This is a genomic window from Nonomuraea basaltis, from assembly GCF_005893125.1.
In the GTDB taxonomy this organism is placed as follows: Bacteria; Actinomycetota; Actinomycetes; order Streptosporangiales; family Streptosporangiaceae; genus Nonomuraea; species Nonomuraea basaltis.
This window is the reverse complement of sequence record NZ_VCJS01000001.1, coordinates 1-56,456: the sequence shown is the minus strand read 5'-3', so window position 1 is coordinate 56,456 and position 56,456 is coordinate 1. Positions and strand designations below refer to the sequence as shown.

51 protein-coding genes and 1 pseudogene (1 of these 52 running past the window's edge) are annotated in these 56,456 nt (G+C 70.8%); 18 read left to right on the top strand and 34 right to left on the bottom strand.

Translation table 11 applies throughout. The features are described 5' to 3' along the window. Window positions 1-220: the final stretch of a metal-dependent hydrolase family protein gene (locus EJK15_RS00255; RefSeq protein ID WP_138708281.1), read on the top strand. 962 nt of this gene lie to the left of the window's left edge; only the last 220 of its 1,182 coding nucleotides appear in the window; the start codon falls outside the window, past its left edge; it ends in the stop codon at window positions 218-220. Here the strand turns inward: EJK15_RS00255 and EJK15_RS00250 are convergent. Further along, window positions 185-1,327 (bottom strand): PucR family transcriptional regulator, encoded by a 1,143-nt coding sequence (locus tag EJK15_RS00250; RefSeq protein ID WP_138708280.1) that lies wholly within the window; start codon window positions 1,325-1,327, stop codon window positions 185-187. The two genes, EJK15_RS00255 and EJK15_RS00250, sit on opposite strands and share 36 nt — an antisense overlap. Window positions 1,328-1,415: 88 nt before the next feature. Here EJK15_RS00250 and EJK15_RS00245 point away from each other — a divergent pair, with 88 nt between their 5' ends. Then, window positions 1,416-2,342, top strand: a complete 927-nt coding sequence (locus EJK15_RS00245) for an adenosine deaminase (protein ID WP_138708279.1) — start codon at window positions 1,416-1,418, stop codon at window positions 2,340-2,342. Window positions 2,343-2,358: 16 nt separating this feature from the next. Here the strand turns inward: EJK15_RS00245 and map are convergent, their stop codons facing one another. The 3 genes from map to EJK15_RS00230 form a co-directional block, all read right to left on the bottom strand. Further along, the gene (gene map, locus EJK15_RS00240) at window positions 2,359-3,126 is read right to left on the bottom strand and encodes a type I methionyl aminopeptidase (protein WP_138708278.1); all 768 of its coding nucleotides are present in this window, start codon (window positions 3,124-3,126) and stop codon (window positions 2,359-2,361) included. 153 nt (window positions 3,127-3,279) lie between these two features. Beyond that, a complete protein-coding gene (locus EJK15_RS00235) occupies window positions 3,280-4,008 on the bottom strand; it encodes a siderophore-interacting protein (RefSeq protein WP_138708277.1) in 729 nt (242 codons plus the stop codon). After that, the gene (locus tag EJK15_RS00230) at window positions 4,005-4,526 is read right to left on the bottom strand and encodes a PadR family transcriptional regulator (RefSeq protein ID WP_138708276.1); all 522 of its coding nucleotides are present in this window, start codon (window positions 4,524-4,526) and stop codon (window positions 4,005-4,007) included. The genes EJK15_RS00235 and EJK15_RS00230 overlap by 4 nt, the downstream gene beginning before the upstream one ends. A gap of 169 nt (window positions 4,527-4,695) precedes the next feature. Here EJK15_RS00230 and EJK15_RS00225 point away from each other — a divergent pair, with 169 nt between their 5' ends. Continuing rightward, complete coding sequence (locus EJK15_RS00225) at window positions 4,696-5,196, top strand: SigE family RNA polymerase sigma factor (RefSeq protein WP_138708275.1); 501 nt, start codon at window positions 4,696-4,698, stop codon at window positions 5,194-5,196. 1 nt (window position 5,197) lies between these two features. After that, entirely contained in the window at window positions 5,198-6,046 is an 849-nt protein-coding gene (locus EJK15_RS00220; RefSeq protein WP_138708274.1) for a hypothetical protein, read from the top strand. On the opposite strand, the gene EJK15_RS00215 is transcribed toward EJK15_RS00220, so the two are convergent. From EJK15_RS00215 to EJK15_RS00205, 3 genes are all read right to left on the bottom strand, one after another. Next, the gene (locus EJK15_RS00215; protein ID WP_138708273.1) at window positions 6,009-6,899 is read right to left on the bottom strand and encodes an alpha/beta fold hydrolase; all 891 of its coding nucleotides are present in this window, start codon (window positions 6,897-6,899) and stop codon (window positions 6,009-6,011) included. The genes EJK15_RS00220 and EJK15_RS00215 overlap by 38 nt on opposite strands. Before the next feature lie 52 nt (window positions 6,900-6,951). After that, window positions 6,952-7,788, bottom strand: coding sequence for a hypothetical protein (locus EJK15_RS00210; protein WP_138708272.1), 837 nt, complete (start codon window positions 7,786-7,788; stop codon window positions 6,952-6,954). Window positions 7,789-7,992: 204 nt separating this feature from the next. After that, window positions 7,993-9,960 carry a heavy metal translocating P-type ATPase gene (locus EJK15_RS00205; RefSeq protein WP_420847009.1) on the bottom strand — a complete coding sequence of 656 codons (1,968 nt, stop codon included), beginning with the start codon at window positions 9,958-9,960 and terminating at the stop codon, window positions 7,993-7,995. Window positions 9,961-10,026: 66 nt separating this feature from the next. Between EJK15_RS00205 and EJK15_RS00200 the strand changes: the two genes are divergently transcribed. Then, window positions 10,027-10,383: an ArsR/SmtB family transcription factor gene (locus EJK15_RS00200; protein WP_138708271.1), complete on the top strand. Its 357-nt coding sequence runs from the start codon at window positions 10,027-10,029 to the stop codon at window positions 10,381-10,383. A gap of 123 nt (window positions 10,384-10,506) precedes the next feature. Here EJK15_RS00200 and ilvC read toward each other — a convergent pair whose 3' ends face one another. The 5 genes from ilvC to EJK15_RS00175 form a co-directional block, all read right to left on the bottom strand. Then, window positions 10,507-11,490: a ketol-acid reductoisomerase gene (gene ilvC, locus EJK15_RS00195; RefSeq protein ID WP_138708376.1), complete on the bottom strand. Its 984-nt coding sequence runs from the start codon at window positions 11,488-11,490 to the stop codon at window positions 10,507-10,509. Window positions 11,491-11,512: 22 nt separating this feature from the next. Next, on the bottom strand, window positions 11,513-12,037 hold the full coding sequence (gene ilvN, locus EJK15_RS00190; RefSeq protein ID WP_138708270.1) for an acetolactate synthase small subunit: 525 nt from the start codon (window positions 12,035-12,037) through the stop codon (window positions 11,513-11,515). Continuing rightward, window positions 12,030-13,769 (bottom strand): acetolactate synthase large subunit, encoded by a 1,740-nt coding sequence (locus EJK15_RS00185; protein ID WP_138708269.1) that lies wholly within the window; start codon window positions 13,767-13,769, stop codon window positions 12,030-12,032. Before EJK15_RS00185 ends, ilvN begins: the two co-directional genes overlap by 8 nt. Window positions 13,770-13,971: 202 nt before the next feature. After that, on the bottom strand, window positions 13,972-16,587 hold the full coding sequence (locus tag EJK15_RS00180) for an EAL domain-containing protein (protein WP_240776667.1): 2,616 nt from the start codon (window positions 16,585-16,587) through the stop codon (window positions 13,972-13,974). Between the two features lie 236 nt (window positions 16,588-16,823). Next, window positions 16,824-17,732 carry a 2-hydroxyacid dehydrogenase gene (locus EJK15_RS00175; protein WP_138708268.1) on the bottom strand — a complete coding sequence of 303 codons (909 nt, stop codon included), beginning with the start codon at window positions 17,730-17,732 and terminating at the stop codon, window positions 16,824-16,826. A 38-nt stretch (window positions 17,733-17,770) separates the two neighbouring features. Between EJK15_RS00175 and EJK15_RS00170 the strand changes: the two genes are divergently transcribed. Next, entirely contained in the window at window positions 17,771-18,829 is a 1,059-nt protein-coding gene (locus EJK15_RS00170; protein WP_138708267.1) for a PQQ-dependent sugar dehydrogenase, read from the top strand. A gap of 524 nt (window positions 18,830-19,353) precedes the next feature. On the opposite strand, the gene EJK15_RS00160 is transcribed toward EJK15_RS00170, so the two are convergent. From EJK15_RS00160 to EJK15_RS69980, 4 genes are all read right to left on the bottom strand, one after another. Next, window positions 19,354-19,551: a ferredoxin gene (locus EJK15_RS00160; protein WP_138708265.1), complete on the bottom strand. Its 198-nt coding sequence runs from the start codon at window positions 19,549-19,551 to the stop codon at window positions 19,354-19,356. Window positions 19,552-19,570: 19 nt separating this feature from the next. Then, complete coding sequence (locus tag EJK15_RS00155) at window positions 19,571-20,674, bottom strand: cytochrome P450 (RefSeq protein WP_240776666.1); 1,104 nt, start codon at window positions 20,672-20,674, stop codon at window positions 19,571-19,573. 231 nt (window positions 20,675-20,905) lie between these two features. Continuing rightward, the gene (locus EJK15_RS00150) at window positions 20,906-22,336 is read right to left on the bottom strand and encodes an MFS transporter (protein ID WP_138708263.1); all 1,431 of its coding nucleotides are present in this window, start codon (window positions 22,334-22,336) and stop codon (window positions 20,906-20,908) included. 13 nt (window positions 22,337-22,349) lie between these two features. Then, window positions 22,350-22,499 carry a hypothetical protein gene (locus EJK15_RS69980; protein ID WP_171074018.1) on the bottom strand — a complete coding sequence of 50 codons (150 nt, stop codon included), beginning with the start codon at window positions 22,497-22,499 and terminating at the stop codon, window positions 22,350-22,352. A 204-nt stretch (window positions 22,500-22,703) separates the two neighbouring features. On the opposite strand from EJK15_RS69980, the gene EJK15_RS72535 reads away from it, so the two are divergent. Continuing rightward, the gene (locus EJK15_RS72535; RefSeq protein ID WP_206060574.1) at window positions 22,704-22,868 is read left to right on the top strand and encodes a hypothetical protein; all 165 of its coding nucleotides are present in this window, start codon (window positions 22,704-22,706) and stop codon (window positions 22,866-22,868) included. Window positions 22,869-23,297: 429 nt separating this feature from the next. Here the strand turns inward: EJK15_RS72535 and EJK15_RS00140 are convergent, their stop codons facing one another. The 3 genes from EJK15_RS00140 to EJK15_RS00130 all read right to left on the bottom strand — a co-directional run bounded on the left by EJK15_RS00140 (window position 23,298) and on the right by EJK15_RS00130 (window position 27,624). Beyond that, window positions 23,298-25,292, bottom strand: coding sequence for a VanW family protein (locus EJK15_RS00140; RefSeq protein ID WP_138708262.1), 1,995 nt, complete (start codon window positions 25,290-25,292; stop codon window positions 23,298-23,300). 92 nt (window positions 25,293-25,384) lie between these two features. Beyond that, window positions 25,385-26,047, bottom strand: coding sequence for a response regulator (locus tag EJK15_RS00135; protein ID WP_138708261.1), 663 nt, complete (start codon window positions 26,045-26,047; stop codon window positions 25,385-25,387). Further along, complete coding sequence (locus tag EJK15_RS00130) at window positions 26,044-27,624, bottom strand: ATP-binding protein (protein WP_138708260.1); 1,581 nt, start codon at window positions 27,622-27,624, stop codon at window positions 26,044-26,046. Before EJK15_RS00130 ends, EJK15_RS00135 begins: the two co-directional genes overlap by 4 nt. A 137-nt stretch (window positions 27,625-27,761) precedes the next feature. Between EJK15_RS00130 and EJK15_RS00125 the strand changes: the two genes are divergently transcribed. The 3 genes from EJK15_RS00125 to EJK15_RS00115 are packed head-to-tail and all read left to right on the top strand — an operon-like array spanning window position 27,762 to window position 30,749. After that, a complete protein-coding gene (locus EJK15_RS00125) occupies window positions 27,762-28,730 on the top strand; it encodes a tripartite tricarboxylate transporter substrate binding protein (protein WP_138708259.1) in 969 nt (322 codons plus the stop codon). Beyond that, a complete protein-coding gene (locus EJK15_RS00120; RefSeq protein WP_138708258.1) occupies window positions 28,730-29,215 on the top strand; it encodes a tripartite tricarboxylate transporter TctB family protein in 486 nt (161 codons plus the stop codon). The genes EJK15_RS00125 and EJK15_RS00120 overlap by 1 nt, the downstream gene beginning before the upstream one ends. 1 nt (window position 29,216) lies before the next feature. Next, entirely contained in the window at window positions 29,217-30,749 is a 1,533-nt protein-coding gene (locus tag EJK15_RS00115; protein ID WP_138708257.1) for a tripartite tricarboxylate transporter permease, read from the top strand. 44 nt (window positions 30,750-30,793) lie between these two features. Here EJK15_RS00115 and EJK15_RS00110 read toward each other — a convergent pair whose 3' ends face one another. The 8 genes from EJK15_RS00110 to EJK15_RS00075 all read right to left on the bottom strand — a co-directional run bounded on the left by EJK15_RS00110 (window position 30,794) and on the right by EJK15_RS00075 (window position 41,865). Then, on the bottom strand, window positions 30,794-32,113 hold the full coding sequence (locus EJK15_RS00110; protein ID WP_240776665.1) for an MFS transporter: 1,320 nt from the start codon (window positions 32,111-32,113) through the stop codon (window positions 30,794-30,796). 236 nt (window positions 32,114-32,349) lie between these two features. After that, entirely contained in the window at window positions 32,350-33,837 is a 1,488-nt protein-coding gene (gatB, locus tag EJK15_RS00105) for an Asp-tRNA(Asn)/Glu-tRNA(Gln) amidotransferase subunit GatB (protein ID WP_138708373.1), read from the bottom strand. Between the two features lie 2 nt (window positions 33,838-33,839). Beyond that, window positions 33,840-35,330, bottom strand: a complete 1,491-nt coding sequence (gatA, locus tag EJK15_RS00100) for an Asp-tRNA(Asn)/Glu-tRNA(Gln) amidotransferase subunit GatA (protein WP_138708256.1) — start codon at window positions 35,328-35,330, stop codon at window positions 33,840-33,842. Window positions 35,331-35,388: 58 nt separating this feature from the next. Continuing rightward, window positions 35,389-35,688 carry an Asp-tRNA(Asn)/Glu-tRNA(Gln) amidotransferase subunit GatC gene (gene gatC / locus EJK15_RS00095; protein ID WP_138708255.1) on the bottom strand — a complete coding sequence of 100 codons (300 nt, stop codon included), beginning with the start codon at window positions 35,686-35,688 and terminating at the stop codon, window positions 35,389-35,391. A gap of 125 nt (window positions 35,689-35,813) precedes the next feature. Next, complete coding sequence (locus EJK15_RS00090; protein ID WP_138708254.1) at window positions 35,814-37,886, bottom strand: putative bifunctional diguanylate cyclase/phosphodiesterase; 2,073 nt, start codon at window positions 37,884-37,886, stop codon at window positions 35,814-35,816. A gap of 292 nt (window positions 37,887-38,178) precedes the next feature. Continuing rightward, complete coding sequence (ligA, locus tag EJK15_RS00085) at window positions 38,179-40,368, bottom strand: NAD-dependent DNA ligase LigA (protein ID WP_138708253.1); 2,190 nt, start codon at window positions 40,366-40,368, stop codon at window positions 38,179-38,181. 64 nt (window positions 40,369-40,432) lie between these two features. Next, window positions 40,433-40,858: a hypothetical protein gene (locus EJK15_RS00080; protein ID WP_138708252.1), complete on the bottom strand. Its 426-nt coding sequence runs from the start codon at window positions 40,856-40,858 to the stop codon at window positions 40,433-40,435. Between the two features lie 17 nt (window positions 40,859-40,875). Then, window positions 40,876-41,865 carry a methionine synthase gene (locus tag EJK15_RS00075; protein ID WP_138708251.1) on the bottom strand — a complete coding sequence of 330 codons (990 nt, stop codon included), beginning with the start codon at window positions 41,863-41,865 and terminating at the stop codon, window positions 40,876-40,878. A 24-nt stretch (window positions 41,866-41,889) separates the two neighbouring features. Between EJK15_RS00075 and EJK15_RS00070 the strand changes: the two genes are divergently transcribed. Next, complete coding sequence (locus EJK15_RS00070; protein WP_138708250.1) at window positions 41,890-42,522, top strand: MBL fold metallo-hydrolase; 633 nt, start codon at window positions 41,890-41,892, stop codon at window positions 42,520-42,522. On the opposite strand, the gene mnmA is transcribed toward EJK15_RS00070, so the two are convergent. Continuing rightward, window positions 42,509-43,573, bottom strand: a complete 1,065-nt coding sequence (gene mnmA, locus EJK15_RS00065; RefSeq protein WP_171074017.1) for a tRNA 2-thiouridine(34) synthase MnmA — start codon at window positions 43,571-43,573, stop codon at window positions 42,509-42,511. The genes EJK15_RS00070 and mnmA overlap by 14 nt on opposite strands. 67 nt (window positions 43,574-43,640) lie before the next feature. Between mnmA and EJK15_RS00060 the strand changes: the two genes are divergently transcribed. Beyond that, window positions 43,641-44,699 (top strand): DUF695 domain-containing protein, encoded by a 1,059-nt coding sequence (locus EJK15_RS00060; RefSeq protein ID WP_138708249.1) that lies wholly within the window; start codon window positions 43,641-43,643, stop codon window positions 44,697-44,699. A 27-nt stretch (window positions 44,700-44,726) separates the two neighbouring features. Here the strand turns inward: EJK15_RS00060 and EJK15_RS00055 are convergent, their stop codons facing one another. Then, complete coding sequence (locus EJK15_RS00055; RefSeq protein ID WP_138708248.1) at window positions 44,727-45,956, bottom strand: cysteine desulfurase family protein; 1,230 nt, start codon at window positions 45,954-45,956, stop codon at window positions 44,727-44,729. A 53-nt stretch (window positions 45,957-46,009) separates the two neighbouring features. Between EJK15_RS00055 and EJK15_RS00050 the strand changes: the two genes are divergently transcribed. The 6 genes from EJK15_RS00050 (at window position 46,010) to EJK15_RS00025 (ending at window position 52,064) form a co-directional block, all read left to right on the top strand. Then, on the top strand, window positions 46,010-46,519 hold the full coding sequence (locus EJK15_RS00050; RefSeq protein ID WP_138708247.1) for a TetR/AcrR family transcriptional regulator: 510 nt from the start codon (window positions 46,010-46,012) through the stop codon (window positions 46,517-46,519). A 404-nt stretch (window positions 46,520-46,923) separates the two neighbouring features. Continuing rightward, window positions 46,924-48,117 carry an MFS transporter gene (locus EJK15_RS00045; protein WP_138708246.1) on the top strand — a complete coding sequence of 398 codons (1,194 nt, stop codon included), beginning with the start codon at window positions 46,924-46,926 and terminating at the stop codon, window positions 48,115-48,117. Window positions 48,118-48,237: 120 nt separating this feature from the next. Next, window positions 48,238-49,137 (top strand): ABC transporter ATP-binding protein, encoded by a 900-nt coding sequence (locus tag EJK15_RS00040; RefSeq protein ID WP_138708245.1) that lies wholly within the window; start codon window positions 48,238-48,240, stop codon window positions 49,135-49,137. Next, window positions 49,134-49,898: a hypothetical protein gene (locus tag EJK15_RS00035; RefSeq protein ID WP_138708244.1), complete on the top strand. Its 765-nt coding sequence runs from the start codon at window positions 49,134-49,136 to the stop codon at window positions 49,896-49,898. The genes EJK15_RS00040 and EJK15_RS00035 overlap by 4 nt, the downstream gene beginning before the upstream one ends. Window positions 49,899-49,926: 28 nt before the next feature. Continuing rightward, window positions 49,927-50,628, top strand: a complete 702-nt coding sequence (locus tag EJK15_RS00030) for a response regulator transcription factor (protein ID WP_138708243.1) — start codon at window positions 49,927-49,929, stop codon at window positions 50,626-50,628. Further along, entirely contained in the window at window positions 50,625-52,064 is a 1,440-nt protein-coding gene (locus tag EJK15_RS00025; RefSeq protein WP_138708242.1) for a sensor histidine kinase, read from the top strand. The genes EJK15_RS00030 and EJK15_RS00025 overlap by 4 nt, the downstream gene beginning before the upstream one ends. Window positions 52,065-52,095: 31 nt before the next feature. Here EJK15_RS00025 and EJK15_RS00020 read toward each other — a convergent pair whose 3' ends face one another. From EJK15_RS00020 to EJK15_RS69975, 5 genes and pseudogenes are all read right to left on the bottom strand, one after another. Continuing rightward, complete coding sequence (locus tag EJK15_RS00020; protein ID WP_138708241.1) at window positions 52,096-52,530, bottom strand: sensor histidine kinase; 435 nt, start codon at window positions 52,528-52,530, stop codon at window positions 52,096-52,098. 330 nt (window positions 52,531-52,860) lie between these two features. After that, window positions 52,861-53,814: an electron transfer flavoprotein subunit alpha/FixB family protein gene (locus tag EJK15_RS00015; protein ID WP_138708240.1), complete on the bottom strand. Its 954-nt coding sequence runs from the start codon at window positions 53,812-53,814 to the stop codon at window positions 52,861-52,863. Window positions 53,815-53,832: 18 nt separating this feature from the next. Then, window positions 53,833-54,612, bottom strand: a complete 780-nt coding sequence (locus tag EJK15_RS00010; RefSeq protein WP_138708239.1) for an electron transfer flavoprotein subunit beta/FixA family protein — start codon at window positions 54,610-54,612, stop codon at window positions 53,833-53,835. A 246-nt stretch (window positions 54,613-54,858) separates the two neighbouring features. Continuing rightward, window positions 54,859-56,067: a serine/threonine-protein kinase gene (locus tag EJK15_RS00005; RefSeq protein WP_138708238.1), complete on the bottom strand. Its 1,209-nt coding sequence runs from the start codon at window positions 56,065-56,067 to the stop codon at window positions 54,859-54,861. A gap of 35 nt (window positions 56,068-56,102) precedes the next feature. Beyond that, window positions 56,103-56,456: pseudogene (locus EJK15_RS69975) on the bottom strand (serine/threonine-protein kinase); the annotation flags it as partial.

Sequence of the window (56,456 nt, the reverse complement as noted above, 5' to 3'; positions counted from 1 at the left end):
GACGAAGATCCTCGGCCTGGACGCCGGGGCGGCGCTGCGCGCGGCCACCTCGGACGCCGCCGACGCGATCGGCATGCCCGTGGGCAGGATCGCACCCGGGCTGGGCGCCGACCTCATCGTGCTGCGCGGCCGCCCGTGGGAGCGCGCCGAGGACCTGGCCGCCGGGAACATCGTGGCCGTGGTCTCACGGGGCCGGCTCGTCGCGGGCGCCCTGCCCTGATCTGAGCGCCAGATACAGGTCGGTACGGTCCCGCATCGACGACATCCGCCGCCCGGTCAGCTCCTCGATCCGCTGCATCCGATACCGCAACGTGTTGACGTGCACGTACAGCTCGTCCGCGGTGCGCTGCCAGGACCCGCACGTCTCCAGGAAGGTGTCGAGCGTGCGCAGCAGCTCGGACCCGTGCCGCGCGTCGTACTCCGCCACCGGCCCGAGCAGGTGATCGCGGAAGGACCGGCGCACGCTCGCCGGCAGCGAGGCCAGCAGCAGGTCGAAGCTGTCGATGTCGGCCACCGACAGGATCGACACGGGCCCGGGCCCGTGTCGCGCTGACTCCATGCCGCGCCTGGCGGTCTCCAGCGCCTCCCCGAGCTGCGACACGCTCGCCGCCATCTCGCTGATCCCGGCCGCGATGCTCAGCCCCGGCCGCTCTGCGACCAGGCCGCGCAGCTCGTCGGCCAGGCTCTTGCGCGACGCCCGGCCGTTGACCAGCACCACCGCCTCGCCCGGCGAGCCGCCGACGATCAGGTGCCGGCCCTTCCTGGCCAGGCCCTCGTGCAGCAGCTCCGGCAGGTCGTAGTCGCCCGGCCCGGTCAAGGCGACCGCCATGGCGGCGGTCGGCAGCCCGGGGTCGGCGCCGAGCAGCCGCAGGTGCGCCGACACCTCGCCGGGCGGGATCTGGCCAAGCACGTCGAGCAGGGTCTGTGCCCTGGCCCGCTCGGCCCTGCGCTGCTCGGCGGCGAACCCGTCGGCGGTCACGACCTCGGTGATCGCGCCGAACGACTGCTCGGGCGCGGCCAGGAGCAGCGGCAGCCGGTGCCGTTCGCACGCCTTGACCAGCTCGTCCGGCAGCTCGCCGAGCACGATCAGGCCCACGACCAGGCCGGCGGCGTCGCTGGCCCACAGCGCGCCGGCGAACCGCTCGCAGTCGGACGGCTCGCCGTACCAGACGCCGCTGGTGAGGACGAGGTCGCCGGAGCGCAGGTAGCGCCGGGGATCGGGCAGGTCCGTCGGGTACGCGCGGCGGATCTCGCGATCGATGGACTCGTGACCTGTCACCAGCGTCAGCCGCAGGTCGTCGCGTGCGAGCAGATCCGCCAGCCTCATGAAATCTGATGTTATGCCAGGTAAAGAGGCAACAGTTCAGAGGTTCGCACGATACCTCCCACCAGGCGGGTCCGGTTTACTCGGTCCCATGCGTCCCAAAGCGGAACTCCACCTGCACATCGAGGGCACTCTCGAGCCCGAGCTCGTCGTCGAGCTGGCCCGGCGCAACCGGGTCGACCTGCCGACCTTCGACGTGGAGGCCATCCGCGCGCGCTACTCCTTCGCCGATCTCCGATCGTTCCTGGACGTCTATTACGCGAACATGGCGGTCCTGCGCACCGAGGCGGACTTCTACGACCTGGCCGCCGCCTACCTGCGGCGGGCCGCCGAGCAGGGGGTGCGGCACGCCGAGATCTTCTTCGACCCGCAGGCGCACCTGAGCCGGGGCGTGCCGCTGGAGGTGGTGTTCGGCGGGCTGTCCGCGGCGTTGAAGGACGGCGACGTGCCGGCCGTGCTGATCCTGTGCTTCCTCCGTGACCGGGGCGCTGAGGAGGCCGAGGAGGTGCTGCGGGCGGCGCTGCCGTACCGGGAGCAGTTCATCGGGGTGGGGCTGGACTCGGCGGAGGTGGGATATCCGCCGTCGCTGTTCAGGCGGGTGTTCGACATCGCCGCCGCCGAAGGGCTGCACAGGGTGGCGCACGCGGGCGAGGAGGGCGGGCCCGACTACGTGTGGGAGGCGCTGGACGTCCTGCGGGTGGAGCGGGTGGACCACGGCATCAGGGCCATGGAGGATCCCCGGCTGGTGGCCCGGCTGCGGGAGGAGCGGATCCCGCTGACCGTGTGCCCGCTGTCGAACGTGCAGCTGCGGGTGGTGCCGTCGCTGCGCGACCACATCCTGCCCGCGATGCTGGACGAGGGGCTGGTCGTGACCGTGAACTCGGACGATCCCGCGTACTTCGGCGGGTACGTGGAGGACAACTACGTGGCGCTGCGACGGGAGCTGGGGATGACGGACGAGCAGCTCGACCGGATCGCCCGCAACTCCTTCGACGCCTCGTTCGCGTACGAGGAGTGAGCACGGCGGCGGGCCGCTAGGGCAAGGTGAGGATGACCGGGCCGTCGGCGGTGATGGCGACCGTGTGCTCGACGTGCACGCTCCTGCTGCCGTCGCCGGAGCACACCGACCAGCCGTCCTCGGCCATGTAGTAGCCGTCGCCGCCCCCGGCCATCAGGCTCGGCTCGATCGCGATCACCAGGCCCGGTCGCAGTCGCAGGCCGCGCCCCCGGCGGGCCTCGTTGGGCACGAACGGCGACTCGTGCATGGCCCGCCCGATGCCGTGGCCGCCGAAGTCGTTCTGCATGCCGTAGCCGGCGCCGCGCCCGACCGTGGACATGGCATGGCCGATGTCCCCCATCCGGCCGCCGGGCACGGCCGCCTCGATGCCGGCGGCCAGCGTCTCCTCCGCCACCCTGATCAGCTTCAGGTCCTCCGCGCGCGGCTCGCCGACCGTGAAGCTCACCGTGCCGTCGGCGTGCCAGCCGTCGACGTACGCGGCGCAGTCCACGCTGAGCAGGTCGCCGTCCCGCAGTCGGTACGGCGTCGGCAGGCCGTGCAGCATGACCCCGTTCACGGACGCGCAGATCACGCCCGGATACGGGGTGGCGCCGAACGACGGGTGGTAGCCGAGGAACGACGACCCCGCCCGCGCCTCCTCGATGACCGTCCGCGCCACCTCGTCGAGCCGCTTGAGCGACACGCCGACGGCGGCCTGCTCCCGCACCGCGGCGTGGACGGCGGCGACCACCCGGCCCGCCTCCCGCATCGCGTCGATCTCCCCGGCGCTCTTCAGCTCGATCACGGCCCCTCCCGGCTTCCTGTCGATAACTATACCGGTATTATTATCACGGATCATGGGCATGTCGACGTCCAGGGCGCCCGATCGATGCATGGGGGCATGAGCAGAGCCATCGCGCCGGACGTCAGCCGGGAGGAGCCGATGGGGTGGCTGCCGTTAGTCGAGCCCGCGCCTGCCCGGCGCCCAGAAGGGCTTGGTGCGCACGTCCCTGCGCTGCCAGCCACGCTCCCCGACCAGGTGGGCGCGGACGGCCTGGATCGTGCGGGCCTCGCCGGCGAGATAGGCGACCCCGGGCTCGGCCGGCAGGTCCAGCTTCCGCACCGCGTCCACCAACACCTGGGACGCGGCCGCCGGCGCGCCGTCCCGTGCCACCTCGACCAGCTTCCTGGGCAGCGCGAGGTGCTCGCCGGGCCGGTCGGCCTCCACGGCGCCGTACACCGCCGCCTCCGCCGGCAGCGCCCGCAGCATCGCGCCGAACGCGACCGAGGCCGTCTCCTCCCCCGCGAACACGTGGTACGGCGCCTCCCTCACCACGAAGCTCCCGTCCGGCCTGGCGAAGGAGATCTCCTGGCCGGGCTTGGCGTTCCTGAACCAGGAAACGCCCGGCGAGTCGCCGCCGTGGTCGTGCCCGATCAGGTCGATCGCCTCCCAAGTCGGGTCGTACCGCCAGATCGAGTACGTCCGCAGGACGCCGCCCAGCAGGCCGCCGGCGTCGATCAGGAGCCGCACGTGCTGGCCGGGCGTCCATTTCAGGCCGGCCAGGGCCTCACCCCCGATCCTGATGCGCCGCATGCGGGCGGTCATCTGCTCGATCTCGACGACCTCGCCCGCGACGAGCATCCGGCCGAGCAGCCTGCGGGCCACGGTCTGTCGTGCGCCGGTCATCGCGTCCCCCTCGGGTCGAGCTCCTCGATCCGGTGGCGGGCCTCGACGAAGATCTCCTGGATCCGCTCGATCACCCTCGGGTCGCCGTGGGCGTGGGCGAGCGTCTTCACGGCGGCCTTGACAAGGCGCAGCGCCGGGCCGACGATCTCGGCGGCCTCGGGCTCCCGGAACATGCCCCATTCACCCCGGGTGGCCGCCCGGCCCCAGAGCCGCTCGATCTCGTCGGCCTGCTCCTCGGCGGCGCGCCGACCGTCCTCGGTGACGTGGTGGACCTTGCGGCCGTCCGCCTGCTCGACGCGTACGAGCCCTTCGTCCTCGAGGAGTTGGAGTGTGGGGTAGATGGAGCCGGCGCTCGGCTCGTAGGTGCCGTTGAAACGGTCAGCGAGGCGGCTCATGACCTGGTAGCCGTGGGCGGGCTGCTCGGCGACCAGGGCGAGGACGGCCAGGCGCAGCTCGCCCGGCCCGAAGAAGCGCCCTGTGGGGCCGAACCCGCCGGGGGTGCGACGCGCGTTCATCATGGGTCGGATGCTATATCGAACGATATAACGAAGTAAACGCCGTCTCGGAAAGCCGCACGGTCCGACGCGGCGACGTGCGCTGCGGCGTCCTCACATCATTCGGCGGTACGCCATAGATACATGGCCTCGGACGCATCTAAACAGAGCGAGACCCATCCCAAGGAGACTCGTGCATCCCGATCAGCAACGCGACTTCGCCGAGTTCGTGGTCGCCCGCTCGGACAGCTTGATCAGGCTCGCCTACGTCCTGACCGACGACCAGCACGCCGCCGAGGACCTGCTGCAGAGCGCGCTCGCCAAGACGGCCGGCCATTGGCGGCGGATTCGCGGCAATCCCGAGGCGTATGTGCGGCGGGTGATGTACCACGAACAGGTGGGCCGGTGGCGGAGCCCCCGCTGGGGCCGCGAGCGCGTGGTCGATGCCGTCCCCGAGCGGGCGACCGGCGACCGTACCGCCGAGGTGGACACCCGCGTCACCCTCTGCCAGGCGCTTCGTGCCCTGCCCGTGCGCAAGCGGGCGGTGCTGGTGCTGCGCTACTACGAGGACCTCTCCGAGTCGGAAGTGGCCAAGATCATGGGTTGCTCGATCGGCACCGTACGCAGCCAGACGCATCAGGCGATCGTCCGGCTCCGCGAGCTGGTCGGCGGGCCCGTCACCCTGGAGGTCTGACATGACGACCGTCAACGAACGGACCATCGCCGAGGAACTGCGGCGCATGGCCGACGAGGCCCGCCCGGTGGACGCCCGGGCATACGCCGCCCGCGCGACCGCCCGACCGGCGCACCGCCGACACCTGTCGTGGACCCTCGCCGCCGCGGCTCTGGTCGCCGGGATCGCCGTCGCCATCCCCCTGAACGGGGATCAGATGACCGCCAGGGTCGCCGGCCCACCGCCACGCGAGCTGCCGCGGAACACCCCTGAGCAGCTCAAGGCCGTACGCGACTGCATGCCCGCCGGCGGCCCGTCCGTCAACACCAACCCGAACTGGCGCGACCCTGCGCACGGCACCGTGACGGACTTCCGCGTGCTGGCGGAATACCGGGACAAGAACGGTTTCACCGCCCTGGTCGGCAGCACCAAGGGGTTCGTTCTGTGCACGCCGAGCAAAGAGACGCCCGATCCTCCGGTGTTCACCTATTGGGGCAACAAGGCGCCGGGGAATCTGGTCGGGTTCTCCGGCAAACTCAGCGTGGACATCTACGCGGTGCACTACTGGTCCGGCCAGGGCAAGTCACACGACAACTACGTGAACGTCATCGCCGGCCGGGTCGCCCCCGACGTGCGCCGGGTGACGATCGGCTGGTCGGGCGGGCGGCGCACGGACGCCGTGGTGAGCAACGGCTTCTTCATCGTCAGGACGCCCACCAAGTCCGTTCCCGTCAAGAACGGACTGAACGGGCCCCAGAGCGCTATCGACACCCCTCCCGCCACGGTGACCGCCTACGACGCGGCGGGCCGGATCGCGGGCCGGCACCGGAACGTCAGGTTCGACTGGCGCGGCCCAGGAAGTCTCGGATGAGCGGGACGACCTCGCCGAGGTTGGTCTCCAGCGCCCAGTGGCCGGCGTCGAGCAGATGCAGCTCGGCGTCCGGCAGGTCGCGGAGGTAGGCCCGGGCGGATCCCTCGGGCATGTAGCCGTCATGCGGGCCCCACAGGATCAACGTGGGCGGCCGGTGCTCGCGCAGGTACGCCTGCTCTTTCGGGAACCATTCGAGCGTCGTCGCCTGATCCTCGAAGAGGCCGACGACGTTCTCGCGGCGCTGCGGGGTGTCCATCAGCGCCCAATGCAGCTTCCACAGGTCCGGGCTCACGCGCGCCGCGAGGTGAGCGGGCAGGTCGCCGGCGAACTCGTCGCGGAAGCCCTCCTCCGTGACGTTCGCGGCGAGCTTGGCCCGGCCTTCGGGGGTCGGGTGCGCCCAGAACTCCTTGAGCCAGGCGTATTTCGGGCCCAGCTCGTCCTCGTAGATGTCGCCGTTCTGGATGACGAGCGCGGTGACCCGGTGGGGGGCGCGCATGGCCAGGCGCAGACCGAACTGGGAGCCGTAGTCGTGCAGGTAGACGGCGTAGCGCGACAGTTCCATCACGTGCGTGAAGCGTTCCAGGAAGCCGGCGTAGCCGTCGAAGGTGTAGGAGAAGGCGGCGCGGTCGGGCGTGCCGCTGTAGCCGAAGCCGGGCAGGTCGGGCGCGATCAGCCGCCACCGGTCGCCGAGGGCGGGCATGAGGTTGCGGAACTCGTACGAGGAGCAGGGGTAGCCGTGCGGCAGCAGGAAGACCGGCGCGTCCGCCGGCCCGGCTTCACGGTAGAAGATCTCGATCCCGTCAACGTCGATCGTTCTGTGCACCACCGGGACGAGCGCTGTGGTTTCGGTCATGGGATACGTACCTGCCCGCCGCGGCAGAGGACACGCGGCGGGCGAAACGTATCTAGTTCCAGATTCCCGGGACGTCGGCCGGCACGTCGTCCTCGACCTCTGTCTGGTCGATCACATCACCTTCCAGCGGCAGAAGGACGGTGACCTGACGACCCCAATCCGAGTAGCGGGTCTCCGACTCGATCTGGATGGAGCTCTTGGAGAACGGCAGGACGGCCTTGGCGGACAGCCGTTCGACCAGGCCGTTCGGGCCCAGCCAGAGGGTGTAGGAGATCTTGCCGTCGCGGCCGCTCTTGGAACGCATCCCGATGCGGGAAGCGAAGGAGGTGGACACCGCCGCGAGCTTGGTGGCCTTGATCGAGCCCTTCACCACCCCGTCACGAGAGGAAGTGCGGTGGGCCAGCAGCGTCTTGAGCGTGGCGGGCTCCAGGATTTCGAGCAGCAGATTGCTCGCCGGCATGTCCGCGTCCCTGTAGCGGACCCAGCTCGTGTCCTTGGGCAACGCGTCGTCGACCACCGGACCGGAGACGTAGCTCACATGACCGGAGGAGATCATCCTGGTGGGCCCCTCCTGCAGGGCCTCGGTCTCCTCTGGGAACGTCTTCATCAGGCCACGGAGCAGGTTCTCGCTGTACTGCACGGTCTGGGCCAGATCAGCCGCGATCGGGCCACGCGTGCCGAACCCGATCGTGCCCTCCAGAGCGGAGGCGGCGGACATGCCGCGCCCGTACGTCACCTTGGCCGTGGCCTGGACGTTGACGGCCTTGCCGGGTGCTAATTCGGCCTTGAGCACCTTGACCGGGTCTATCTTGGGCGCTGCCTGCGCGGGGGTGGCGGTTAACTGCACCATGCCCGCGATCATCGCAACACCGACGACGGTTCGCTTCATTGGTTTCCTTGGGGGGACGATCCGGAAAGACGCGAACAATCTCGTGCATCTAAGATCGCCAGTCAAACCGGGCATGGATCGTTCCGCGGCGGCCGTCCTCTGCTTTGTCGCGGATCTCCTCCGCCAACCCGCGCAGCGACTGGACTGGCTGCTCGGTTTCCGTCCATGGAGGCGTCAAGTGATTTCACGGCGGCGACGTCTCGATCACCTGAGGCCGGCCGCGGAGGCGCGCCGCCAGGCGGCGTCGCGGAGCAGGCGCAGGCCGTTGAGGCCGACGATGATGGTCGAGCCCTCGTGCCCGGCCACGCCGAGCGGCAACGGCAGGTCGCCGAACAGGTCCCACGCCACCAGCACGGTGATGAACGTGGCGGCGATGGCGAGGTTCGCGACGACCAGGCGGCGGGCGCGCCGGGCCAGGGCGATCACGGCGGGTACGGTGGCCAGCTCGTCCCTGGTGATGACCGCGTCGGCCGTGTCCAGTGCGAGGTCGGATCCGGCCCGGCCCATGGCGATGCCGGTGTGGGCCGTCGCGAGGGCGGGAGCGTCGTTGACGCCGTCGCCGACCAGCGCCACCCGCGCGCCCCGCCCCTGCAGCTCGCGTACCGCCTTCACCTTGTGCTCGGGCAGCAGCCCGGCGCGCACGTCGGCGATGCCGACCTGGACGGCCACCCGGCCCGCCGCGCGCGGGTTGTCGCCGGTCAGCAGCACCGGCGTGGTCCCGGTCACAGCCTGGAGCCGGGCGACGGCGTCGGCCGCGCCGGGCCGCGTACGGTCGGCCAGCGCCAGCACCGCGACGGGCACGCCGTCCACCCACATCACCACAGCGCTGTGCCCACCGTCCTCCAGCTCAGCCACCGCTTCCCCGGCCTCGCCCGGCGGCAGGAGCGCGGTGGGACTGCCGATCTCGACCATCCGCCCGTCGACGCGGGCACGCACCCCGGCCCCGGGCACCGACTCGAACCACTCGGCCCCGGTCCAGGTCAGCCCCGCCTCACGAGCCGCCTGGACGACGGCACGGCCCAGCGGATGCTCCGACCCCTCCTCTGCCGCCGCGGCCAGCGCGAGAACCTGCTCCGTGCTACCCCGCAGAACATGGACCCCGGCCACATACGGCCGGCCCTCGGTCAGCGTGCCGGTCTTGTCGAAGGCGACCTGGGTGACGGTGGCGAGCTGCTCCATCACCACGGCGGACTTGACCAGCACGCCGTGCCGCCCGGCGGTGGCGATGGCGGCCAGCAGCGGCGGCATGGTGGCCAGCACCACGGCGCACGGCGAAGCGACGATCATGAAGGTCATCGCGCGCAGCAGGCTGTCCTGCAGCGGTACGCCCCACAGCAGCGGCAGCGCGAACAGGGCGAGGGTCGCGGCGACCATGGCGACGGAGTAGCGCTGCTCGACCTTCTCGATGAACAACTGGGTACGTGCTTTCGTGGCGCTCGCCTGCTCCACCATGGCCACGATCCGGGCGATCACCGTCCCGGCCGCCGGGCGCGTCACCCGTACCCGGAGGACGCCCACGCCGTTGAGGGTTCCGGCGAACACCTCGTCGCCCGGTCGTTTGTCCACGGGCAGGCTCTCACCGGTGATGTTGGCCTGGTCCACGTCACTGTGCCCGGCCACCACCTCCCCGTCGGCGCCGACGCGCTCCCCCGGCCGTACCAGGATGATCTCGCCGACCTCCAGGTCCGCGGTGTCGACGATCTCCTCGCCGCCCGTCCCGGTCAGGCGGGTGGCCCGCTCGGGGGCCAGGTTCAGCAGCCCGCGTACGGAGTCCTCGGTGCGCTTGGTCGCGACGGCCTCCAGCGCGCCCGAGGTCGCGAAGATGACGATGAGCAGCGCGCCGTCGAAGACCTGCCCGATCGCGGCGGCCCCGATCGCCGCGGCCACCATCAGCAGATCGACGTCCAGCGTCCTTTCGCGCAACGCGCGTAGCCCGGCCAGCCCGGGCTCCCAGCCGCCGGCGGCGTAACAGGCGAGGTACAGCGCCCACCACGACCACGACGGCGCCCCGGCCAACTGCCCGACACCCCCGGCGGCGAACAGTGCGGTGGCGGCCAGCGCCCAGCGGACCTCGGGCAACGACCCGGCCCCGGTCCGCCACCAGGCCACGGCCCTGGACGGCGGCACGGCCTGGGCGGTCGCGGCGCGAGGGACTTCCAGCTCTGTAGTCACCGTAGCATCGTATCTGCGCACTCACGCAGATACGCAAGTAGCAGGGCTCAGGGCTATGCTGGCGGCATGCACACGTCGCTGCCCGACTTCGACATGCCGAACGAGGAACAGGTGCACCTGGCGGCGGAGTCGTTCCGGCTGCTGTCCGACCCCACGCGCATCAAGATCCTGTGGGCGCTCCTGCAGGGCGAGTCATCCGTCGCCTGCCTCGCCGAGCTCGCCGACGCCGCCCCCACCGCCGTCAGCCAGCACCTGGCCAAACTCCGCCTGGCCGGACTGGTCAAGGGGCGTCGCGAGGGCACCTTCGTGTACTACAGGGCTGCGGACGAGCACGTACGCCGGCTCCTGACCGAGGGCCTCTACCACGCCGACCACTTCGACCGCGCCGACCAGCCCTCGGCCGCAGGCCGGCGCTCCTCCTGACGCCATCCGCGCAGGAGGTCACGGAATGGGCCGGGTCAGGGAGTGGGCATCAGGCGGCCCACTACCTGGAAAGGCAACGGGTGGGTGCGCTGCCGCCCCCACCCGTACCACCGAACGAACCGGCTACGCCTTGAGCCAGCTCATCATCGGGCGGAGCTTGGCACCCGTCTTCTCGATCGGGTCCTCGGCGAGCTCCTCGCGGTACTGCGTGAACTTCTTCTGGCCGCTGTCGAACTCCTCGACGAGCTCCCGGGCGAACGACCCGTCCTGGATCTCGCCCAGGATGCGGCGCATCTCCTGGCGCGCCTCGTCACCGACGACGCGCGGGCCGCGGGTGTAGCCGCCGTACTCCGCGGTGTCCGAGACCGACCAGTACATCTTCGAGATGCCGCCCTCGTACATCAGGTCGACGATGAGCTTCATCTCGTGCAGGCACTCGAAGTAGGCGACCTCCGGCTGGTAGCCGGCCTCGATGAGGGTGTCGAAGCCCGCCTTGATGAGCTCCGACACGCCGCCGCACAGCACGGCCTGCTCGCCGAACAGGTCGGTCTCCGTCTCCTCCTTGAACGTCGTGCGCAGCGCGCCGGCGCGCGTGCCGCCGATGCCCTTCGCGTACGACAGCGCCAGGTCCAGCGCCTTGCCGGAAGCGTCCTTCTCGACGGCCACCAGGCAGGGCACGCCGCGGCCGGCCTCGAACTGGCGCCTCACCAGATGCCCTGGCCCCTTGGGGGCGACCATGCACACGTCGACGCCCTCGGGCGCCTCGATGAGGCCGTAGCGGATGTTCAGGCCGTGGCCGAAGAACAGGGCGTCGCCCTCGACGAGGTTGGGGGCGACGTGGTCGGAGTAGAGGTGGCGCTGGATGTGGTCGGGCGCGAGGATCATCGTGAGGTTGGCCTCTTCGACAGCCTCGGCCGGAGTGACGACCCGCAGCCCGTCGTTCTCCGCCTTCTCGCGGCTCTTGGAGCCCTCGGGCAGGCCGACGCGCACGTCGACGCCGGAGTCACGCAGGGAGAGCGCGTGGGCGTGGCCCTGGCTGCCGTACCCCAGCACGGCCACGTGGCGTCCCTGGATGATCGACAGGTCGGCTTGGTCGTCGTAGTAGATCTCGGTCACTTGCTCAAACCTTTCAGGCGGTACGGTCCAGTGCCCTGAGGGACCGGTCAGTAATGGAACGGGCTCCGCGGCCGACGGCCACCATGCCCGACTGGACGAGTTCTTTGATCCCGAACGGCTCGAGGACCTTGATGAACGCCTCGAGCTTGTCGGGGGTGCCGGTGACCTCGATGGTCACGGCGTCGGCCGCCACGTCGACGCAGCGGGCGCGGAAGAGCTGGACCAGCTCCAGCACGTGCGAACGGTTCTCGGCGTCGGCCTTGACCTTGATCAGCATCAGCTCGCGCTGCACGGACTGCGACGGGTCGAGCTCGACGATCTTCAGGACGTTCACCAGCTTGTTGAGCTGCTTGGTGACCTGTTCGAGGGGCAACTCCTCGACGCTCACGACGATCGTCATGCGCGAGATGTCGTCGTGCTCGGTCGGCCCGACGGCCAGCGAGTCGATGTTGAATCCCCGCCGGCTGAACAGCGCGGACACGCGCGCCAGCACGCCCGGCTTGTTCTCCACAAGCACAGACAGCGTGTGCCTACTCATCTTCGCTCTCCCACCTCGGCGCCATGTCCCGGGCGATCTTGATGTCGTCGTTGCTGGTGCCTGCCGCGACCATGGGCCAGACCATCGCGTCCTGGTGGACGACGAAGTCGACCACGACAGGCACGTCGTTGATCTCCATGGCCTTCTTGATGGTCGCGTCCACGTCCTCGGGACGCTCGCATCGCAGACCCACACAACCATAGGCCTCGGCCAGCTTCACGAAGTCCGGGATCCGGCGCGCCGCCTGCAGGTTCGTATTCGAGTATCGCTCCTCGTAGAAGAGCGTCTGCCACTGGCGGACCATGCCGAGGTTGCCGTTGTTGATGATGGCGATCTTGACCGGCACGCCCTCCAGCGCGCAGGTGGCCAGCTCCTGGTTGGTCATCTGGAAGCAGCCGTCGCCGTCGATGGCCCACACCGTGGCGTCGGGCCGGCCCATCTTGGCGCCCATCGCGGCCGGCACGGCGAAGCCCATCGTGCCGAGGCCGCCGGAGTTGATGAACGTGCCGGGGTTCTCGTAGTCGATGAACTGCGAGGCCCACATCTGGTGCTGCCCGACCCCGGCCACGTAGTAGGTGTCCGGCCCGGCGATCGCGCTCAGTCGCTCCATCACGTACTGCGGGGCCAGCGAGCCGTCCTCGAACTCCTCGTAACCCAGCGGGTAGGTCTCCTTGTAGCCGTTGAGCAGCGTCCACCAGTCGGCGTAGTCGCCCTGCAGCTCGGACGCCTGGATCGCGGCGATGAGGTCGCTGATGACCTCCTTGCAGTCGCCCACGATCGGCACGTCGGCATGGCGGTTCTTGGAGATCTCCGCCGGGTCGATGTCGGCGTGCACGACCTTGGCGTGGGGGGCGAACGACGGCAGATTCCCGGTCACCCGGTCGTCGAAGCGCACCCCCAGGCCGATGAGCAGGTCGGACTGCTGCAGCGCGCCGACGGCCGACACGCTGCCGTGCATGCCCGGCATGCCCATGTGCTGCGGGTGGCTGTCGGGGAACGTGCCCCTGGCCATCAGGGTCGTGACCACCGGGATGTTCGTCAGCTCGGCGAGCTGCAGCAGCTCGGCCGAGGCGCGGGCCTTGTGGACGCCGCCGCCGACGTACAGGACCGGCCGCTTGGCCTCGGCGATCAGCTTGGCGGCCTCGCGGATCTGCTTGGAGTGCGGGCGGGTGACCGGGCGGTAGCCCGGCAGCTGCATCACCGGCGGCCACGAGAAGGTGGTCTGGGCCTGCAGCGCGTCCTTGGAGATGTCCACGAGCACGGGGCCGGGCCGGCCGGTGGAGGCGATGTGGAAGGCCTCCATGATCGTGCGCGCGATGTCGGCGGCATCCGTGACGAGGAAGTTGTGCTTGGTGATCGGCATCGTGATGCCGGAAATATCCGCCTCCTGGAAGGCGTCCGTGCCGATCATCGGCGAGGCCACCTGCCCCGTGATCGCCACGATCGGCACCGAATCCATGAACGCGTCCGCAATCGGCGTCACCAGGTTGGTCGCGCCCGGGCCGCTGGTGGCCATGCACACCCCGACCTTGCCCGTGGCCTGCGCATAACCCTCGGCCGCGTGCCCGGCGCCCTGCTCGTGCCGTACGAGCACGTGCCGGACCTTGGCCGAGTCGTAGAGAGGATCGTAGGCGGGCAGGATGGCGCCGCCAGGGATCCCGAACACTGTGTCGACTCCCACGTGCTCCAGTGCCCTCACCAGGGCCTGTGCACCTGTCATGCGTTCGGTCATCGGCTCGTTCCTTGCGTGGCTACTCGCTTAGGACATAAAAAAGGCCCCTCCCCACCGGGCGGCGGGACTGGGGCGGCGCGCAGGTCGTCGTGCTTCGCTATCGGCCTGCGCGCCGGCGAAGTACTACGAGAATCTCACTGCGAAGCATGATGCCACGATAGCCGCTCCGAATGCCCTGATGTCAACTTGGTGGACACAAGTCTCAAACAGTGAGACTCGTCCGCATCAAGGAATCGACACCGCGCGCCGCCATCGGCCGGGCGACGAGGAAGCCCTGCCCCCTGGTGCACCCCATTTCCCGCAGCAACTCCAGCTGCTCGGGACGCTCTATGCCCTCCGCCACCACGATGAGCCCCAGGTCGTGCCCGAGCCGCACGATCGTGCGGGTGAGCAGCGTCAGCGTGTCGTCCCTGCCGAGCCCAGCCACGAACGACGGATCGATCTTGATCATGTCGACGGGAAGCTGCCTGAGGAACGCCAGCGACGCGTAGCCGGTGCCGAAGTCGTCGATGGCCAGGCGCACGCCGAGGGCGCGCAGCTCGGACAGCCGCTTGATGGTCTCCTCGGCGTCCTCGACGAGCATCTCCTCGATCACCTCGAGGGTGAGCGCGGAGGCGGGCAACCCGCTCTCCGCCAGCGCCTCCTCGACCGTCTCGACGAAACGCGGGGCGGTGATCTGGCGGGCCGACAGGTTGAGCGACAGCCCGATGTCCCAGGAGGAGGCCCGCCAGGCGGCGACCTCGCGGCACGACTCGCGCAGGATCCACTCGCTCAGCGGCACGATCAGGCCGGTGTCCTCGGCCGGTCCGAGGAACTGCTCGGGCGGCACGAACACCGAACCGCGCCACCACCGTACGAGCGCCTCCACCGCGGTCACCCGCGAGGTGGCCAGGTCGACCACGGGCTGGTATTCGATCGCGAACTGCTGCTCGATCAGCGCCCGCTGCAGGTCGGCGGCCAGCTCCAGCCTGCGGACGACGTCGGCGTGCATCTGTGCGGCGAACACCTCCACCCGCCGCCCGCCCAGCTCCTTGGAACGCGCCATGGCCACATCGGCGTTGCGGATGAGGTCGCCCGCGGGCATGTCGTCCTCGGTGAAGGCCACGCCCACGCTCGCGGTCAGCGCCACATCCCGGTCGGCGACGCGGAACGGCTCCTGCGAGACCGCGCGGACCAGCCGCTCGGCCAGGTCGACCGCGACCTGCGCCTCACCGCCCGTCTCCACCAGCACCGCGAACTCGTCGCCGCCCCACCGGGCGAGCGTGTCGTCGGCGCGTACGGCGCCGCGCAGCCGCCGGGCCGCCTGCCCGAGCAGGTAGTCGCCGCTGGCGTGCCCGACCGAGTCGTTGACCGAGGTGAACCCGTCGAGGTCGAGGAAGATGACCGCGACGTTGCCCGAGGTGCGCCCGGACAGCACCTCGCGGGTGCGCTCCTCGAAGTAGGCGCGGTTGGGCAGCCCGGTGACGCCGTCGTGGAAGGTCAGGTGGGCGACCTGGTTGCGCAGCGCCTCTTCGTCGCTGATGTCCCTGGTCGTGACCAGCATCAGCTCGTCGCCGCCGACGTGGCGGGTGGCGACGGACTCCGTGGGCCGCCAGGTGCCGTCGGCCCCGCGCACCCGGCAGGCGATCAGGCAGGCGCCCGGGGAGGCGCTCTCCTCCTCGAGGTGCATGGCGCGCAGCGCGACCTGGATGCCGGGCACGTCCTCGGGGTGGATGTAGTCGAAGATCGACCGGCCGACCACCTGCTCGGGGCGGTAGCCGTACGTGACGTCGACCCCGGGGCCGATCTCGTGCACCACGCCCTCGAAGTCGCAGAGGAACACCACGTCGCCCGTGCTCTCGGCCAGCTCCCTGAGCTGCCGCTCGCCGAGCCTGACCCGGCCGCGCAGGCGCACGTTGGCCGCCGACACCGCGAACAGGCGGACGAGCAGGAGCAGCACCACGGAGACCGCGACCACCACGACGCCGGTGACGGGCTGCTCGGCCCGCCCGCCGGCCAGGTGGGCGAGCAGCGTGCAGGCGGCCACGGCGACCAGCGCCAGCGGGATCATCCCGACGAGGTTCTTGGCCACGCGACCGCTCGCCTCCTTGGTCCGCGGTCCCCATGGGACGGCGGCGAGCAGCAGGAACGCCACGGGCGCGAGCATGACGGTCCAGGTCGGCGGCACGCCGCCGTCCAGGCGCGCCACCGCGGTCGCCAGGCCCGCCACGGTCATGGCGGCGAGCACGCAGGCGCCGGCCAGGCCGAGCAGCCAGGAGGACGACCTGCTGGTGAGCACGGACGGGATCACGGCGCACAGCACCAGCAGCGCGACCATCGGCGGCAGCATGACGAGCGTGAACGTCGGCGGGTCGGCCGCGGCGGCGTAGACGTGTCGCAGCTGCACGACCCATCCGATGAGGAAGAGCGAGGCGGCGCACAGGTAGGCGTCGGTGATATGCCGTAACACGATTCCGGCCGGGAGCCTGCGGTCGGCGGCGATCAGCGCGCCGCCCGCCGTGATGATGGTGCCGAGCAGCATGAACATGTCGGCGAAGCTCGCGACGAAGCTCTCGGCGAACGGGCGCAGCGCCACCCCGGCGCCCCAGATGACGGCGCCGCCGCCCATCCAGCGCGCTCCCATCGCCGTCGGACGATGCCCGGCCGACCTGATCGAGGAGATCAGCAAGGAGGCGGCGGCGGCCAGCGCCGCGAGCGCTCCGGCGATGGCGCCGGCGGGCAGGACCTGTTCGTCCCGGAGGAACGCGGCAGCGAGCACCACCGCGCCTGCCGCAACCGCGGCGGTCAGCGGCGCACGTGGATCACGCCAGCGGATCACAGTCGTTGCCCATCCCGTCTCGAACTCTGCACCTGCGACCGCCGAAGTCCGAGCGATCACTTCGCCAGTGTGTGCGGTTACGGGTGCTCGGGTGGTGACAACGCCGATGTCGTCACCGATCTGATAACCAGACAGACCACTTGCCGCCAAGAGTCCCTTGACAGTGAGTCAGGGACTCCCTGCAAAGGCCACCGTACGCACCGAAGGTCACGGAGCAGCCACTTTCCGGGATCCTCTCAGTACGAGTCGGTGATGACGTTGATCAACTGCTCGCCCGCGAGGTAACGCGAGAGCTGGGCACGGATCAGGCGCAACATCCGCCGCCCCGACGCGGGGGTGCTGCCCGCCACGTGCGGGGTGATCAGCACGCCCGGCGCGCTCCACAGGGGGTGGCCCTCGGGCAGCGGCTCGGGCGCGGTCACATCCAGCGCGGCCCGTAGCCTACCGGGTTTCAGCTCCGCGATCAGTGCGTCGGTGTCGACGATGCCGCCCCTGGCGGCGTTCACGAGGACGGCGCCGTCCTTCATCCGCGCCAGGAACGCGGCGTCGGCCATGCCGGCGGTGTCGGACGTGGCGGGCACGAGCAGCACCACGACGTCCGCCTGGGGCAGCAGCCCCGGCAGCTCGTCCATGCCGTGCACACCCTCGCGGGCGCTCCTGGCCACGCGTACGACGTCCACCTCGAAGCCCTCGAGCCGCCTTTCCAGCGCGGCCCCGATGGAGCCGTAGCCGACGATCAGCACGGTCGAGTCGGCCAGCACGTCGGTGTGGTGGTAGGTCCACTCGCCCCGGCGCTGCGCGTCCACGAACCCCGGGAACTCCCTGAGCACCGCGATCATCGCGCCGACCGCCCACTCCGCGGTCCCCGCGTCGTGCACGCCGCGCGCGTTGCACAGCAGCGCGCCCTCGGGCATGTGCGGCCGGTACGGCTCCACCCCCGCAGTAACGGTCTGCACCAGCCGCAACGAGCTCATCCTGGCCAGCGTGCCGGGCACGTCCGGAACCGTGACGAGCGGCGGAATCCAGACCTCCACCTCCTCGATCCCCTCCGGCATCGGGGACGTGCCGTCATAGACGGCGCATTCAACCCCAGGCAGTTCGGACAGAACATCGGCTACCGAATCGGACGGAACCCAGGTCTTCATGCGGAGAACCTTACGACTCCAGGGGAAGTAAGGAACACATGAGAAAGCTCTGGACGATCATGCTACTGACCGCGCTCACCGCCTGCTCCGGCTCCAGCGGCGGAGCAGTGCTCCCCACGTCCGCCGTGGACGGCGCCCCGGCCCCTGGGGAGCCGAAGGACGTGGCGACCGGGCTCGCCGTGCCGTGGGCGATCGCCTTCCTGCCCGGCGGAGACGCGCTGGTGACCGAGCGGGACTCGGCCAGGCTCCTGCGGGTCAGCCAGGCGGGCCGGGTGACGGAGCTGGGGAAGATCGAAGGGGTACGGCCGGACGGCGAGGGCGGCCTGATGGGCGTGGCCGTCAAAGATCAGCAAATATTCCTTTACTTCACCGCCGAAGAGGACAACCGGATTGTCCGCTACCCGTTCGACGGCAACCGCCTCGGCGACCAGGAGATCCTGGTCAAGAGCATCCCCAAGGGCGGCATCCACAACGGCGGCCGGCTCGAGTTCGGCCCCGACGGCTACCTGTACGCCACCACCGGCGAGACCGGCGAGGGCGACCTGTCCCAGGAGCGTGACTCGCTCGGCGGCAAGATCCTGCGCATGACCGTGGACGGCACGCCCGCCCCGGGCAACCCGTTCGGCACGCTCGTCTACAGCTACGGCCACCGCAACGTCCAGGGCCTGGCCTGGGACGACCAGGGCCGCCTGTACGCCTCCGAGTTCGGCGCCAACACGTGGGACGAGGTCAACCTGATCAAGCCGGGCTCGAACTACGGCTGGCCCGAGGTCGAGGGGCGCGGCGACGACCGGCGGTTCGTGAACCCGATCCTCACCTGGACCACGGGCGAGGCCTCCCCGTCCGGTATGGCGTACGCCAACGGCTCCCTCTGGGTGGGCGCGCTGCGCGGCACCCGCCTGTGGCAGGTCCCGCTGGCCGAGGATGGCTCTGCAGGCAAGCCGGTCGCCCACTTCACCGACCGGTACGGCCGGATCCGCGCGGTCACCGCCACGCCCGTTGGCACAGCCCTGTGGGTGGGCACCAGCAACAAGGACGGCAGGGGCTCACCCCGTGAGGGCGACGACCGCCTCTTCTCGGTTCCTGCCGCGCAGTAGGGACGCCCCGCACGCCCGCACCGCCGAGTTGATCGCCTGATCGGGGTGCTGGGACCATCCGGCTGAATTGAACGCTAAGCCTCCCCTCGCAGGTCAAAGGGCGACGTGTCGTTCAACCGGCCGGAACTCCCCGGCCGGCTGCGTGACCTCTGTGATCCCGCCACTGACGACCAAGAGCTATGACGATGGGCCAGGCGCACGGCCGACAAGGCGGGGGTTGAGGAACTCGACGGTGGCCACTGGACGGGCCGGCGAGGCGGCTGTGGTTCCTGTCTTGGCCTGCTACGACGCCAGGCAGTGGCGGACGTCGGTCAACACGTTTGTTCCGATCGTTCGTGAACGCCTCCTTGTGTGATGGTCTTGAATCTCTGACATGGGGATGGTTCGCAAGCCGAGTGGTCGCCTTGTCATGTAGTGGCGGCATGCTGGAGCGCCTGCCGCCAGGGGGTTCGCTCGGCGCAGGGTTTCTGCGGCGGTCAGACCCGCCGCAGAAGCACCCACGACAACGATTCGAGATGGCTGGTTCACGACGGGGTCAGCGTGATCGCCAGGGCTGGGCAGATGCGGGCGGCCTCACGGACGTCCTCCTGTAGCCCGGGTTCCGGGCTGTCCTGCAGGAGCACGACGATGCCGTCGGCGTCGCGCTGGTCGAACACCTCAGGTGAGCTGAGTACACATTGCCCGGAGCCGATGCAGGCGTCTTGGTCGATGGTGATCTTCATGTGCTGCTCCTTGTGTGATTTACCAGGTAACGGGTAGTTCGCGCACTCCGTAGAAGACCGCGTTCTCCTTGAACGTCAGCTGTTCCAGCGGTACGGCCAGGGCCAGTGTGGGGATGCGTCGATACAGGGTGCTGTAGACGACTTGCAGTTCCACTCGGGCGAGTGGCTGGCCCAGACACTGGTGGGCGCCGAAACCGAAGGCGACATGGTGGCGGGCCTTGCGGCGGACATCGAGGGTGTCGGGGTCGGGGAAGGCCGAGGGGTCGCGGTTGGCGATGCTTTTCACCACGATGATGCCTTCGCCTTTGCGGATGAGCCGGCCGCCGATCTCGAGGTCTTCCCGCGCGACGCGGCGGGCTTCGGTATGGGTGATGGACAGGTAGCGCAGGAGCTCTTCGGCGGCGTTGGCCACCAGTGCGGGGTCGCCGCCGTCGCGGACCGCGCTCAACTGGTCCGGGTGCGCCAGCAGTGCGGTCGTGCCCAGCGCGATCATGGTGGCGGTGGTGTCGTGCCCGGCCACCAGAAGGAGTTGACCGGCCGTGGCGATCTCACGCCGGGTCATCGCGCCGGTCCGGTACTGCTCGACGGCCAGCCTGCTGAACACGTCGTCGCCCGGCTCGGCATTCTTCTTGTCCACCAACTCCTCCAGGTAGGCGTTCAGTTCCTCGCTGGCGGCCATGGCCTGTTCAGGGTCGGGTTCGTCCATGACGAGCGTGCGGGACACTCGGTGGAAGAGGTCGCGGGCGGTATAGGGCGCGCCCAGCAGTTCGCAGATCACCAGTGAGGGAACCGGTAGCGCGAACGCCTCCACCAGGTCGACTGGATTCGGGCCGGCGAGCATCTCATCGATAAGATCATCGACGATCCGTTGGATCCGGGGCCGCAACGCCTCCATCCTTCTGATCGTGAAGTCCGAGGTCAGGAGCCGTCGCTGGGCGGTGTGCTCCGGCGCATCCATCTGCATCAGCGTCTTCATGTGTGCGTCGCGTGCCTTGCTCACCGCGTTGGTGTGAGGGAAGCCGGGTTGCGCCACGTCGACGCTGATCCGCGGATCGGCGAGCAGCGCACGCACATCCGCATAGCGGGTGACCATCCACGGGGTGCTGCCATCCCACAGTCTCACTCGTGAAACCGGCGCGTCTTCGAGTCGTCGGCTCAACTCCGGCGACGGGTCGAAGGGACACCCCGACGCGCGGGCCATCGGAAAGGTCGACATCTCTGGCAGGGCGTCAGTCATGGCATCTCCTCGCATCGAACACGGTCATTGGGTGATCTCGGGAACGTGGTGAACAGGCGGTCGGAAACCTGAGCCGGTCATCCCCGGGGGGTGGACGTCATGTCGGTGGATCGCGAGTCACGAGCCCTGTTGGAGCGGAGTGTGGTCGGCGGGCTCCGGGCGGCTCGAACGGTTCGCCGCGCGTGCGGTGATGGCGCCGATCGCGCAGATGATCGCGAATCCGAACAGTACGTACCGTGCCGAGTCGAGCATCGACGGGTCGCCGAGGTTGACCAGGACTCCGGCCACGGCCGTGCCGAACGCGATCGACAGACTCGTCACGGTGGCGATCGCCGCGGCGGCCCTGCGTCCTTCCTCCGGATCCTGGGTGCTGGACATGGCGGCCACGGACAGGTGCGGGTAGGCCAGGCCGATGCCGGAACCCGCGATGAACAACACCGGTACCCAGATGAGTACCAGCCAGGTCGGCGTGTCCTCGCGCTGCAGCAGTCCCTGGAGGAGGAAGCCGGACGCCAGGAGCAGCGGGCCGATGATGCGCAAACGGCGTACCGTGCGCTCCCTGGTGGCCGATGAGCTGCCGAGCTGGGTCAATGACCAGCCGAGCGAGATGGCCGCGCCGAACAGGCCGGCCGCGAGCGGGGGCAGCCCGCCCAGCTGCTGGCCGAACAGCGGGACGAACGACTCGACCGCGACGCCGAAGGCCAGTAGCCCGAGCGTCAAGTAGATCCACTTCAGTGGTGAGCCGGCCTGGTAGGTCGTGCGCGGGAAGACCCGCAGCTCGCTGATCCGTTCGTAGGCGACGAAGACGGCCACCAGCAGCAGTGCCACCACGATGCTGCCCACCATCGCTATGGTGCCGGGCAGCACTCCGGCCAGGCTGACGGCCGCGGTGGCCGCCGTGACCAGCAGCAGCGACACGGCCGGGACCGGCGCCCGCGCGTCACTGCGTTCGCCGCGCGGTAGCACCCGGGGCACGACCGCGCAGCACGCCGCCGCGATCATCGCCATCGCCACGAACGCCAGGCGCCACGAGCCGAACTGGGCGAACAAGCCGCCGAGCGCCGGTCCGGCGAAGTTGCCGACGCCGTACATCGCTGACATCAGGGCGTTGCCGCGGGTCCACAGTCGGCGCGGCAGGGCCGAGCGGATGACGGCGAACCCCAGCCCGGACAGCACCCCCGCCCCGAATCCCTGGACGCCGCGGCCGGCCAGCAGTGCCGGCATCGCCGGGCTCGCCGCACAGGCCAGCGAGCCCACCAGGAACACGGCGAAGCCGAGGCGGTAGGCGCCGACGTTCCCCCACCGGGCCAGGAGCCGACTGACCAGCATCGTCGCGATCACCATGGCGACGAGGTAGATCGTCATGTTCCACGCGTAGAAGCCGGCACCGCCGATGTCGGCCACGGCGGTCGGCAGCAGACTCGAGGCCAGATAGATATTGACCGCACCGACGAGCACGCCGCCCGCCAGCACGATCGCAGCTCCGAGATGTTCGGGGCCCAGCAGTTCCCGCCAGGAAGGCGGGGCGGGGGTTGAATCAGGAATCACGCGGTCATCTCCCTCAGTTCGTCGGGGCTGCGGTGAGCTTTCCGGGTTCGGACTCGCTGGCCACGGCCATGGAGGCGTTCCGCGCATCGATCCGTCCGCGGCGCGGGCCGCGGGTCTCGATGGCATGCTCCGCGCCGGGCTGCTCGTTGTCACCAGCACTCATGACTTCAAGGCTGTCGTTGAACCGACCCCGGAGACTTTTCGCCGTCTTTCGTGGACGGTTCTGGGCCGGTAGCCGGGAAAGCCTCAAGCCCTGGTCGAACCATGCCGCTCTGCTCCCCGTGGTCGAGGCCATGCGAGCAGCCGGCACCGCCGACCCCGCCCGGCACCTGGAACGCCGGAAGATCACCCAGCGGGAAACCAGGCCGTGCCGCAGGCGCGACTGGAAGCGCTATTCACCGGCGACCGCAACGCTCTTCGCGAGCGGGTGCTGTACATGCACTGGGCCACCGCCCGGCTCCTGCCCCGGCTGCTGGCCGGCCGCACCGCGGGGCCGGTGTTCCTGGCCGACCCAGCTGCGGCATCCGGGTGAGCTGCTGGCGCAGGCCGGCGATGCGTTCACGGGCGTCGGGTCCGGCGATCCCGATCGTGATCCGCTCATCAGTGGCGTGGTAGCTGGTCCGCCGGTCACCAGCGGCCACACGGCACGCCGCATTGATACTGGCGCGCAGCCGGATGACCTTGCGGAGATCGTCCTGGCCGCCGATGATCTCAGGCCCCCCTGACCCTCCTCCCGCACTGCCAGCCACATGGCCGCAATCTCACCCAGAAGCCCTCAGGCCCGTGTGGCGGGATCTGGCCTGCTCCTTCCCAGCGCCCCGCCACATCCCATCCCAAGGGTGCCAGCCCCGCACGGCCGGCAGAGCGAGCAGGCCAGGGCCGTCACAGACCGGAATCCCACCGACCACCACCCAAGGGACCCCAACCCCGTCCGGCCCGCACAGTGGCCGGGCCGTACCCGTCACTGACCGGTGCCGGTGCAGGTGATCTGGGCCTGGGGCCGGTACTTCGTGGTCAGCTTCGGGTCCTTCTTGACCACCTTGCCGCCCTTGTAGAACACGCGGGTGACGTCAATGGTGAAGCCCTGCTCACCCACCGTCGGCAGGCACCCGGGCTCGGAGCTGACCTCGCGCCGGAACGGGGTGTGGTTGCGCCGCTCCGACTCGACCGGCTCGACCTTGTCGTACCGCTTGGTGCTCCACAGCGTCACCGAGACCGAGGTGTCGGTGAAGGCGGTCTTGACCAGCACGCCGTGCTGGGAGTCGTTCCGCCACTTCAGGTCCGTGTCGGGATAGAGCAGCGCCACGTCCCGCCCGGCCGGGTAGCGCGGGGCGAAGTAGTCCATCGGCTGGTGCTCGACGTCCTCGAACCCGCCGAAGAAGGCCGCGTTGTACATGGTCGTGGCGAACTGCGAGACGCCGCCGCCGACGATGTTCACCATCCGGCCGCCGACGATCTGCCCGGCCTCGACGTAGCCGTCCTCGACGGTGCGCTCGCCCACGACCTCGTTGATCGAGAACGTCTCCCCCGGCTGCACCAGGTGGCCGTCGAGCTGCTGGGCCATGCGCTGGATGTTCTTCGCCCGCGGCAGGCAGCAGTCGAACGTCGTGGTGAACGTGCCCACGATCTCCTTGATGCCGAGGCCGCGGACCCGCTGGGTGGTGACGGTCGGCTCGACTGCGCCCAGCCGCACAGGGATCGTGCGGTCGCCGCCCGTGTCGAACACCTTCTCCATGTACCTGGCCAGCAGCTTGTCGTTCACGCCGCGGCCGGTGCGCGCGGGCACCAGGACCGGCTTGCCGTCCACGATCTCGTACGTGGCGTCGCGGGGCTGCTGGGCGGTGTCGACCAGGCTGGTCTCCAGGCTGGCCAGCACCGCCTTGGCGTTGAACTCGGGCGCGAGCGTGCCATCGCCGTCCGGGTTGTAGGTCAGGTTCGCGGCGATCATGGCCGGGGAGACCTGCGCCGTCTTGTCTCCGACGGTCAGCGTGATGGGCGCGGCGACGGCCTCGCGCGCCTTGGCCAGGCCCGCCTCGACGGTCTCTGCCGTCGTGACCGGCTTGGCCGGCCTGAGCGTGAGCGCCACGGTGCCGCCCCCGCGCAGGAAGGCGTCGCCGATCCGGCGGACGGCGTCCTCCCTGTCGAGCAGCACGCCGTCGACGGGCTCGCGGGCCTTCGGCTGCAGCCCGGTGAAGACCACGCGGCCCTCGACCGCGGGCTTGTCGACGCTCTCCGCCAGGCCCTCGACGGTCCTGGTGAGCTGCGCTGAGTCGATGCTGACCTTCGGCTGCAGCTCGGTCGTGCCGGTCAGGCCCCGCCACACCTCCACCGGACTGGGGAACCCGCTCGGCGCCTGCCCGATCGTGCCGACCACATCGAGCTCGAGCCCTGCCTCGTCGGCCTGCACGCTGTCCTGTTTGCTGCCGATGTCGACCACGACCGGCTTGCTGAGCTTGGCGCCCAGGTCGGTACGGAGCTTGTCGGCCGCCTGGGTCACGGTCAGGCCGCCGATGTCGACGCCGGCCACGTGGGTGCCGCGCAGCACGGAGCCCGACATGAGCACGGCGGGCACGACGTACGCGAGCGCCGCGAGGACCACGATGAACATGGCCAGGCCCGGCAGGAGCCGGCGCCGTCTGGACGACTCGGAGTCGTCGAAGGCGGGCGACGGTTGCGGCCCGGCTGTCCCGAACACGGGGGCCGACGGCTCCTTGCCCTTCATGGGCCATGGCTGCGCGGGCGGCGCCACCGGCGGCAGCGCGCTTCCCGATGGACCGCCCCGCGCGCTCGGAGCCTGCGCCGGCCGGGGCTCCTGCCTGTCCGGCGGCCCGAAGATGTCCCGGGAGACGCCCGGGGGCAGTCCTTCGATCCGCGGCTTCTTGGAGACGGCCGACGATGGCAGTGGCACCGAGGCGAACGGGTCGGTCGGTGATTCGATCGGTCCGGCGTTTCGCACGCCTCAATCTCCTCCCGGTCCGCAGCCAAGTCTCAGGCAACAGTAAGGCACGAGGATCCGCATATGTCACGGGAAATGACTACGGAAGTGTGTCAACCAAGCCACCTATAGCGATGTTCCGGTCGACCGGCCGTACCGTAGCGCGGCCGCAACACGGCCTGACCCGCGGCGCACAGATATTCGAGATAGCGGCGGGCGCTCACCCGCGACAGGCCCGTGAGCTCGGCGGCCTCGGCCGCCGAGAGGTCGCGACCCGCCTCCCGCAGCGTATCGGCGACCAGCGCACACGTGGCCGCGGACAACCCTTTCGGCATGGGGGCGGCCGACGTTGGCGTGCCGAAGAGGCGGTCCACGTCGTCCTGCCGGGCCTCGGGTCCGATGGCGGTCAGGCGCCTGCGGGTGTCGGCGTACTGCTGGAGGCGCTCGGTGAGCGCGGCGGCGGTGAACGGCTTGATCAGGTAGTTGACCGCGCCGCCGCGCATGGCCTCCTGGACGGTGGGCACGTCACGGGCGGCGCTGATCATGATGACGTCCACGCCGGTGAGCGCCTTGAGCACCTCCAGGCCCGACATGTCCGGCAGGTAGATGTCGAGCAGCACGAGATCGGGCCGCAGCTCCGCCACCGCGGCCAGGGCGTCCGCGCCGCTGTGGACCATGGAGACGACGCGGAAGCCCGGCACGCGCGACACGTAGCCGCTGTGGATTCGCGCCACCATGAAGTCGTCGTCGACGACCAGCACCCGTATTCCGGTCATGAATGAGCCTCCGCCGGCAGCAGGGCCGTGAAGACCGCGCCGCCCGAGTTCCCCACTCGCACCCAGCCTCCCCTGCGCAGGCACGCCTGCCGGGTCAGGGCCAGGCCGAGGCCGCGCGGCCCCGAATGGGCGGCCTTGGTGGTGAAGCCCTCCCTGAAGACCTCGTCCACCAGGTCCGGGGCGATGCCGGGGCCCGAGTCGCCGACCCGCACGCGCAGCCCTCCGGCGTCGGCCTGCACCGACACCTCGATCGTGCCCTTCACGCCGTCGAGCGCGTCGATGGCGTTGGCGACCAGGTTGCCGACCACCAGGACGGCGTCCTGCGGGTCGCCGAGCACGCCCTCGGGCACGGAGGAGTCCTCCGACAGCACCAGCGTGGCGCCGCGCTCGGCCGCCTCGGCGGACTTGGCCAGCAGCAGGGCGGCCAGGGTGGGGTCCTGGACGCGTTCGCGCAGGCCGGTGGCGTAGGTGCCGCGGGTGGTGCGGGTGATGAAGCCGATCGCGGCCTCGTGCTCGCCCAGCTCGAGCAGGCCGACGACGGTGTGCATGCGGTTGGCGAACTCGTGCGCCTGTGCCCGCAGCGCCTCGGTCGCGCTGCTGGTGTCGTCGAGCTCGCGGGCCAGGCGGACCAGCTCGGTGCGGTCTCTGAGGGTGACCACCCAGCCGCGGTGCTGCTCGCGTACGGAGACCGGGGTGCGGTTGAACACCAGCACCCGCTCGCCGTGCAGCACGACGCGGTCCTCGCCCGGGTCGGCGCCGCCGAGCACGTCGCGCATGCGGTCGGAGACCGGCATCCGGGTCAGGTCCTCCCCCGAGAGCACGTCGCCGAGCAGCTCGCGGGCGGCGTCGTTGACCAGCGTCACCCGGCCCTCGAGGTCGAGCGCGAGCACGCCCTCCTTGACACCGTGCAGCACGCCCTCGCGCTGCTCCAGCAGCTCGGCGATCTCCCCGGGCTCCAGGCCGAACGTCTGCCTGCGCACCCGCGCGGTGATCAGCGCGGCCAGCCCGAGGCCGGCGACCATGACCGCCAGCGCCGTCCAGACCAGCGGCGGGAGCGCGGCGCCTACCTGGCCCATGACCGTGGTCTCCAGCACGCCCACGGAGACGAGGCCGATCACGGTGCCGTACTCGTCGCGAATCGGGGTCTTGCCCCTGACCGTGGTGCCGATCGTGCCGGTCTCGGTGCCGACCCAGCTCTTGCCCGTCATGAGCACCGTGGTGCCGTCGGTCGACAGCTGCTTGCCGATCAGCGCGGTGTTGGGGTGGGCGTAGCGCTTCTGCTCGGCGTTGGCGATCACGACGTAGTCGGCGCCGGTCTCCTGCTGGACGCTCATGGCCAGCGGCTGCAGAACGGTCTCGGGATTGGGCAGCTTGAAGGCCTCGCGGACCTGCGGGAGCGCGGCCACCGACTGGGCGATGGCGAGCGTCCGCTGCTGGTGCAGCGCGTCGAGCTGATTGCGGGTGTGCCCGGCCCACACGCCCGCGGTGCCCCCGACGGCGAGCAGTACGATCACCATCTGGAGCGCGAACAGCTGGGTCCCTAGGGATGCGTCCCGTACCCGTCTCACCCTGCACATGGAAACAAACGCAGGTCACGGCCAGGTCGCGACCAATACGACCACTATGACGGCAAGCGTGCAAAGGCTCGACGCGGACGGGCTGGGGATTCACCATCCCAGTTTTATAACCGTGAAATCCCCCCATTGGAGTGATCATGCGCCTGCGCATTCTCGCCGCACTCGCGGCACTCTCCCTCGGCGCGCTGACCGGCTGCGGCGAGACCGGCGGCACCGCCGCCTCCGGCACGCTCCGCATCATGGCGCCGGCCGCGCCCGGCGGCGGCTGGGACCAGACCTCCCGTACGGCCGAGCAGGCGTTCAAGACCGCCGCGCCCGACCGCAAGGTGGAGGTGTTCAACGTGCCCGGCGCGGGCGGCACGATCGGCCTGGCGCAGCTCGCGGGTGAGAAGGGCAACGGCAACCTGCTGATGACCATGGGCCTGGTCATGGTGGGCGCCATCGAGCAGAACAAGTCGAAGGTCACGCTGGCCGAGACGACGCCCATCGCCAAGCTGACCGAGGAGTACGAGATCGTCGTGGTCCCGGCCGAGTCCCCGTACAAGACGCTGGCCGACCTGGTGGCGGCCTGGAAGGCCGCCCCGGCGAAGGTGTCCATCTCGGGCGGCTCGGCGGGCGGCACCGACCACATCGTGGCCGGGCTGATGGCCAAGGCCGCGGGGGTGGACCCCAAGCAGGTCAACTACATCGCCCACTCGGGCGGCGGCGAGGCGCTCAACGAATTGCTCGGTAACAAGGTCAGCGCGGGCATCTCGGGCGTCGGCGAGTTCGCCGAGCACGTGAAGTCGGGCAAGCTGCGCGCGCTGGGCGTGACCTCGGGCGAGCGGCTGCCGGACCTGGACGCGCCCACGCTCAAGGAGGGCGGCCTGGACGTGCAGCTGGCCAACTGGCGCGGCTTCGTCGCCCCCGGCGACCTCTCCGACGCCGACAAGAAGGCGCTGACCGACCTGGTCACCAAGATGCACGACTCGCAGGCGTGGAAGGACGCGGTGGCCAAGAACGGCTGGATCGACTCCTTCCAGACCGGGCAGCAGTTCGCCGACTACCTGAGCGCCGAGCAGACCCGGGTCAAGGCCGTCATCGCCGAGATGGGGCTCGTCTCCTGATGGCTCGCTGGTGGCGGCCCGAACTCGGGCTGGCGGTCGTGGTGCTCGGGCTGGGGATGTTCGTGGTCGTCGGGACGCTGGACGTCTCGGCGGCGGCCTCCCAGCTCGGCATCGGGCCGCGCTTCTTCCCGATGCTGGTGGGCGGGGCCATGGTGCTCGTCGGCCTGTTCTACGTGATCGACGTGGTCCGCGGCGGGCACGGCGACCCCGAGGAGAGCGAGGACATCGACGCGAACGCGCCCGCGGACTGGCGCAGCGTCGGGCTGGTCAGCGGGATCTTCCTGGCGTTCGCGGCACTGCTGAACGTGCTCGGCTGGATCATCGGCGCGAGCCTGCTGTTCTTCGGGCTGTCGGTGGCGCTCGGCGCCGAGCACAAGGCGCGCGCGGCCGGAGTCTCGGTGATCATGGGGATCGTCACGTACCTGCTGTTCGTCAAGGGCCTCGGCGTGACGCTGCCGGGCGGCCCGCTCGAGGGGGTGATCTGAGGTGTCGTCGTTCCAGTTGCTGCTCGACGGGTTCGCCGCCGCGCTCACACCCGTGAACCTCATGTACGCGCTGATCGGCGTCACGCTCGGCACCCTGGTCGGCGTGCTGCCCGGCATCGGGCCCGCGATGACCGTGGCGCTGCTGCTGCCGATCACGTTCACGGTGCCGGCGGCCAGCGCGTTCATCATGTTCGCGGGCATCTACTACGGCGGCATGTACGGCGGCTCCACCACGTCCATCCTGCTCAACACGCCGGGCGAGTCCTCCTCGATGATCACGGCGCTGGAGGGCAACAAGATGGCCAGGCGCGGGCGGGCCGCCCAGGCGCTGGCCACCGCCGCCATCGGCTCGTTCGTGGCGGGCACGATCGCGACCGCGCTGCTGGTCGTGGCGGCCCCGGCCGTGGTGGCCTTCGCGATCTCGTTCGGTCCCGAGGACTACTTCGCGCTGGCGATCCTGGCGTTCACCGCCGTGTCGTCGGTGCTGTCCCGCTCGATCGTGCGCGGCCTGGCCTCCCTGGGCCTCGGCCTGATGATCGGGCTGGTCGGCATCGACCAGCAGACCGGGCAGGCGCGGCTCACGCTGGGCATCCCGCAGTTGCTCGACGGCATCGACGTGGTGATCGTCGCGGTCGGCCTCTTCGCGCTCGGCGAGGCTCTTTACGTGGCCTCGCGGCTGCGCCACGCCCCGCCCGAGATCGTGCCCGTGGGACGGGCGTGGATGGGCCGCGCGGACTGGCGGCGCTCCTGGCGGCCCTGGCTGCGCGGCACCGCGCTGGGCTTCCCGTTCGGCGCGCTGCCGGGCGGTGGCGCGGAGATCCCGACGTTCCTGTCGTACGCGGCCGAGCGGCGTCTGGCCCGCGGCGTGGCCCGCGAGGAGTACGGCAAGGGCGCCATCGAGGGCGTCGCCGGCCCCGAGGCGGCCAACAACGCCTCGGCGGCGGGCACCCTGGTCCCGCTGCTCACGCTGGGCCTGCCCACGTCGGCGACGGCTGCGATCATGCTGGCCGCCTTCCAGCAGTACGGCCTGCAGCCCGGGCCGCAGCTGTTCAACCACAACCCGGCGCTGGTGTGGGGCATGATCGCGTCGCTGTTCATCGGCAACGCGATGCTGCTCGTGCTGAACCTGCCCCTGGCGCCGCTGTGGGCCAAGGTGCTGCGGATCCAGCGTCCGTACCTGTACGCCGGGATCGTGCTCTTCGCCGCCCTCGGCGTCTACGCGCTGAACGGCACGGTGGTGGACCTGTTCGTGCTGTTCCTTCTCGGCCTGCTCGGGTACGCCATGCGCCGCTTCGGCCTGCCGGTCGCCCCCGCCGTGATCGGCATGATCCTGGGCCCGATGGCGGAGATCCAGCTGCGCCGGGCGCTGGCCATCGGCGCGGGCGACATCAGCGTGCTGGTACGCAGCCCCGTGGCGGCCGTGCTGCTGGCCCTGGCGCTCCTGGCCCTGTTCACCCCCGTGCTCAAGAAGGTGATGGCACGGCGGAACATCGATGAGGACGTGCCGCCGGCACACGTCAAGGCCGACGACTAACCGGTTTCCCGCCGATCCGCCCGGATCGGCGGGACCGCTCTCGTTCAGGCCGCGGCCATGTCCTTGACGGGCAGCTTGCTCCCGATCGCACGGGGCGCGATCGCCAGCCCGGCCAGCGCCATGGCCAGCGTGGCCGCGAACACCGCCCAGTAGCCCGACCCGACGGCCGTGAACAGCGCGCCGGTGACGGCCACCGACACCACCGAGAACACCGACTCGCCCACCTGCAGCGCCGAGCTGTTCTCGCCCTGCTCGCCGGGGGTCGACAGCTCCAGCGTGAGCACGGACAGCGTCGGGTAAACCAAGCCCATCCCGAACCCGGCGACGATCCAGGACGGGTACGCCAGCGCCACCGGCACGGCCGTGAACGTCACCGCGCCCATGAGCAGGACGCCGAGCGCGATCATGGCCGAGCCGAGCCGCAGGTTCGTCGTCCGGCTGAAGATCTCACGCCCCTGCAGCCAGGACGCGAACGACCAGGTCAAGGCGCCGCCGGTGAGCGCGAGGCCCGCTGCCCACGTGGACAGGTCGCGCTCCTTGACCAGCATGAGCGGCACGATCACCTCGGCCGCGAAGAACGCCCCGGTGGCCAGGCCGCGCAGCCCGACCACGGCGGGCAGTCCGCGGGCGGCGCGAAGCGTGCCGGCGGGAATGAGCTTGGGCAGCGCCACGGCCAGCACGACCAGACCGGCGATCAGCAGGGGCAGCCGCCCGCCGCTGCCGTACTGCATGAGCCCGGCGCCGACGGCGGTCACGGCCGCCCAGGCGATCTTGCCGGCCAGGCCGGGCGCGGGCCCGCTCTGGCCGCCGCTCACCGGCTGCCCGGCCAGCCCGCGCAGCAGCACCAGGCCGGCGACCACGGTCAGGATCGGCACCAGCAGGAACACCCAGCGCCACCCGAGCGTCTCGGTCACCACGCCCACGATGGCCGGCCCCACCATCGAGGGCACCACCCACGCGGTCGCGAACAACGAGAAGATCTTGGGATGCAGGCGCTCGGGATAGACCCGTGCCACCACCACGTACAGCGCCACACTGACCAGCGCCCCGCCGAATCCCTGCAGGAACCGGCCTGCGATCAACACTTCCATGCTCGGCGCCAGACCCGCGACCATCAGCCCGGCCCCGAAGCCCGCAGCCCCGATCCACAGCGGCGCCCGGGGCCCGCGCACGTCCGACCACCGGCCGCCGAGCACGGTGCCGACCACAGCGGCCGCCATCGCGCCGCTGAACGCCAGCCCGTACAGCTCGAGCCCGCCGAGCTCCTTGGCCACGACCGGCATGGCGATCGCGACCGCCATGTACTCGAAGGCCACCAGCGACACCATCGCCACCAGCCCCGCCGTCAATGCTTTCCTCGTCATGCCGCGAACGCTACGGCGACCTGGGCCTCCACACCTCCAGCGGGGGCCTTGGACCGCATCGGCAATTGGACCTAGGACCGCCGCCCCGCCATCAACGGGACGCCCCGCCACTCACCGCGGACGCGCCCGCCCACCGAGAACCGGCATCACACGCCCGCCCGCCGGGAGAGCCCCCGCCACGCCGAAGGGCCCCGACACCGAGGCGGCGGGGCCCTTCAGGGAATCAACGGCGGGGTCTACTCCGAGACGCCCAGCTTCTCCAGGATCAGCTGGCGGGCCCGGCCCGCGTCGGCCTTGCCCTTGCTGGCCCGCATGACGCCACCCACCAGCGCCCCGGCGGCGGCGATCTTCCCGGCGCGCACCTTGTCGGCCGCGTCGGCGTTGTCCGCCAGCACCTGGTCGATGATCGTCGCCAGCTCGCCCTCGTCGCTGACGATCTGCAGCCCGCGCCGCTCGACCACCTCGTCGGGCGTGCCCTCGCCGGCCAGCACACCTTCGAGCACCTCGCGCGCCAGCTTGTCGTTGAGCGCGCCCGAGGCCACCAGCTCGGCAACCCGGGCAATCTGGGCCGGCGTGATGGGCAGGTCGGCCAGCGGGACGCCGGTCTCGTTGGCGCGCCGCGCCAGCTCGCCCATCCACCACTTGCGCGCGTCCGCGGGCTGCGCACCCGCCGCGACCGTGGCCTCGACCAGGTCGAACGCGTCGGCGTTGTGCATGGCCTGCATGTCGAGGTCGGACAGCCCCCACTCGGCCTGCAGCCGCTTGCGCCGGATCGACGGCAGCTCGGGCAGGGCCGCCTTCAGCTCGGCCACCCACGCCGGGTCCGGCGCGATCGGCACCAGGTCGGGCTCGGGGAAGTAGCGGTAGTCCTGCGCCTCCTCCTTGGACCGGCCGGTCGTGGTGGTGCCGGAGTCCTCGTGGAAGTGCCGGGTCTCCTGGACGATCTTCCCGCCGTCGGCGAGGACCGCCGCCTGCCGCTCGATCTCGCTCCGCACGGCCCGCTCGACGCTGCGCAGCGAGTTGACGTTCTTGGTCTCCGTGCGGGTGCCCCATTCGGACGCGCCGCGCGGCATGAGCGAGACGTTGACGTCGCAGCGCAGCGAGCCCTCCTCCATGCGCACGTCGGACACGCCGAGCGTGCGCATGATCTCGCGCAGCTCGGTGACGTAGGCCTTGGCCACCTCGGGCGCGAGCCGGTCGGTGCCCGGGATGGGCTTGGTGACGATCTCGACCAGCGGGATGCCGGCGCGGTTGTAGTCGACGATCGAGTAGTCGGCCCCGTGGATGCGCCCGGTCGCGCCGCCCACATGGGTGGACTTGCCGGTGTCCTCCTCCAGGTGGACCCGCTCGATCTCGATCCGCACGGTCTCGCCGTTGACCTCGACGTCGATGTAGCCGTCGAAGCAGAGCGGCTCGTCGTACTGTGAGATCTGGTAGTTCTTCGGCATGTCCGGATAGAAGTAGTTCTTCCGGGCGAAGCGGCACCATTCGGCGATCGAGCAGTTCAGCGCGAGGCCGATGCGGATGGTCGACTCGATGGCCATGACGTTGGCCACCGGCAACGCGCCGGGGAACGCCAGGCAGGTCGGGCAGACCTGGGTGTTGGGCGGGGCGCCGAAGGCGGTCTTGCAGCCGCAGAACATCTTCGACCTGGTGCCCAGCTCGACATGCGTCTCCAGACCGAGCACCGGCTCGAACCGGTCGAGCGCTTCGTCATAGACCATGGTCATAGCGACGGGGCCTCCTTCAGCAGCGGGCCGCCCCAGCGGCTCTCCAGGGCCTTCTCCACGGCGGCGCCGACACGGTAGCAGCGGTCGTCGGCCAGCACCGGCGCCATGATCTGCAGGCCGACCGGCAGGCCGTCCTCGTCGGCCAGGCCGCACGGCACGGACATGGCCGCGTTGCCCGCCAGGTTGGTCGGGATGGTGCACAGGTCGGCGAGGTACATCGCCATCGGGTCGTCGGTGCGCTCGCCGATCGGGAACGCCGTGGTCGGCGTGGTCGGCGACACCAGCACGTCGACCTGCTGGTAGGCGGCCTCGAACTCGCGGGAGATGACCGTGCGCACCTTCTGCGCCTGGCCGTAGTAGGCGTCGTAGTAGCCGCTCGACAGCGCGTACGTGCCGAGCATGATGCGCCGCTTGACCTCGGGGCCGAAGCCGGCCGCCCGGGTCAGCGCCATGACCTCCTCGGCGCTGCGGGTGCCGTCGTCGCCGACGCGCAGGCCGTAGCGCATGGCGTCGAAGCGCGCCAGGTTGGACGAGCACTCCGACGGCGCGATCAGGTAGTAGGCCGGCAGCGCGACGGTGAACGACGGGCAGGAGACCTCGACGACCTTGGCGCCGAGCGACTCCAGGAGCTGCACGGCCTCGTTGTAGCGGGCCAGCACGCCGGCCTGGTAGCCCTCGCCGCCGAACTCCTTGACGACGCCGATCCGCATGCCGGCGATGTCAGGGTGCTTCGCGGCCTCGACCACGCTCGGGACCGGGGCGTCGATGGAGGTGGAGTCCATCGGGTCGTGCCCGGAGAACACCTCGTGCAGCAGCGCCGCGTCGAGCACGTTGCGCGCGAACGGGCCCGGCGTGTCGAGGGAGCTCGCGAACGCGATGACCCCGTAGCGGGACGAGCCGCCGTACGTCGGCTTCATGCCCACGATCCCGGTCACCGCGGCGGGCTGCCGGATGGAGCCGCCCGTGTCGGTGCCCGTGGACAGCGGCGCCTCGTACGCGGCCACGGCGGCGCTCGAACCGCCCGACGAGCCACCCGGCACCTTCGTCAGGTCCCACGGGTTGTGCGTCGGGTGGAAGGCGGAGTTTTCCGTCGAGGAGCCCATGGCGAACTCGTCGAGGTTCGTCTTGCCCAGGATGACCAGCCCGGCCTCGCGCAGCCGCGCGGTGACGGTCGCGTCGTAGGGCGGCCGCCACCCTTCGAGGATCTTGGACGCGGCCGTCGTCGGCATGTCACGCGTGGAGAAGATGTCCTTGTGCGCGATCGGCACGCCGGCCAGCGGCCCGAGCTTCTCGCCCGCCCTGAGCCTGGCGTCGACGACCCGCGCCTGCTCCAGCGTGACCTCGCGGTCGACGTGCAGGAACGCCCTGATCTTGGGCTCCACCTCGGCCATGCGGTCGAGATGCGCCTCGGCCACCTCTGCGGACGACACCTCGCCGGCGGCGATCATCGAGCCCAGCTCGGCGGCGGTCTTGTGGATAAGACTCATGCGCCCTCCTTCGTCGGGCACGTGAGCCTGACAGAGCTGTGTTTGATGGTTCGCTCGCTCATGCCTCCTCCTCGAGGATGCGCGGCACCTGGAAGCGGTCGTCCTCGACGGCGGGCGCGCCCGAGAGCGCCTGCTCGGGGGTCAGGGACTGTCGCACCTCGTCGGCACGGAAGACATTGGTCAGCGGAAGTGCGTGCGACGAAGGCGGCACATCCTCGGCGGCGACCTCGGCCACCTTCGCGACCGACTCGATGATGGCATCGAGCTGGGTGGCGTAGTGGTCTAGCTCGTCGTCCGTGAGCGCCAGCCTGGACAACCGGGCCAGGTGTGCGACCTCGTCGCGGGTTATGGCGGACATGAGTCGTTGAACCCGTTTCGTGGATGGAGTCTTTGGACACTGCCATCCTAGGGGGCTTGACGGAGCGCCCCCGAACCATTAACCACCTGGCGCGGAAGCACCGTCTCTCCTGCGGCCGACCGGGGTCAGGCCGAGCGGCTCACCTCGGGCTGGTAGCCGTAGTCGGCCCCGGCAGCCGCCTCGGCGTGCTCGCGCAGCCAGACGGTGGCGTCGGCGGCCGGCATGGGCCTGCTGAACAGCCACCCCTGCCCCACATCGCACCCCATCTCGGCCAGACGCATGGCGACCTCGTCCGACTCGACACCCTCGGCCACCGAGCGCAGGCCCAGCGAGCGCACCAGGTCCACGATCGAGCGCACGATCCTGTCGTCGTCGTCGGAGTCGGCGATCCGGCGGACGAACGAGGCGTCGATCTTCACCTCGGACACCGCCAGCCGCTGGAGCCTGATCAGGGAGGAGTAGCCGGTGCCGAAGTCGTCCAGGGCCAGCGGCACGCCGAGCGTGGCCAGCGCCTTGATCGTCTCCTGGGTGTAGGCCTGGTCGCCGGTCAGGATCCGCTCGGTCACCTCCAGCTGGATGGCGGTGGGCGGCAGCCCGTATCGGGCCAGCCCCACCTCCAGTTGCTCGGGCAGGGCCGAGTCGAGCAGGTCGCGGGCGGAGATGTTGACGGAGATCTGCACCTGGAGGCCGGTGTGCCACCAGCGGGCCGCCTGTTCCAGCGCCTCTTCGATGACGTACGCGGTGAGCTGCCGCATCAGGTACGACTGCTCTGCCAGGGGGACGAAGTCGGACGGCGCGATCGGCCCGTGCAGCGGGTGGTGCCAGCGCAGCAGGGCCTCCACCCCGTGGACGGCTCCGCTGTCCAGGCTGACCTTGGGCTGGTAGTGCAGCCGCAGCTCGCGGCTGTCGATGGCGCGGCGCAGGTCCCCGAGTAAGGTGAGGCGCTCGGGCGAGTTGCGGTCCTTGTCCGGCTGGTAGAGCTCGACGCCGGTGCGTCCCTCCTTGGCCAGGTACATCGCCACGTCGGCCCGCTGGAGCAGCAGCTCGAAGTCGGGGGCGTGGTCGGGGTAGATTGCGATCCCGACCGAGGCGTCCACGTCGAAGGTCATGCCCTCCAGCCGCACCGGCTCCGTCAGCGCCGCCCGAAGCCGGGCCGCCACCTCCCTTGCCGCGTGGGTGTCCCTGATCGAGGGCAGCAGCACGGCGAACTCGTCGCCGCCCAGCCTGGCCACGACGTCGCCGGGCCGTACCGAATGGGTGAGCCGGTGCGCGACCATCTGCAGCAGCCGGTCGCCCACGGGGTGGCCCATCGTGTCGTTGACCTCCTTGAACCGGTCGAGGTCGAGCAGGAACAGGCCGACCCGCTCGTCCTGCCGGGCCTCGGCGAGCGCCTCCTCGGTGCTCACGATGAGCATCTTGCGGTTGGGCAGGCCGGTCAGCTCGTCATGCAGGGCCTGGTGGTCACGGCGCATGGAGAGCGTGGCGGTGAAGTAGACGGCGGCCAGGGGGGCGACGAACAGCGGCACGAGGCCGGGAGAGTGGTTCATGACCACGACGACCAGCGGCGCCAGGCCCAGCAGCGCGGCGTACACGAGGCTCTGCGGGCCCGCGGTGACCTTCAGCACGCGTACGATCGAGCGCCGCTCGTGCAGCGCGACCGCCCCGCAGACCAGGGTGGCCCTGGAGGCGAAGTAGGCGACCCCGGCCAGCGCGATCGCCAGCAGGTCGGCCCCGGTCGGCTCCCAGGGCGCGGCCGGGCTCGGCACGATCCCGAACGCCCCCAGCACCACGGCCGCCGTGGTGAGCGCGAGGGTCGACTGGGCGATGTTGAACATGACCCGATGCCACGCCTTGCGCGTCACGACTCCGTTCATGGCGACGGCGACGGCCTGCATCAGCACCGCGACCGGCAGCCCGAAGTGCAGCAGCACGGCGAAGGTGAACATGGTGGACGGATAGGTGCCGCCGACCGAGCTGGCGGAGGACACCATCACGGGCCTGAGCTCGCCCAGGATCACCAGCACCGTCAGCACCCAGAACAGGGGCGTGCGGGCGAGCTCCATGAGCGCCGCCGCGTCCAGCCTGAGCATGGCCACCACGAGGGCGGTGAAGCCGATCACGGTAACGCCCGCGAGGAACGCCCACAGTGGTGTGCCGACGCGTGGTCCGGTATCGCGGGTGTCAGTTGGGTCAGTCATCGGTAACAGAACCCCCATTAGGTCACTATGGGAGGGTACGACCTTCACCCCACTTCGCGAAACCAAGCGCGTACGGTCCGTAGTTCTCCTTTCCGACATATACCCAAAAACCACCCTGCGTAGCAACAGTTCACCCATGCGTGCGCATCACCCCGCCCCAAAGCGCCCCGCAGGCCGGTCCCTGAGCCGATCATGGCGCAGGCCGTCCGCCGCCCATGCGCGCAAGCGCCCCTCCGATGCGCGCAACCCGGTCGGCGACTCGACACCCCACCGGCCACTCCGCGAACGCCCGCTACGCCTCCGGTGGGACCGCCACCCGCGCCGCCGCCTCCGGCCCTTCCTTCAGCAGGACCTCGAACCCGGCCCCGTCCAGGATCGGCACGCCCAGGCTCACCGCCTTGTCGTACTTCGATCCCGCGTTCTCCCCCGCCACCAGGAACGACGTCTTCTTCGACACCGACGAGGCCACCTTCCCGCCCTGGCCGGCGATGGCGGCCGAGGCGGAGTCCCGGGTGTAGCCCTCCAGGGTCCCCGTCACCACGAACGTCAGCCCCTCGAGGATCTGCGGCCCCTTCTCCGGCGCCGGCTCGTCCTCCATCAGGACCCCGGCGGCCCGCCACCGTTCGATGATCTCCCGATGCCAGTCGACCTCGAACCACTCCTTGATCGTGGCCGCCACCTTGGGCCCGATGCCCTCGACCGCGGCCAGCTCCTCCTCCGAGGCGTTCATGATGGCTTCGATCGACCGCATCTCGTTGGCCAGGTCGCGGGCCGTGGGCGGGCCGACGTGCCGGATCGACAGCGCGACCAGCGCCTGCGCGAGCGGGACCTGCTTGGCCCGCTCCAGCTCCTCGATGAGCAGCCGGGCGTTCGCGCTGGGCTCGCCGTTGATGTTGGAGAAGAAGGACACGACCTTCGGCTCGCCGGTCTTGGGGTCGATCTTGGGCAACCCGGTGTCCTGGTCGCGGACCACCGACTTGATCGGGAGCAGCTGCTCCAGCGTCAGGTCGAACAGGTCGGCCTCGGTGCGCACCACCGGCTGCTGCGGCGGGAGCGGCTGGGTGAGCGCGGTGGCCGCGACGTAGCCGAGCCCGTCGATGTCGAGCGCGCGCCGCCCGGCCGCGAAGTAGATGCGCTCGCGGATCTGCGCCGGGCAACTGCGCGCGTTGGGGCAGCGCAGATCGGCGTCGCCCTCCTTCTCGTACGCGAGCTTCGTCCCGCACTCCGGGCAGTGCGTGGGCATGACGAACTCCCGCTCGGACCCGTCGCGCAGCGCCACCACCGGCCCGACGATCTCGGGGATGACGTCGCCCGCCTTGCGCAGCACGACGGTGTCGCCGATGAGCACGCCCTTCTTGATCACGATGGCGGCGTTGTGCAGCGTCGCCCGCTCGACGGTCGACCCGGACACCACCACGGGCTCCATCACCGCGTACGGCGTGACACGCCCGGTCCGGCCCACACCCACCTGGATGTCGAGGAGCTTGGTGTTGACCTCCTCCGGCGGATATTTGTACGCGATCGCCCACCGCGGCGCCCGCGAGGTGGAGCCCAGCTCCCGCTGCGTGCGGAAGTCGTCGACCTTCACGACGACCCCGTCGATCTCGTACGCGGGATCGTGCCGGTGCACGCGGTAGTGCTCGATGAACTCGTTGATCTCGTCGAGCCCCGGCAGCACCTTGTAGAGATCGCTGACCGGCAGCCCGAACTCCCGCAGCCGGTCGTAGACCTCCGACTGGGCCCGCGGCTCGGTCGCGCCCTCCCAGACGCCGATGCCGTGCACCAGCATCCGCAGCGGCCGCTGGGCGGTGATGCGCGGGTCCTTCTGGCGCAGCGTGCCCGCCGCCGAGTTGCGCGGGTTGGCGAACGGCGCCTTGCCCTGCTCGACGAGCTGCTCGTTGAGCTTCTTGAAGTCCTCGACCGGGATGTAGACCTCGCCGCGCACCTCGACCAGGCTCGGGACGCCCTCGCCCTTGAGCCGGTGCGGGACACCCTTGATCGTGCGGACGTTGGCCGTCACGTCGTCACCGGTGCGCCCGTCGCCCCGGGTGGCGCCGCGCTCCAGCCTGCCGTCCCGGTAGACCAGCGCGATCGCCAGCCCGTCGATCTTCAGCTCGCACAGGTAGGGGCCGGGGTCGCCCTCCGCCAGCCGCTCAGCGCGCGCCATCCAGGCGGTCATGTCGTCGGCGTCGAAGGCGTTGTCGAGGCTCTCCATCCTGGCCAGGTGCCGGACCTTGGCGAAGTCGCCCGAGACCGGCGGGCCGACCTTCTGCGTCGGCGAATCCGGCGTCTGGAGCGACGGATGGGCCTCCTCCAGCGCGAGCAGCTCCTTGAACCACTCATCGAACTGCGCGTCGCTGGCGGTGGGCTGGTCGAGCACGTAGTAGCGCCAGCGAGCGTCCTCGACCAGCTCGCTCAGCTCGGCATGCCGCTTGAGCGCGGCCACGGGCACACCGCCGACCTCAGTGCCTGTCTCGCTCACGCAGGTCTCCTCTCGTCCAGCACCCTCAGCAAACGCTACCGCCGAGCGCCGACAAGGACACCTCTCAGCCGCCCTGCGCCCAGACCCCGTCCCAGGCCGAGCAGCTGCCGGTCATCTTCCTGGCCGTGCCGCGGCAGACCTTGCCCTCGATGGAGAGCATGAAGCCCGTCTTGAGGGAGAACGTCAGCGGCTTCGTCCCCGAGCAGTTGCGGTACGTCTTGTACCCCTTGCCCCCGTTCTCCTTGACCCACCGGAACTTGAGCCACGAGCACCCCTTGCGCCCGGGGAAGTCGTACAGCTTGCCGTTGACCACGAACCCGGGCCGGTCGAGCACGACCTTGCCCTTGGCCTTGCCCGCCCGGTCGGCGGAGTAGATCGCGCCCCAGCTCCACGTCTCCGGGTTGGCGGAGGTGGCGGCCATGGCGGGCGCGGCAAGGGAGGCGGACGCGATCAGGAGGGTGGCACCGGCGGCCAGGAAGCGGAGAATCATGATCTGGAGGCTACTGATCACCCTTGCATGCCGCTTGCAGGATCGTCCCTGAGCACCTGAGCGGCCTTGCGGCAGGCCGCCAGCGCCGCCCGCGCGTATCTCGGCGACGCCCCCGCCAGCCCGCACGCCGGAGTCAGCACGACCTGCCCGGCCAGCTTGTCGGCCGGGAACCCGAGCCGCCGCCAGAGGTCCACGGCCGGTTTGGCGATCACCCTGACGTCCGCCAGCCGGGTGTCCGTGCCCGGCACGACGCCCAGGAACAGCGTCGTCCCAGCCTCAAGGACCTCCCCCAGCGCCTCGTCGTCCCGCCGCCGCAGCCGGGCGGCGTCCACGGAGATCCCGCGTACCCCGGCCCGCCGCAGCAGGGTGAACGGCACAGAGGGCGCGCAGCAGTGCACGATCGGATCGTCGAACAGCCGCAGCGACTCCTCCGCCCGCCACTCCTCCACGGCGGCGAGCCGCCCGAACCCGGAGGCGGTGGGCACGGTGCCCGCCAGCACCCCCGGCAGCCCGGGCTCGTCGAGCTGCAACACGATCTCCGTCACCCCGGGCAGCCGCCGCCGCACCTCGGCGCAGTGGTCGGCGACGCCCTGCGCCAGCGACGCGGTGAGGTCGCGTACGGCCCCCGCGTCGCTGAGCATCTTGTCCCCGTATTTGAGCTCGATCGTCGCGGCCAGCGTCCACGGCCCGCACACCTGCAGCTTGAGCGGCCCCGAATAGTCGTGCCCGAGCTCCTCCAGCGCGTCCAGATCGCGCCGCAGATGATCGACGGCCCGCTGGTGATCGCGCCCCGGCCGGTCGGCCATCCGCCACCCGGACGGCTGCACCTCGACGGGCAGCTCGATCAGCAGCGCCGCCGTCCTGCCGATCATGTCGGCGCCGACGCCCCTGGCCGGCAGCTCGGGCAGGTAGGGCAACCCCGGCACCTCACCGAACACGACCCGGACCGCTTCGAAATGATCCTCACCCGGATGCGAGCCGACCCCGGTGGCTTCCCACGTTGACATGGATCCAAGCGTAGGCTCTGCGGAGTGGAACTCACGAAATACGGCCACGCCTGCGTACGCCTCGAGAAGAACGGCAAGATCCTGGTCATCGACCCGGGCGCGTTCACCGAGGACCCGGTGCTCGACGGCGCCGACGCGGTGCTCATCACGCACGAGCACTTCGACCACGTGGACCCCGGCAAGCTGAAGGCCGCCCCGCCCGACCTCGAGATCTGGACCTGCGGGGCCGTCGCCGCCGAGCTGTCGGACGTGCCGGCCAAGGTCCAGGTGGTACGGCACGGCGACGGCTTCGAGACGGCCGGCTTCGGGGTGAAGGTGTTCGGCGAGTGGCACGCCAAGAACCACCCCGACGTGCCCATCGTCCAGAACGTCGGCTTCCTGGTGGACGACGAGGTCTTCTACCCCGGAGACGCGCTCACCGTCCCCGAGGCCGAGGTGCCCACGCTGCTGGTGCCGACCAACGCGCCGTGGCTGAAGATGATGGAGACGATCGACTATCTGCGCACCGTGCGCCCGGCGCGGGCGTACTCCACGCACGACGGCCTGCTCAACGACCTCGGCCTCGGCCTGGTGGACAACTGGCTGAAGATGGAGGCCGACAAGCAGGGCGCCGACATCCGGCGGCTGGGCGTCGGCGAGTCGGTCACCCTCGGCTAGCGGAGACGATGGTCGCCGAGCCGATGACGGTGGAGCCGGAGTAGAGAACCGCGGCCTGTCCGGCGGCGACTCCCGTGGCGGGGCGGTCGAGGTCGATGCGGAGCCCGCCGGCGACCTCCTCGAACCGGCACCCGTACACCTCACCGTGGGCGCGTAGCTGCACGGTGAGGTCGCCCTCGGCCGCGGGGCCGTTCCAGACCGGCGCACCGCAGGTGATCGAGGTGACCTCCAGCGCCGCCCGCGGCCCGACCGTGACCGTGTTGGACACCGGCTCGATCGACAGCACGTAGCGCGGCCGGCCGTCGGCGGCGGGCCGGTCGATGTGCAGGCCCTTGCGCTGGCCGATCGTGAACCCGTGCGCGCCGTGGTGGTTGCCGACGACCGCGCCGCTCTGGTCGACGATGGGCCCCTCCGCCTCGCCGAGCCGCTTGGCCAGGAAGCCGCGCGTGTCGCCGTCGGCGATGAAGCAGATGTCGTGGCTGTCGGGCTTGTCGGCGACGGTCAGGCCGCGCCTGGCGGCCTCCTCCCGCACCTGGGCCTTGGTCGAGTCGCCCAGCGGGAAGATCGCGTGGCTGAGCTGCGCGCGGGTGAGCACGCCGAGCACGTAGGACTGGTCCTTGCCCTGGTCGACGCTCCTGGACAGGACCCCGTCGGCCAGCCTGGCGTGGTGGCCGGTGGCGACCGCGTCGAAGCCCAGGGCCAGCGCCCGATCCAGCACCGCCGCGAACTTGATCTTCTCGTTGCAGCGCAGGCACGGGTTGGGCGTGCGGCCCGCCGCGTATTCGGCCACGAAGTCCTCGACCACGTCGCGCTGGAACCGCTCGGCCATGTCCCAGATGTAGAACGGGATGCCGATCACGTCGGCGGCGCGTCGCGCGTCGCGCGAGTCCTCGATCGTGCAGCACCCCCGGGCGCCCGTGCGGTGGGATTGGGGGTTGGCGGACAGGGCTAGATGAACACCGGTGACGTCGTGGCCCGCCTCGGCGATCCGAGCGGCGGCCACGGCGGAGTCGACGCCGCCCGACATGGCGGCAAGCACACGCAATCCCATGACCATCCCAGCCTACTGTCCGGTGGGGAGTGCGCGACCATGGCGGGAGTCTGGAAGTATTCAGGCCATGCGACTGTTCGGGCGCAAGGACGCAGACGACGACGGGGACGGCGAGCCACTCGGTGACGGGATCGCCGAGTTCTGGACATGGTGGCAGGAGGCCAGGCCGCGACTCGATTCGCTGGTGGCGGCGGGCGACCCCGCGGGGCTTGAAGACCTGCTCGCCCCGGCTGTCGCCGCCGTCGATCCCGGCCTGGTCTGGGAGGTGGCCCCCGGCAGGAACGCCGCGCATGCCCTGGTGGTGACCTCGGCGGGCGACGCCGAGCTGCGCCCGCTCGCGCATCGCTGGGCCAAGAGCGCTCCTGACTCCGACCTGCTGTGGGAGTTCCATCCGTCGCGGCAGGCCAATTCGCAGGCGCTGGAGCTCACGCTCGACGTGGGCGGCTACGAGTTCGCGCTCGACAAGCTGATGCTGGGCCTGCGGGTGCCGCGGGACGCGCCGCGGGTCGACGTGGCCGCGTACCATCCGATCTTCGGCGAGCTCGACGAGGACACCAGGATGGAGACCACGCTGCTGGCGCTGGACTGGCTGCTCGGCGAGGACGACGTGGCCAGGTGGGTGGGCGAGATCACGGCGGCCACGTTCGAGCCGATCGACGCCGTGGCCGCCGCGCACCTGCCCGCCGTGGTCGCCGACCTGGCCTCGGGCTTCGACGAGGAGCAGTGGGTGCTGCTGGAGGGCCAGACCGCGGGCGGTGCGCCGCTCATCGCCACGGCCCGCTATCCGCTGCGCCCGGTCGACCATCCGCTGTTCGACCAGCACATCGCGATCGCTCTGCCGTACGCGCACCGCGACGAGGCCGGCCTGCCGATCGGCGAGTCGCTGGCGGCGCTGCGCGACTTCGAGGAGCGACTGGCCGCCCGCCTGCTCAAGCTGCGCGACGACGCGGTGCTCGCGGCGCATCTGAGCGCCGAGGGGCAGCGGGTCATCCATGTGTACGCCGACCCGACCGGCGACGCCGCCATCCACGCCAAGGAGCTGATCGTGAGCTGGGAGGAGGGCGAGCCACGGGTGGACGTGACGAGCGATCCCGCGTGGGCCGCCGTGGTGCCCTTCATCACCTGACGATCAGCGTCAGCTCAGCACCCGCCGTCAGCTCAGGCCGGCCCGGCGGGCGCGTTCGACGGCGGCGGGGAGCACCTCGATCAGGCGGTCGACGTCCTCGCGGGTCGAGGTGTGGCCCAGCGTGAACCTGAGTGAGCCGCGTGCCGCGGCCGCCTCGGCCCCCATGGCCAGCAGCACGTGCGACGGCTGCGCCACCCCCGCCGAGCAGGCCGAGCCCGTCGAGCACTCCACGCCCTTGGCGTCGAGCAGCATGAGCAGTGCGTCGCCCTCGCACCCGGGGAAGGAGAAGTGGGCGTTGCTGGGCAGCCGGCCCGGCGAAGCCGAGGCGGTTCCTCGCTGTTCACTCCGGGGGGCATGCGGGGGGCTTGCCCCCCGCAGGTCCGGGTCGCCGTTGAGCACCACGTCGGGCACGGCCTGGCGGACGCGCTCGATGAGCTCGTCGCGCAGCGCCGTCAGCCGGCGGCCCAGGGCCTCCTGGTGCTTGACGGCGGTGCTGACGGCGGCTGCGAGCCCCGCGATGGCGGGCGCGTCCAGCGTGCCCGAGCGCACGTCGCGCTCCTGACCCCCGCCGTGCTGCACGGAGACCGGCGTCAGCCCCCTGGCCAGCAGCAGCGCGCCGACCCCCATCGGGCCGCCGACCTTGTGGCCGGTCAGCGTGAGCGCGTCGGTCCCCGACTCGGCGAACGACACCGGCAGCTGCCCGATCGCCTGCACCGCGTCGGTGTGGAACGGGATGCCGTGGTCGTGGGCGATGGCGGCCAGCACGGGCACCGGCTGGATGGTGCCGACCTCGTTGTTGGCCCACATGATGCTGATCATGGCCACGTTGCCGGGGTCGCGCTCGATCGCTTCCCGCAGCGTGTCGGGGTGCACCCGGCCGTGCTCGTCCACCTCCAGCAGCTCGACCTCGGCGCCCTGGCTGTCGGCCAGCCACTGGGCCGGGTCGAGCGCGGCGTGGTGCTCCACGGAGCTGATCAGCAGGCGCCGCCGCGGCCGGCGCGCCCAGTAGAGGCCCTTGATCGCGAGGTTGTCGGCCTCGGTGCCGCCCGAGGTGAACACGACCTCGCTGGGCCGGGCGCCGAGCGCGTCGGCGATCGTCTCGCGCGACTCCTCGACCACCCTGCGCACCTGGCGGCCCGCCGCGTGCAGCGACGAGGCGTTGCCGACGCGTTGGAGCTGCTCCGTCATGGCCTCGATCGCCTCGGGCAGCATCGGGGTGGTCGCCGCATGATCAAGATAGGCCGACGGTCTGGTCACGCGCCCAGGGTATCTCGTTTGCCGCTGTACCGTCCGGACGGTACAGTTGAGGCATGCGAAGGGACGAGCTTTTGGACGCGGCGGAGGAGCTCCTCTGCGACCAGGGCTCCTCCGCGCTCACCCTGTCCGCCGTGGCGGATCGGGCAGGCGTGAGCAAGGGCGGCCTCCTCTATCACTACGGCTCCAAAGAAGCCCTGATCAAGGGCATGGTGGAGCGGTTGATCGAGGACTTCGACGAGCTCATGGCGGCCCAGCCCGGCGAGACCTACACCGAGCGCTACGTGGGCGCGACCCTGGCGGCCGTGCGATCGGGCCGGCTGCGACGATGGGCCGTCGTCACGGGGGCGTCGGGAAACCTCTTCCTGCTCGCACCGCTGCGCGATGCGATGAGCCGATGGCATCGCGAAGGGTTGAGCGAGGAGCCGGATCCGCTGGCCGCACAGATCGCACGGCTCGCCTGTGAGGGGCTCTGGGACGTGGCCAGCCACGACCCGGAGCTGAACACGGAGGACGACCTGCAGGCCCTGGAGGCCCGGCTGAGAGCCCTGCTCAAACCGGCCTGACCGCCCCGGCCCGCCCCGCCGCCGGAAGGACCACAGCCGCACACCTGCCCGGCGAGGGACCGCAGCCGCACGCCCTGCCCCACCGAGGGAGCACGGCCGCGGCCTGGGCCGTCAACCGCACCACGGCCGCCCGCCGCAGGACCGGCAGCCACGCCCGCGCGGCGCCGAGCCGGCGGGACGGCGTGCGGCGCAGCCCGGCGCAACATGCACGGCGCCCAGCCACAGATCCCCCACCACGGCACATCCGCAGCCCCACGGCCGGCATCCGGTCCCGATTCCCTACCCCACGTCCCGTTCGCTGGGCGCCGAGGCGGTGGGCGGTGAGCACGTCCACCCCCATGCGCACGGGGCCTCCTGCGCCCGAAAATAACCAAAAATTACGATCTTGTGTGAGGTGTTGCCGTATGACCCGCGACCTGAGGAGTGCCCGCTACGGGGCGGTCCTCACCTTCGTCCTTGGCGGCCTGATGGTGGGCACGATGACCGTGCGCATACCGGCGCTGACCGACAAGCTCGGTCTGTCCGAGTCCATGGTCGGCGCCGTCCTGCTGGCATGGGGCCTGGGCGCCCTGGTGACCATGCAGTCCATGCGCCGGGTCATGGCCCGCGCGGGTAGCAGGGCGGTCCTGCGGGTCGGCGGCCCACTCACCGCGCTCGGCCTCCTGGCCGTGGCATTCGCCCCGAACCTCCCCATGCTCATGATGGCCGTGGCGTTCTTCGGCATGGCGTTCGGCACGGTGGACGTGGCCATGAACGCCCAGGGCTCCACGGTCGAGCGGGCGTACGCGCGCCCGCTCATGAACGGCATGCACGCGGGCTGGTGCGTCGGCGCGATCTCCGCGGGCGCCCTGGGCAGCCTGTCGATCGCCCTGGGCCTGTCGTTCACCGCCAACCTGGCGCTGGTCGGCCTGGTCTCGCTGCCGGTCATGGTCGTGCTCGGCCGCACGTACCTGCCCGAGGCCCCGGCCGCGGGAACCACCACGAGGACCCGCCACCGCATGCCGCCGATCGTCTACCTGCTCGGCGCGATCATGTTCTTCGCCTTCATGGTGGAGGGCACGGTCGCCGACTGGAACGGCCTGTACATGCGCGACGAGCTCGGCGCCCCCGAGGCCCTGGCGGCGCTCGGCTACCCGGTGTTCGAGGCAGGCATGCTGATCGCCAGGCTCACCGGCGACCGCCTGCGGACCAGGTTCGGCGTGCGTGGCATGCTGACCGTCTCCGGACTGGCCACGGCCGGGTTCTTCGCGGTCGTGCTGGTCGCCCCGGCGGCGCTGGTGGCCGTGTTCGCGATGTTCTTCGTCGGCCTCGGCGTGGCGACGATCTCCCCGCTCACGCTGTCGCTCGCCGGAACCGCGACCGGCACCCCGGGTCCGGCGATCGCCCAGGCCGGCGCCATGGGATACGCGGGCCTGCTGCTCGGCCCGGTGGCGATCGGCTTCCTCTCGGACGCCACGTCCCTGCGTACCGCCCTCGGCATCGGCGTCGTCCTCGGCGTGCTGATCGCACTCGCCTCCCGCCTGCTCCCCCACGGGGAACCGGCCGCGATCAGCCCGCTGCCGGTCATGGAGCCCGAACCCGCCAAGGCGGCCGCCTGAGAGTTTCCTGTGGATCGCGGCGGGCAGCTCCCGCGCGCCCCCGCATGGGAGTGCCGCCGCTCACAGAGAACTCACAGATCCTCCCAGGACGCCCCCAACCGGTCACCGCACGCTGGACCCATGATCCAGCTCACCGGATTGACCAAACGCTACGGCGAGGTGCTCGCCGTGGACGATCTCACCTTCACGGTACGGCCGGGCCTCGTCACCGGCTTCCTCGGCCCGAACGGCGCAGGCAAGACCACGACCATGCGCATGATCCTCGGCCTCGACCTGCCCACCTCGGGCACGGCCACCGTCAACGGCCGCCTCTGCCAGGACCTCCCGAACCCGCTGCGCGAGGTCGGGTCCCTGCTGGAGGCGCAGGCCGTGCACCCGCGGCGCACCGCGCGCAAGCACCTGCTCTACCTGGCCCAGACCAACGACCTCCCGGCCACCCGCGTCGACGAGGTGCTCGACCTGGTCGGGCTCACGGACGCGGCGGGCAGGAAGGCGGGCGCGTACTCGCTGGGCATGAGCCAGCGGCTGGGCATCGCCGCGGCCCTGCTCGGGGACCCACCGGTGCTGCTGCTCGACGAGCCGGTCAACGGCCTGGACCCCGAGGGCGTCCTGTGGATCCGCACGCTCATCCGCGGCCTGGCCGCCGAGGGCCGTACGGTGCTGGTCTCCAGCCACCTGATGAGCGAGATGGCGCTGACCGCGGACCGCCTGGTGGTGATCGGCAAGGGCCGGCTCATCGCCGAGGCGGACATCGGGGAGTTCACGGAGGAGGGCGCGGCGGTGGTCGTACGCACGCCCGAGGCGGCCTCGTTCGCCCGGCGGCTGGAGCTGTCCGGCGCGCACGTGCAGGTGGGGCGGGACGGGGAGCTGGTGGTCACGGGCATGACGGCGCCGGACGTCGGGCGGCTCGCCGCAGCCGAGAGCGTGCCGCTGTTCGAGCTCACCCCGCGGCGCACGTCCCTGGAGGACGCGTTCATGGAGCTCACCCGCGACAGCGTCGAATACGGAGCGGCACGATGATCGGCGCAGAGGTGCTCAGGGCGGAGTGGACCAAGTTCAGCAGCATCAGGGCCACCATGGTGCTGTCGGCGGCGGCCGTCGCCGTATCGGCGGCGTTCGGGTTCCTGTTCAGCAACGCCGCGGCCAGGCAGTACGCCACGGCCACCCCGCAGGAGCGGCTGGACTTCGCGCCGCTCGACATGGGCATGCGCGGGCTGTTCGTCCTGCAGTTGCTGATCTCGGCGCTGGGCGTGCTGATCGCCTCCTCCGAGTACGGCTCGGGCACGATGCGGGCCAGCGTCGCCGCCGTGGGCCGGCGGGGCCGCCTGGTGGCCGCCAAGGCCGGGATGACCGCGCTGACGGCACTGCCGGTGAGCGTGGCCGGGGTGTGGCTCGTGTACGTGACCAGCCAGACGACGCTGGCCTCGGGCGGAGCGCCGTACGTCATGCCCGGCGACCCCGCCGCGCTGCGCCTGCTGCTGCTCGGGCCACTGGTGTTCACGCTGCTGGCGCTGTTCGGGCTGGCGCTCGGCCTCCTGCTGCGCGGCACGGCCGCCGCCGTGAACGTCAGCACCGCCTTCCTCCTGGTCCCCATCCTGTCCACGGCCTCGCCCGACCCGATACGGGGCTTCGTCGCCACCTACTGGCCGAACATGGGCGCCTTCAAGGCCGTCTCCGGAACGTCCGAGCTGCCGGCCTGGGCGGGACCCGGCATCCTCGTCGGTTTCGTGACGGTCATGCTGATCGCCGCGTATGTCCAGTTCAAGAAGCGCGACGCCTGACTACGCTGTCCGCAGGGAGGTGCGCCACATGGGCGAGCGGCTGCTCGTGGTCGACGACGAGCCCACCGTCAAGGAGTTGCTCTCCGCGACCCTGCGGTTCGCGGGCTTCACGGTGAGCTCGGCGGAGAGCGGCGCCCAGGCATTGGAGGCGGCCCGGCGCGACCCGCCCGACCTGGTTCTGCTCGATGTCATGCTGCCCGATCTCGACGGGTTCGAGGTCATCCGCCGGCTGCGGAGCCTGCCCAGGGCCGGCGGGCGTCCAGGGCCGGTGCCCGTGCTGTTCCTGACGGCCCGCGACGCGACGGCCGACAAGATCAACGGGCTCCGGCTGGGCGGCGACGACTACGTGACCAAGCCGTTCGACCTGGAGGAGCTGCTGGCCAGGATCCGGGCCATCCTGCGGCGCACCGGCGCGATCCCCGACGACCACACGATCGTCGTGGGAGATCTCGAGGTCGACCCCGACGGCCACCAGGTGACCAGGGCGGGCCGGCCGGTGCGTCTGTCGCCGACCGAGTTCCGGCTGCTGCACCACCTGGTGCTCAACGCCGGCCGGGTGCTGCCCAAGTCGCAGATCCTGGAGCACGTGTGGCGCTACGACTTCGCCGGCGACACGAGCATCGTGGACACGTACGTGAGCTACCTGCGGCGCAAGCTCGACACCGGTGAGCCCAAGCTGATCCACACCGTTCACGGGGTCGGCTACGTGCTCCGCAAGCCGAAGCGATGATCGGCCGGCTGTCGCTGCGGGCCAGGCTGCTGGCGATCACGGTGGGGCTGCTCGTGATCGGCCTGGTGGCGATCAGCTCGGTCGTGCTGCGACAGCTGGAGACGCAGCTCATGACCCGCGTCGACGCGCAGCTTGCGCCGATGGGCAGGGCGATGTCCGCGATCCCGCCCGACTTCGTGATCAGGCTGCGGCGGCAGGCGGGCCAGGTGCCGCTGGCCACGGGGCAGCTCGACCTGATCGAGAAGTGGTACGCGGCCTACCTGTCCCCCGACGGCACGCCTCTCCGCGAGCTGGGCGACACCGCGGGACCCGACCTCCCCCGGCTCGACGCCGCGACCGTGACGGCCCGCGCGGGGCAGCCGTTCACCGTGTCCGGTCGCGACGGCGGGGAATGGCGGGCCGTCGCGCTGCCGTGGACGGGCACGGGCGGAGGCGGCCATTCCGCCGTCGTCGCGGCCGTGTCGCTGGAGGGCATGCACTCGACGATCAACCGGCTCCGCGGGGCCTCCCTCATCGCAGGCTCCGTGCTGCTGGCGATACTCGCGCTGACGGGCGGGATCGCGATCAGAGCGGGGCTGGCGCCGCTGCGCCGCGTGGAGGAGACCGCCGCCGCCATCGCCGACGGCGACCTGTCCAGGCGCGTACCCGAGCCGACCGCGCCGAACACCGAGGTCGCGCGGCTGGCTCGCTCGCTCAACAAGATGCTCACCCAGATCGAGCTGGGGGTCGCGGCGAGCACGGAGTCCGAGGCCCGCATGCGCAGGTTCGTCGGCGACGTCAGCCACGAGCTGCGTACCCCGCTGTTCGGCATCAAGGGCTTCTCGGAGCTGTACCGCATGGGCGGCACGGAGGCCGGACCCGCGCTGGCCCGCATCGAGAGCGAGTCCGGCCGCCTGGCCCGGCTGGTTGAGGACCTGCTGCTGCTCGCCGGTCTCGACGAGACCGACGGTCCGGGCCTCGACCTCACCCCCATGGACCTGCGTACGCTGGCCGCCGACGCCCGCCACGATTTCGCCGCTCTCGACCCGTCCAGGCCGATCGCGTTCACGGGGCCCCTCGGCGGCGCGGCGGCGAGCGCCCCGGTGCTGGGCGACGAGGCCCGGCTGCGGCAGGTGGTCAGCAACCTCGTCGGCAACGCCGTCACCCACACGCCCGCGGGCACGCCGGTGAGGATCGGCGTGGGCACCTCTGAAGGGGAGGCGGTGCTGGTCATCGAGGACGAAGGGCCGGGGCTCAGCCCCGAGGAGGCGGCCAAGGTGTTCGACCGGTTCTACCGGGCGGACAGCTCGCGCGCCCGTACGACGGGGGGCGCGGGGCTCGGCCTGGCCATCGTCCGCTCCATCGTCACCGCCCATGGAGGCCGCGTGGAGCTGCGAACTTCCCCGGGCCGGGGAGCGGCCTTCCAGGTCCGCCTCCCCGCCGCCGACCCGCGATGAACAGCCTTCACGGGAGTCTGTCGGAGCGGGTCTAGTGCGCCGACGCGCCGCAGCACCTCGGCAGTGGGTATAGAGCGCCGCTGACCGTGGTGCCCTCTCCCGGCACGCCGTTGACGGTCAGGCGGCCTCCCAGGCCCGTGAACTCGGCGCACCTGCCGAGCAGGCGTGCCCGCAGCGCCTCGGCCGACCTTCCCCCGCCGTCGTCGCTGACCGTCAGGCGCAGCCCGCTGGGGGCCACGGTGAGGGCGATGGAGACGGTACGGGCCCGCCCCTGCCGCTCCACCTCGTCCAGGACGTCGCGTATCGTTCCTCGGACAGTCTCGCCGACGTGGCAGGGAAGCGGCTCCTTCGGCAGCGCCCACGCCTCCACCGCGATCCCAGTCCGCTGGGACCACTCCGTCAGGTCGTCGTCCAGTTCGCGCGCGTACGCGGACCGTACGTCCAGCCGGAGTTCGTTACCTGACATGCTCTTCCCCATCTCCCCGTGCTCGCTGGAGCTTGCCTTCGTTCGCCACGGCGGTTGCCAGCCGGAACGCGACACCCTGACTCCAACATGGGCATCTTGCGATCTTCTTGACATCCGCTGTAAGCGACTTTGAACAGCCCCAGGAGGCTCTGGGTCGAGCATGACATTGGACAGACGAATAGCGTTGATCATTCGGCCGCTCCCTAACGGGCCGCCGAATCGGCGAAGCGCTTTGAGCAGGGGTTTGGGGGGCCGTGCCCCCCAATGTCACAGCCTGGGCTCCTTTCGCGCGAAGCGCTGCCTAGCGAAGACTGTGCTCGTCCCCCGGCCCTACTTACGCTTCTTGATCTCCTCAGCGAGCTGCGGGACGACCTGGTGGAGGTCACCCACGACCCCATAGTCCGCCAGCTCGAAGATCGGCGCCTCCGGGTCCTTGTTGATCGCGACGATGGTCTTCGCGGTCTGCATGCCCGCCCGGTGCTGAATAGCACCGGAAATCCCCGCCGCGATGTACAGCTGCGGCGACACCGTCTTACCCGTCTGCCCCACCTGGAACTGGTGCGGGTACCAGCCCGCGTCCGTGGCGGCGCGCGAGGCGCCCACGGCCGCGCCCAGCGCGTCCGCCAGGTCCTCGATGAGCGAGAAGTTCTCCGCCGAACCCACACCACGACCACCGGAGACCACGATCGCGGCCTCGGTCAGCTCGGGCCGGGCGCCCTTCTCCTGCTTGACCCGCTCCACGACGCGGGCCGCCTTGGCGGAGTCGGACAGGGTGAGCGAAACCTCCTCCTCGGTGCCCGCCCCGGGGGAAGCCTCGGGGGCGGTCGAGTTGGGCCGCACGGCGACGATGGGCGTGCCCTTGCGCACCTTGGAGTGCACGTTGATGCCGCCGCCGAAGATGGACTGGTCGGCCACGAAGCCCTCGCCGAGGCCCACGGCGTCGGTGATGACGCCGGAGTCGGTCTTGATGGCGAGGCGTCCGGCGATCTCCTTGCCCTCGGGCGTGGCGGCCACGAGGACGGCGGCAGGGGACTTGGCAGCCACCAGCTGGGCGAGCAGCTCGGCCTTCGGCGCGACCACGTAGTCGACGATGTCGCCGGAGCCGGCGACGTAGATCTTGTCAGCACCGTACTCGGCCAGCCTGGCCTTGGCCTCCGGCGTGAGGCCGGGGCCCGCCCAGACGGCGGCGGGCGTGCCGAGGGAGCGGGCCAGGGTCAGCAGCTCAAGGGTGACCTTCTTGACCTGGCCGTCGACCTGCTCGACGAGAACGAGAATCTCCGACATTTCAGTAAACCCCCGTTCTCAGATGAACTTCTTCGACGCGAGGAACTCGGCGGCGTTCACGCCACCGTCGCCCTCGTCCTTGACGATCGTGCCGGCCGCGCGCGGCGGGGCCGAGGCGAAGTCGACGACCTCGGACCAGGCGGCGGCCAGGCCGACCTGGGCGGCGTCGATGGAGGCGTCGCCGATGGCGAGCGTCTCGACCGGCTTCTTCTTGGCCGCCATGATGCCCTTGAACGAGGGGTAGCGCGGCTCGTTGATCTTCTCGACCACGGACACGACGGCCGGCAGCGTGGCCTCGACCTTGTCGAAGCCGTAGTCGGTGATGCGCTGGACCTTGATCGAGGAGCCCTCGACGTCGACCTTGTTGGCCAGCGTGAGCTGCGGCGTGCCGAGGCGCTCGGCAAGCATCGCGGCCAGCATGCCGGTGCGCGCGTCGGTGGACTCCGAGCCCAGGATGACCAGGTCGAAGCCGATCTTCTTGAGCACCTGGGCCATCGCGTACGAGCTCGACAGCGCGTCGGAGCCGTGCAGGGCCTCGTCGCTCAGGTGTACGGCCTTGTCGGCGCCCATGGCCAGGGCCTTGCGGATGGTCTCGGTGGCCTTGCCCGGGCCCATGGTGAGCACGGTGACCTCGCCACCGTGGGCCTCCTTGAGCTTCAGCGCCTCCTCGACCGCGTACTCGTCAAGCTCGTTGACCACGCCGTCGGCGGCGTCGCGGTCGAGCGTCTTGTCATCGGACCGCAGCTTGCGCTCGGTCGCCGTGTCGGGGACCTGCTTCACGCAGACGACGATGTTCATGGCCGGTGGCCGACCTCCCGTTTCGCGTGCGCCACCGCGTCGCTGCGGTGGCCGCCGGATGCAATGCTTTCCAGACTGCCGGATGCCCTCCGGGCCCCCGGCAGAGGGTGCCTTGTCGCGGTCATGTTACCCATGAGTAGCTTGCGTGCAAACCGCAGGAGAACGCGGCCGGCGCGAAAGCCCTTGCCGCCCACACCCTACCGAGCTTCATTCTGTTGCCGCCCATCACCCCCTGGTCGAAGGGAATCAGGCCGACAGCAGGAACACGATCCCGAGGACCAGCGCCGTGCCCGCGAACAATGCCAGCGTGAACGTGCTGAACAGCGCCGCCAACCCGAAGCAGAGACCGGCCACCCCTGCCACACTGACCATATCCGTGATCATGCGAACGCGTTTGTACGGGCTGCGCGAGAACAGCGCCACCCCGGCGTCCGAAACCACGGCCAGCGCGTACGCCGCCAGCAGGAACAACGCGACCTCGGGCAGCGGCTCGCGCGCGGCGGCGGCCAGCAGCGACACGAGCAGCCCCGAGCCGATCACCCAGCGCCTGCGTACCTTCTCCCGGTGCCTGGCCCTGGACTCCTCCACCGACCGCCGATGCTGCTCCCTGCCCGGCCGCCACTCCCTGGTGGTCATCTCGTCGGCGACGTGCACCGCCCGGCGAGCGGGCCGGTGGGGTACGTGGGTGACCGGTTCGACGCCCAGCCTGGCGCAGATCTGCGCGGCCGTCGGGCGCGCTGCCGGATCGGTGGACAGGCACTCCCGTAACAGCGGCTCCAGCCACGCGGGCACGCCCTCCAGGTCGGGCGGGTGGTGCACGACCCGGTAGGCGACCGCGGAGGCCGGCCCCTGCCCGTACGGCTGCCGCCCGGTCGCCGCGTACGCCAGCGTCGCCCCGAAGGAGAACACGTCGGCCTCCCTGCCCGCGGGACGGCCCTCCAGCACCTCGGGGGCCAGGTAGCCGGGCGTGCCCACCACCGCGCCCGAGGCGGTGACCGACAGCGAGTCGAGGGCGCTGGCGATGCCGAAGTCGATGACGACGGGCCGGCCCTCGGCCATCATCACGTTGGCCGGCTTGAGATCGCGGTGCACGACCCCGGCCTCGTGCATGGCCAGCAGCGCGTCGGCCAGCCCGGCGGCCAGCTCGCGCAGGTCCTCGACGGGCACCGGCACGGCGCTGAGCGGGCGGCCCTGGACGTAGCGGGTCACGAGGTAGGGCCTGGCGACCTCCAGCGAGGCGTCGAGCACCTCCGCCACGTGCGGCCCGCCGACCCTGCGCATGGTCTCCACCTCGCGCGCCAGCCGAGCGAGCGCGCCGCTGTCGGCCGCGACGTGCGGGTGCAGCACCTTGACGGCGACGGTGCGCCCCTCGGCGTCGAGCGCGAGGTGCACCTCACCGAAGCCGCCCGCCCCGAGCCGGGACAGTAGCTCATAGGAGCCGAGGCGCTCGCTCATATCTCTACTGTCCCCCCGGGAGCCAGTGGGGACACTCAGAACCAGTTGGTCAGGAACCCCAGCCCGAGCCCGTCCATCAAGCTGCCGATCAACCCGGTGATCAGGCCGATCGTGCTCTGCCTGGCATCGCTGGCCAGGTCGTCGATGACCGACTCCGGCGCCCGCCACGGCGACCACACCGGCTCCTGGCCCAGCGCGAACATCACCGCGAACAGCGCCGCCGTGCCCACCAGCACGACCGCGACCAGCGCCGCACCCGGGCTGCGGAGCACGCTGGTGAGCGTGCGGGTGACGGCCTTGCGCGGCGCGCCGCCGCCGGGCAGCACGAACAGACCGGCCACGAACGCCCCGGCCGCGTAGGAGGCCGCCTCGTTGACGCCCATCCCGCC

Excerpts from the sequence above, each read along its gene's own strand:
- EJK15_RS00250 (WP_138708280.1), bottom strand. The coding sequence starts at position 1,327 with ATGAGGCTGGCGGATCTGCTCGCACGCGACGACCTGCGGCTGACGCTG.
- EJK15_RS00245 (WP_138708279.1), top strand. The coding sequence starts at position 1,416 with ATGCGTCCCAAAGCGGAACTCCACCTGCACATCGAGGGCACTCTCGAG.
- EJK15_RS00235 (WP_138708277.1), bottom strand. The coding sequence starts at position 4,008 with ATGACCGGCGCACGACAGACCGTGGCCCGCAGGCTGCTCGGCCGGATG.
- EJK15_RS00230 (WP_138708276.1), bottom strand. The coding sequence starts at position 4,526 with ATGATGAACGCGCGTCGCACCCCCGGCGGGTTCGGCCCCACAGGGCGC.
- EJK15_RS00220 (WP_138708274.1), top strand. The coding sequence starts at position 5,198 with ATGACGACCGTCAACGAACGGACCATCGCCGAGGAACTGCGGCGCATG.
- EJK15_RS00215 (WP_138708273.1), bottom strand. The coding sequence starts at position 6,899 with ATGACCGAAACCACAGCGCTCGTCCCGGTGGTGCACAGAACGATCGAC.
- EJK15_RS00210 (WP_138708272.1), bottom strand. The coding sequence starts at position 7,788 with ATGAAGCGAACCGTCGTCGGTGTTGCGATGATCGCGGGCATGGTGCAG.
- EJK15_RS00200 (WP_138708271.1), top strand. The coding sequence starts at position 10,027 with ATGCACACGTCGCTGCCCGACTTCGACATGCCGAACGAGGAACAGGTG.
- ilvN (WP_138708270.1), bottom strand. The coding sequence starts at position 12,037 with ATGAGTAGGCACACGCTGTCTGTGCTTGTGGAGAACAAGCCGGGCGTG.
- EJK15_RS00185 (WP_138708269.1), bottom strand. The coding sequence starts at position 13,769 with ATGACCGAACGCATGACAGGTGCACAGGCCCTGGTGAGGGCACTGGAG.
- EJK15_RS00175 (WP_138708268.1), bottom strand. The coding sequence starts at position 17,732 with ATGAAGACCTGGGTTCCGTCCGATTCGGTAGCCGATGTTCTGTCCGAA.
- EJK15_RS00170 (WP_138708267.1), top strand. The coding sequence starts at position 17,771 with ATGAGAAAGCTCTGGACGATCATGCTACTGACCGCGCTCACCGCCTGC.
- EJK15_RS00160 (WP_138708265.1), bottom strand. The coding sequence starts at position 19,551 with ATGAAGATCACCATCGACCAAGACGCCTGCATCGGCTCCGGGCAATGT.
- EJK15_RS69980 (WP_171074018.1), bottom strand. The coding sequence starts at position 22,499 with ATGAGTGCTGGTGACAACGAGCAGCCCGGCGCGGAGCATGCCATCGAG.
- EJK15_RS00135 (WP_138708261.1), bottom strand. The coding sequence starts at position 26,047 with ATGACCGGAATACGGGTGCTGGTCGTCGACGACGACTTCATGGTGGCG.
- EJK15_RS00130 (WP_138708260.1), bottom strand. The coding sequence starts at position 27,624 with ATGTGCAGGGTGAGACGGGTACGGGACGCATCCCTAGGGACCCAGCTG.
- EJK15_RS00125 (WP_138708259.1), top strand. The coding sequence starts at position 27,762 with ATGCGCCTGCGCATTCTCGCCGCACTCGCGGCACTCTCCCTCGGCGCG.
- EJK15_RS00120 (WP_138708258.1), top strand. The coding sequence starts at position 28,730 with ATGGCTCGCTGGTGGCGGCCCGAACTCGGGCTGGCGGTCGTGGTGCTC.
- EJK15_RS00110 (WP_240776665.1), bottom strand. The coding sequence starts at position 32,113 with ATGACGAGGAAAGCATTGACGGCGGGGCTGGTGGCGATGGTGTCGCTG.
- gatB (WP_138708373.1), bottom strand. The coding sequence starts at position 33,837 with ATGGTCTATGACGAAGCGCTCGACCGGTTCGAGCCGGTGCTCGGTCTG.
- gatA (WP_138708256.1), bottom strand. The coding sequence starts at position 35,330 with ATGAGTCTTATCCACAAGACCGCCGCCGAGCTGGGCTCGATGATCGCC.
- gatC (WP_138708255.1), bottom strand. The coding sequence starts at position 35,688 with ATGTCCGCCATAACCCGCGACGAGGTCGCACACCTGGCCCGGTTGTCC.
- EJK15_RS00090 (WP_138708254.1), bottom strand. The coding sequence starts at position 37,886 with ATGACTGACCCAACTGACACCCGCGATACCGGACCACGCGTCGGCACA.
- EJK15_RS00080 (WP_138708252.1), bottom strand. The coding sequence starts at position 40,858 with ATGATTCTCCGCTTCCTGGCCGCCGGTGCCACCCTCCTGATCGCGTCC.
- EJK15_RS00075 (WP_138708251.1), bottom strand. The coding sequence starts at position 41,865 with ATGTCAACGTGGGAAGCCACCGGGGTCGGCTCGCATCCGGGTGAGGAT.
- mnmA (WP_171074017.1), bottom strand. The coding sequence starts at position 43,573 with ATGGGATTGCGTGTGCTTGCCGCCATGTCGGGCGGCGTCGACTCCGCC.
- EJK15_RS00060 (WP_138708249.1), top strand. The coding sequence starts at position 43,641 with ATGCGACTGTTCGGGCGCAAGGACGCAGACGACGACGGGGACGGCGAG.
- EJK15_RS00050 (WP_138708247.1), top strand. The coding sequence starts at position 46,010 with ATGCGAAGGGACGAGCTTTTGGACGCGGCGGAGGAGCTCCTCTGCGAC.
- EJK15_RS00045 (WP_138708246.1), top strand. The coding sequence starts at position 46,924 with ATGACCCGCGACCTGAGGAGTGCCCGCTACGGGGCGGTCCTCACCTTC.
- EJK15_RS00040 (WP_138708245.1), top strand. The coding sequence starts at position 48,238 with ATGATCCAGCTCACCGGATTGACCAAACGCTACGGCGAGGTGCTCGCC.
- EJK15_RS00035 (WP_138708244.1), top strand. The coding sequence starts at position 49,134 with ATGATCGGCGCAGAGGTGCTCAGGGCGGAGTGGACCAAGTTCAGCAGC.
- EJK15_RS00030 (WP_138708243.1), top strand. The coding sequence starts at position 49,927 with ATGGGCGAGCGGCTGCTCGTGGTCGACGACGAGCCCACCGTCAAGGAG.
- EJK15_RS00025 (WP_138708242.1), top strand. The coding sequence starts at position 50,625 with ATGATCGGCCGGCTGTCGCTGCGGGCCAGGCTGCTGGCGATCACGGTG.
- EJK15_RS00020 (WP_138708241.1), bottom strand. The coding sequence starts at position 52,530 with ATGTCAGGTAACGAACTCCGGCTGGACGTACGGTCCGCGTACGCGCGC.
- EJK15_RS00015 (WP_138708240.1), bottom strand. The coding sequence starts at position 53,814 with ATGTCGGAGATTCTCGTTCTCGTCGAGCAGGTCGACGGCCAGGTCAAG.
- EJK15_RS00010 (WP_138708239.1), bottom strand. The coding sequence starts at position 54,612 with ATGAACATCGTCGTCTGCGTGAAGCAGGTCCCCGACACGGCGACCGAG.
- EJK15_RS00005 (WP_138708238.1), bottom strand. The coding sequence starts at position 56,067 with ATGAGCGAGCGCCTCGGCTCCTATGAGCTACTGTCCCGGCTCGGGGCG.